The organism is Gardnerella sialicivorans subsp. sialicivorans (assembly GCF_056746795.1).
Window position 1 is genome coordinate 57,672 of the sequence record NZ_JBWPXA010000005.1, and the last position, 40,559, is coordinate 98,230.

The following is a 40,559-nucleotide window of genomic DNA, read 5'->3' on the forward strand; positions in this document are numbered from 1 at the left end:
TATTCTGATTAGTCTCATCAGTCTGCTGCTTCTCATCAAACTTCTTCTTAGAATCATCAGAAGTCTTAGAATCATCATTCTTAGCAGTTAAATCCTGCTCCTTTACAGGTGCATCCTCCTTAACAGGCGCAGAAGTAGCCTCCGCAGCCATTGCAGGAGTTGCGCCAAAAGCAATCGCAGCGCCAGCGATTACGCCAGCAGCACCAACAGAAAGAGCAGCCACCTTACGAATATCAACAGCCTTCGCAGCCTTATCCTTTTCAGAACCAAATGCCTTGTTGGAATGTTTAGCAGATTTTGTAGTCATGTTCTCCTCTTTCCGTGAGTTTAATTCGATTTATTTGATATCGCTTTGCGCGCCAACCTTAGCTCTCAAAGCCTTATAGTTTTTGACAATAGTTTTACAAAGTCTTATAGCGTACATCTATAATGATGTAATCACCCTTTGATAAATCATTATAACATTTTAGAAAAAATTTTGAAGACAACTAACAAATGTTTATAGCTTTCAGGGAGAGGTACCCCCCCCCCCAGGCCTTTTATTTTAAGGGTTTTTGCGAGATAATTTTTTAGAAAATTCTTGCGATTTCAACACGCCAAACACCGTTTTTAGCTTAACTATCTAAACATTTGTATATGAGACAAATCACATTTTTAGACCCTTTGTGGCGCGACGACCTACCTTTTCGCTTAGAGCGTAGCGCGAAAGGCGCTTTGACTGAGCTTGAAATTGCATAATGCATTTCAAGCTCCTTCAAAGCGTGATTTGGCTCAAGCATAAAGTCCAGTGGACTTTATGTGCCAAATCAGCCGAGCGGCTACTAATAGCTGCGCGCGCCAACCTGCCGGAGCGCTTGAAGCGTAGCGCGCGAAGGCAATTTTGCGCGCTGAGCCGCTCAGGCAGAAGCACTGCTTCTGCGCGGCGAAGACGTGAGCGCAGCTAATCTGCGCGAGCGACATAGCGCGGCTAATCCGCGCGAGCGTAGAAACACCCAGCCCTCCTACATACCAAGTAAGGAAGGCGCGCAATACCAAACAAGGAATATCGTTCGCGTTATATTTGCCTCATGAACGAGACAAATATAACGAAATTAAGCAAAAAAACGTTACAAATGTCTCATCAATGATGCAAATATAACGAAAATCAGTCAAAAATCGTTACATATGTCTCGCTCGTGAGACATTTGTAACAAATCTTGGTCAAAGCTCTGTCAAAGCGCGCTGCGCAATAAAATCTCCTCAAGCGCGCGCTTAACCGAGTCAGGCAACGTGCACTTCCATTGCGCCCACTTAGCAACCTCTGGGTGCTGCGGCGCATGCGCATTAGTCAAGTCAACGCTTTGCTGGTAGCGCTCAAAATCGCTCTCGCTAGTGTACTCAAGCGCGCAAAGCTCGCTTATAGCACTCGCGCTACCGCCAGCCTGGCGAATCGCGTCAAAAGCAATCTCCTTGCCGCGGTATGGCACTTGCGCTTTAAGTAGCAGCCTGTAGCAATCGCCAACCTTAGGGTCTTGCGCAATGCACAGTCCGCCATCCACAATCACTCGCACGCAATCGCCAACAGGCACATTGTGCACAGAAACAGTAAGACTTAGCGTAGATTCTTCGCCTTCATATGAAACTTCTACAGCCTTAGATTCAACCTGATTTTCCCCAACAAAAACGCGAATTTTGCCAAAGTCTGGGCAAGCAACGCCCTTAAACACCACGCTCCAATCGCGATTAGAAGGCAGCGAATCAACAGCACTACTGCAACCCGTTGCGGCATTGATCACAAATTGTGTAGACGCATTGCCATCACCGTCGCAGGAGTCGCGCCAAATCAACTCCATGCGAGTATCGGCAGTTTTCCCAGCGCACGCGTCTTCAAATCTGCCGTTATCTTCGCGCATAACAAACTCGCCGTTCGCACCTGGGAATGCAAGAACGCGCAAATCTCGCGGATTTTCAACGCTATTAACCGCAGCCGCCGCCTGATCGCTACTTGCGCAAGACGCTTCGCTCGGCAAAACTTGCATTGGAATAATGGCCCCAGCGCGCGCAAACGCTGGCACGCGGTCGATTCCTCGCCAAACCTCAAATCTGCGGCCAGCACCGCCGCGCGAAACATAGCGCCTTCCGTCAAAGAAATCGTACCAATCGCCTTCTGGAAGCCAAACGGCAGTGCATCCGCGCTCAACTTGCGCGCACCCCTTGCTAACGATTGGCGCAACAACAAGCTGGCTGCCAAAACGGTACTCGTTCGGCATCTCGTATGCTGCAAGCGTTTCTGGCGATTGCCAATACATTGGCTCTACAATTGGTCTGCCATCAACCGCCGCGCGATAATTCATCGTATATAAATAAGGCAGCAATTGCGCGCGAAGTCGCAGCATTTTAACCATCGCATTGCGCGTCTCGGCTGGGAAATTCCACGGCTCTTTGCCAGCAAACGGCGAGCAGCTGGAGTGAAGGCGATTAATCGGGCTAAACGCGCCGAAAGCGTACCAGCGCGCCTCCAACTCATCGCATCGCACGCCAAGCATGTGACCGCCAATATCGTGACTCCACCAACCGTATCCAATGTTGGAAGCTGTGGCCGTAAAGTAGGTTTGGAAAGCCAGCGAATCCCACGTTGTTACGCTATCTCCCGAGAATCCCACTGGGTAGCGGTGCGAACCAGTCCCAGCGTAGCGCGAGAACGTAAGCGGCCACGCACCGCCGCGCCCCGAATCCTGGTAATGCACGTGGTTAAGCATCCAAAGCGGATCCAGCCCAGCCTGCTTTGTAACTCCGCCCTGCTGCCAGTCAATCCACCAAAATCTAACGCCCTCGCCCTCCATGCGCCGATGCAAGTTTAGGTACGCATTCAAAAAGCGTGGGTTTGTAAGGTCAAACTCAACTGCCTTGCCGCTTTGTGGGTCAATCCCCATATCGCGCACAACTTGCGCATAGTCTTCTTCAAACGCGCGCACGCCGTCTCTCGGGTGCAAATTAAGCGTTGCAGAAAGCCCTTCGCTGGCAAGGCTGCGCAAAAACGCGCGGTGATTTGGGAACAGATCGCGGTTCCACGTGTAGCCCGTCCATCCCGAACCATACTTTGGGTCCACATCCGTCACGTGCCAATCCATGTCGATTACTGCCGTGGAGAACGGTATGCCTTCGCGCTTAAATCGGCTCATCAGCTGCAAATATTCGTCTTGGCTATACCTGTAGTACCTGCTCCACCAGTTGCTTAGCGCGAATCGCGGAAGAAGCGGCTGCGCGCCCGTAAGCTTGTAAAAGTCGCGAATTGCGCCTATATAGTTGTGACCGTAGCCAAAGAAGTATAGGTCTTTAGAGGATTCGCCAGGCACACTGCCATCCGCCTTTGCGCGCGGCTCCACCCATGCCCCGTATGGGTTTTCTTTTCCATCAACAGCAGCCGCATACGCGATTTTTGCCGAGCGCGAATCGTCTAACACGGCCCACCCATCGCGAGATATTACGCCCGTTCCAAGCTTTACGGCTCCATCCGCCTCGTCCACTGTTCGAGCAGTGCCGAGCAAATTGCCGTGGCACTCGTCGCCGTAATGCCACGTGTTGAATTGCGACCCAGGCACTCCGCGCACAACAATGCTCAAGCCCTCTTTGCTAAACGGCTGCTGGTTGTACGTGATCAGTAGTTTTTCGGTTTCGACTTCTATCCAGCCATTTTCCAAATTTTTTACACTATATTTTGGATTAACAGATTTTGGATTAAAAGCGCGCGATGCTTCATCTTCGGTTGCTGGCGATTTTTCCGCGGCAAACTGCGCGCTGCTCTCGAAGTTTCGTCTTACAACTGTTTGCGTAGGCGCGTCTACAAATCCGCCGTTTTCGCTCCACTCAAGGCGCACAAGCGAATCCGTGATTAACGTAATTCGCCAATTTTTGCCGCTTATAACCTGCGATTCTTTTGCCTTAGCTAGCGGATTTTTAGCGTAATCGTAAAAAATGTGCGCGTCTTGGATATTTTGCGCGTCTTGAATATTTTGCGATTCTTGCGGATTCAAAGTCATTTTACGCCTCTTTGCTTTGTTTCTTTGCTTTTTGCTTTTGCTTGTGCTGCATTGCTTTTGCTTGTGCTGCATTAATTATGTTGCTGCGTTGCATCTTCCAAAATCATACAGCAAACGTTTGCATTTACAAAACGATACGCGCCGCGGAAAAGTCGCCAGCAACCGAGCCGTAAAAATTACGCCACTCTTCTCAAGACTAAATAAAAAATTACAACGTATATATAAAGGCTAAAGATAAAGGCTTAAGATAGCGCCTAAAGCAGAATCGTGAACACGCTTGCGATTACAAGCATAAGCGGATACCACGCATACATAAGCCAGCGGAATTGCTTAGTTTGCTTAGGGCCGTCGCCATACGGACTGCGGTAATGCAACACAGCCACGCCAACGCCAGGCGCCAAAAGCGACATAGCGCCGAAAGCGCCAGCAATCAGCTCCATGCGAATCTCGTGGTTTTCTAGGAATCTAAAGATAAGAACAAATCCTAAAAGTAAAGCTCCGCCCCAAAAAATATTCTGCCTAAAGCCGACTCTTCCGAAAAGATTCCACAATATTCCTGCAACCAAAATCACTGCGATTGACGCCACTTTTTGCGCGCCACTAAAACGCGCGCGAACCATGTCGATTCCCGAAAGCACAAACAGCGCAATAACAAGCCCAAACACTGGATTTTGCGAGCGCATATCGAAAGCGCAGCCAAAGGTTGTAAAGTCGTACGGAACCTCGCAAATAAGAGCCAGCACAAGCAGACGAAGCGTGTAAAGGTTGAGGTTATGCGTGTTTTGATATCCGCGAACGAGCAGCCACGCATACCATGGCAGGGCCGACCAGCTTACAACTTCGCACACTACGGCAGCGGTGAGGCTCCACATATTAGTGCTGGAAAGGCCGCCAAAAAGGTGCGGAATCACGGTTGTGCCGAACGCGCTGAGCATCATCATTACAGCGCCGAGCAGCTTGAACTTTTTGAGAGTAATCCCCATTTTTATGTTCTTGTCTGCGCGGATTTTGAGTTTTAGCGCGTCCATAATTCACCTCTTGCTCGCACGCGTGGCGTTAAGTGCGTATAGCTTTGCCATCATTGCATAATCATTGCAATTGTATCAAACTCCGCCTTAAATCTCTGCATTATCTCTGTAGTGCATTTGTACCAAAACGTTACAAATGCCTCGCCGCCGAAACAAATATAACGAAAATCAGTCGAAAAACGTTACAAATGTCTCACAGCCGAGACAAATATAACAAATCCGACCCAAAAAACGTTACAAATGTCTCATGTGCGAGACAAATGTAACGAATTTGTGGAAAAGCTCATTATAAAACAAACGCCGCAAAGGACTGCGCGCCGAGTTTAAGCGCGGAAGAATCGCAAGCAACCGCTCCAACCGAAATCCGCGGCTGCGAAATCGCCTCTGTTGTAAGCCCTGCAAGCGCGCTAAGCGAAATCGTCTCCTCGTTTAATCCAGGATTCATAACCACAACGCATCGATTTGTAGAGCATTCACCATCCGACTCAACCGCGCACCGCTCGTATGCAAAGCTGCGACCATCCACAGGCGCGTACAACACTCGCCAAGTGGCATCCGCATGCAACGCCGCGCACTCGTGACGCAAAGCAATCAGCGCGCGCACCCAGTTAAGCAGCGAATCGCCATCCTGCTCCTGCCTCAAAACCGTTGGAATCTCACCACTTTGCACGGCCTGCTTGCGCGAATTTGCGCAAGTCCTTCCATCCGCGCGCACCTCAACAGGCAGGTACAACTTCGACTTTGCGGCCGCAGAGAATCCAAAATTCTTGGAATCATCCCACTGCATTGGTGTACGCGTACCCGTGCGCGCATAACCGCCCTCTTTTGTAGGAATATCGCGGTATTTCATGCCGATTTCGTCGCCGTAATACACAAACGGCACACCTGGCATTGTAAGAATCATGCCAAACGCAATCCGCCTTTCGCGCTCGCTTAATCGCGGAGCCAAACGCGGCGTATCGTGATTGCACGTTATAAAGCTAAAGTAGCCCTCGTTGCAAGTGGCTTCATATTGCGGGCAATAATCGTCTAAGAATGGGCAAATGCTGCCGCCGCCGCGCGCATTAAAGTAGCTGTGGTCGTGCTCGGGATTGCCATCTAGCGCATTATCCACATCTCTAGCCAGGCGCGCATAACCGTTTGGCTGCCCATCCCATCGCCAATTCAAATAGAAGTCCATGTCGAACCCAGCAGCCAGCGCCTGACGCGGCCTGCCCCACTCCGAAACGAAAGCAGCCTGCGGATACTCGGCTTTTACAGCGCCCAGCATTTCTTGCCATGCGCGAATCGTGTTGTCTTTGCCAAGGCTCCCCTCGCCATTGTTGTCGTCGTTTTTTACAAGCGAATCCGCCATATCTACGCGGAATCCATCTGCGCCAAGCAAAAGCCAAAATCGCATAACATCAACCATTGCAGCGCGCGTTTGAGCCGCCTCCGCGGAATTTGGCGCGGATTGCCACGCGCGATCCCTTTGCGCAAAGCCGTAATTTAGCGCTGGCTGGCATTTGAAGAAGTTAAGAATATACGTTGCATCTCGCTCACTTTCACCGCCAATAAACGGCATGGAATAGCCGCTAAACGCGCTGTCGGTCCATATGTATCGCTTGCTAAACTCGTTTTCTTGCGCACGCGAGCTTTGCTTAAACCACTCGTGCTCTTCGCTTGTGTGACCTGGAACAAGGTCTAGCAAAATGTGCATTCCACGATTGTGTGCTTCGCTAAAAAGACGTTGCAAATCCTCGTTTGTGCCGTAGCGCGATGCCACTTTTTTGTAGTCGCGCACGTCGTAGCCTGCATCCTTAAATGGCGAATCGTAGCAAGGATTTAGCCAAATTGCGTTGCAACCAAGCGATTTTACGTAGTCGAGTTTTTCGATTATGCCTGGAATGTCGCCGATTCCGTCGCCGTTTGAATCGTAGAAGCTTTGTGGGTAGATTTCGTAGAATACGGCGTCGCGCAGCCATTGCGCATGTTCGTTTTGCATATTTCCCCCGTTTTGTTGGTTTTGTTGGCGTGTATTAATTTTTGGCTTGATTTGTCTTTTTTGACTTGACTTGTCTTTTATTTTGACTTATCTTATCTGATTTTATTTTGACTTATCTTATCTCTTTTTATCTCTTTTATTTTGACTTGACTTATCTTGTCTAATTTTATTTTACTATTCACTTTCCTGCATTTGTTTACCAAAACACCAAAAACGTAAACAAACACAGGCATGTGTTCCTGCATTTGTTCCCCATTTGACCCAAAACGGGAACAAACATGCGCGACGACCTGCCTTTTCGCTCAAAACATAGCGCGAAAAGGTAGGTCGGAGCGCTATCAAAATAAAATTCCGATAAATTTACTGATTTGCAAAATAAAATACAACTTTTTATCAAAAATAAACAACTTTAGCGGAAATTTTTCTAATAGCGCGCAACATGATTTGCCAACTACAATATATACGTGTATACTACACATTGCTTATAAACAGATTTCAACAACAAATGTGACGCTGCAAAAACGCAGCAAAACGTCAAAGTTGCGCCACATGAAATTTGTTACTATGCCACCAAAGAACATGCCAAGCTGGCATGATATAGGAGGTCAAGGATGACGAATATGAAGAAAGTGCTGGGCGCAGGCCTCGCAATCGCCACTATGTTTGGATTTGCTGCATGCGGTTCTAGCACCAATGCTGGCTCCAGCAGCAAGTCGAACCCAGTAAAGCTCACCGTATGGTCTTCTTCCGAAGATCAGAAGGCTGGCGGCTGGATTCAGGCTATGGAGAAAGCCTTCCAGAAGGATCACCCAGAAGTTACTTTTAAGAACGCTGTTGTTGCACCACCAGATGCTGCTAAGACAGTTAAGCAAGATGCTAAGGCTGCTGCCGATGTTTATCTGTTCCCTAACGATCAGCTCGGCGACTTGGTAAAGGCAAACGCAATTGGCGAGTTGAGCGATGACGCTGCAAAGCAGGTTAAGGAAGACAACGATGAGACCATCATCCAGTCTGTAACCGCTCAAGACGGCAAGCTTTATGGCGTTCCATACATGGGCAACACTTGGTTCATGTACTACGATAAGTCCAAGTTCTCCGACGAAGACGTTAAGTCCCTCGATAAGATGCTCGAAAAGGGCAAGGTTGCTTTCGACATTAGCAACGCTTGGTACCTTCCAGGCTTCTACCTTGATGGCAACATGACCCTCTTCGGTGAGAAGAGCAACGACGGCAAGGCTGGCATCAAGATTGGTGACAAGGCTGCCGAAATCACTAAGTATGTTGCAAAGCTCATTCAGAACAAGAACTTTGTAATGGATGGCGATGGCGCTGGCTTGTCTGGCATTAAGAACCACACTGTTGACGCTTACTTCTCTGGCTCTTGGGATGCTGGCGACGTAAAGAAGGCTTTGGGCGACAACTACGCTGCTGCTCAGCTTCCAAAGTTTAAGTCCGAAGATGGCGAGCACCAGATGAAGTCCTTCGCTGGCTCTAAGGCTGTTGCTTACAACCCTAACTCCAAGGCTCCAGAGATGGCCGCTAAGTTCGCTGCATTCCTCGGTTCTAAGGAATCCCAGGAGCAGATGTACAAGCTTCACGGCGACATCCCAGTTGCTAAGGCTTTGAGCGATCTTGTTAAGGATAACCCAGCCGCTGTTGCTCAGATGAACACCATTGCTAAGACTTCTGTCTTGCAGCCAACCGTTCCAGAAATGGGTGCCTTCTGGGATCCAATGAAGACCTTCGGTACTGCATTGGCCAACAAGGAAGTCAACGACGGCAACGCCGCTGCAAAGATTGCAGACTTCCAGAAGGGCTTTGAGGAAGCTCTTAAGAAGTAAGTATTAACTTACAAACTATTTTCTAAATATTATTTTCTTTTAAAAGAAAATAATATTTAGAAAAACACGGCAAGGACGCCCCGCTCCCCTAAGAATAGTAAATCGGGGCGGGGCGTTCTTTGCTTGTATAAGCCCCACAATTTTACGGAAAGGCATGTCATGACTGGCACGACATCCACCAAGCGAGGGAAGCGAAAGAAGGCACCTTCTGCCGATGAATTTGTGGCTCCTTCGCAATACTCACTACAGGAGGCTGCAAAGCACGCAGACGCACTGTCTTGGGTTTCGATAATTATCTTCGGTTTTGGTAACTTCGTTCGCAAACAGTACGTGAAAGGTCTCGTATTTCTTCTATGCGAGGCTGGAGTTCTTGCCTTCTTGGCCACAACTGGCGCGGAATATTTACCAAAATTCGGTACTCTCGGCACTAGAAAGCAAGGCAGAGTAAAGATTAACGGCTTCTGGCACTACGTTGCTGGAGATAATTCTGTTGAGATTTTGCTGTATGGCGTTATGAGCATTGCAGCAATTATTGTTTTAGTTTATTTGGCTACTTTGTCTTTGCGCAGCGCATACAAGTCTCAATCCTTTGTAAAGCGCGGAGAAAAGCCTATCACCTTTGTTAAAGATGTTGAATCTTTGCTCGACCGCCACGCGCACGTTGGTTTTATGACTCTTCCAACCGCTGGAATTGTTCTGTTTACGGTATTGCCATTAGCATTCATGATTTCAATGGCGTTTACAAACTACGACCGTGACCACACACTTCTTTTCCACTGGGTTGGTTTAAACAACTTTGTTAAGATTCTTGGAAACACAACTGGAACCATTAATGCTGGAATCTTCTTCGATGTTTTGATTTGGACCCTTGTTTGGGCCTTCTTCGCTACATTCTTGAACTTCTTCTTCGGCATGTTTATGGCAATGATTATTAACAGGCGTACCACTCGCCTTAAGAGCTTGTGGCGCATCTGCTTCTCGCTTACAATCGCAGTTCCACAGTTTGTGTCTTTGCTCGTTATGCACAGCATGCTGCAAAGAGATGGCGCTATTAACCGTCTTCTCATCTCTTCTGGATGGATTCATTCTCCACTGCCATTCTTCCAGGATGCAACTTGGGCAAGGGTTACCGTTATTCTCATCAACCTTTGGGTTGGTATTCCTTACACAATCATGCAGATCACTGGTATTTTGCAAAATGTTCCAGCAGAACTTTACGAAGCAGCAGAACTTGATGGTGCAAGCTGGTGGCAGCGCTTTATGAACGTTACTATGCCATACATCTTCTTTGTTATGACTCCATACTTAATTACAACGTTCACTGGCAATGTTAACAACTTCAACGTTATTTACCTCTTGTCTGGCGGCGAGCCAACACCAATCGGCTCTTCGGCAGGTAAGACTGATTTGCTCATCACATGGCTGTACAAGCTTACGGTTGATAAAGATAACTACAGCATGGGCGCGGTAATCGGCATTATGACATTCATTGTGCTTGCGATTGTTGCTTTGATAACATACCGCAACTCTGGCTCCTACAAGAATGAGGAGGGATTCCGGTGAGTAATAAGAAGGATCTTATGCAAAGCGAACAAACTGTGCATAGCACACGCAGCGTTCCATTCTGGCGCGATCAGCGCGTGCGCCGCATAATCGGAGATATCATCACTCATATCTTCCTGATTATTATGTCTATTATTTGGCTCGCGCCAATCGTATGGGTGTTCTTGGAAAGCTTTAACCAAAACACCGCTCCATACCAAACAACATTCTTCCCAACTAAGTACACGTTTAACAACTACATTCAGCTGTTTACTGAGCGAGAAGTTCTTGACTTCCCACGCATGTTCTTAAACACTTTGATTGTGTCTATTTTCGTGTGCATTATCTCTCTGTTCTTCGTGCTTGTAGTAGCGTTCTGCATGTCTCGCTTGCGTTTCCGCGGTCGTAAGACATTTATGAACATTGCTTTGATTCTTGGCATGTTCCCAGGCATCATGGCAGTTATTGCTATCTACTTCATTTTGAAGGCTTTTGGATTAACAAATGGCTCCGTTGTTCTTATTTCCCTGATTATCGTTTACTCTGCTGGTAGCGGCATGGGCTTCTACGTTATGAAGGGTTATATGGATACGATTCCAAAGTCTTTGGACGAGGCCGCCTACTTGGATGGCTGCACAACTTGGCAAGTATTCTATAAGATTATTCTTCCAATATGCAAGCCTATGATTGTGTTCCAAGCTATTGTTAGCTTCTTGGGTCCATGGCTTGACTTCGTTCTTGTTAAGACGATTGCTCGTACTCAAGATAATTACACTGTGGCTTTGGGCTTGTACCAAATGCTGCAGAGAGAATACATTAATCACTGGTTCGCACGATTCTCCGCTGGAGCTGTGTGCGTTTCCATTCCAATCGCAATCCTGTTCATTGTTATGCAACGATTCTACGAAGAGTCGATGTCTGGCTCTGTTAAGGGATAGTAAGCTCTGCATTAATTGTAGAGTTTGGTGAAATATGGGGGCCGAGCGTTAAAAGCGTTTCGGCCTTCGTATTTTATGCTAAATAATTTAATAAAATACAAAAGGATATATTCATGACGTTCCCACCTTCAACACAATGGCCAGTTTATTCGGGGCAGCTCGGATTCTCGCTTAACGAAAAATCGACCACTTTTACGCTTTGGGCGCCAACAGCATCGTGCGTAACACTGCGACTTTTTGAAACAGGAAACAACAGTGAACCTTTCAAAACACGCGATTTGAAGCCGTTGCGCGACGGTGCATGGAGAACGTCAATATTGCAAAGGCTAGATGGCGTTTACTACGACTTTCTTGTGACCTTTGCAGATGGAAAAGTGAATCGCACAAGCGACCCGTGGGGCGTTGCTAGCGGCGTAAATGGCGAGCGCAGCCTTGTTATTGACGAAGATCGCGTGGCTCCTGCAGGCTGGCACAAAGACAAATCGCCAGAATTTGTGCGCCATGCAACTGTTGTGTGGGAGATGCACGTTGAAGACTTTAGCAGCAATAAAAATGGCGGATTTAAGCCAGAACACCGCGGTCAGTATCTTGCTTTTACAGATTCGCATACGACTTTAGATGCGGATATAAACTTCCCTACTGGAATCGACTATCTTAAAAAACTTGGCGTAACTCACGTTCAACTAATGCCAATCTACGATTTTGCAACTGTTGATGAGGTTGCGATTTCGTCTGCTCGCAAAAGCGGCGAGAGCGTGGATTCGCTTTACAATTGGGGCTACGACCCTCACGCGTACAACGTGCCAGAAGGCGCATACTCCAGCAACCCGTACGATGGCACGGCAAGAATCCGCGAATGCAAGGCAATGATTGGCGCTTTACACAAGAATGGCATGCGCGTAGTGATGGATGTTGTTTATAATCACATGTTTGAAGCAGCATCGAACGCGTTTGAAAGCGTTGCTCCTGGATACTTCTGCAGACGCAAGGATGACGGCGGATTTGCAAACGGATCGGGCTGCGGCAACGAAATGGCTTCCGATCATCCAATGTTTAGGCGTTTTATGATTGAGTCCATTTTGCATTGGGCGCGCTGCTACCATGTGGATGGTTTTAGGTTTGACCTTATGGGCTTAGCGGATGCGCAAACTTTGAACATGATTCGCGCAGAGCTGGATAAGCTTGATGGCGGCAAAGATATTCTTATGTACGGCGAGCCGTGGGGCGCGGGCGCTGCAGCTGTAGCCGATGATTGCCCTATGGGAGATAAAGCTGGGCGCGGCTTCCTGGATTCTAGAATCGGATGGTTTAGCGACGAGTCTAGAGACACACTTAAGGGCAACGTTATGGATCATCGCGACCGCGGCTATGTAAACGGCAACGAGTTTTGGACGGCGGATCCTGTGCGAAACGCGTTTAATGGCTGGCGTGGTATGCCTTGTGCTGGCAAGAGTGTTGGCCAGATTGTGCAGTATGTTTCTGCTCACGACGATTTGACTTTGTGGGATAAGCTGTGTATTTCTATGCGCGATAATGCGTCTAGCTGCGATTTTGACGCAAGCGATCCAAACAGCGTTGCATACATCTTCAGCGCTAATATTCTTAGCTCTGGCATAATTTTGTGCTCCGCTGGAATGCCATTTATGCTTGGCGGCGAAGAGTTTGGCCGCACTAAGCATGGTTGCGATAATTCCTATAATCGCGGAGTTGCAATGAACCAGCTTGATTGGTCTAGAGCTAAGCGATTCCAGCCGCTTGTAGACTGGTATAGCGCGCTTATAAAACTTCGCGCTAAGAACGCTGATTTCTACGACGCTCAGCACACGCGTCTTAACGCATCCGATAACTCCATTCTTGCGGAGCAAATCGGAAGCGACTTGATTGTGTGCGCTAATCCTATGAAGGATGCTCGCGCAACGGTTGATTTGCCTGCGTCTTGTGCAAGAGATAAGGAATGGAAATTTGTGCTGGACTCCAGCGAGTACTTTGATAGATGGATTGGCAGCGCTTCTAGCAGCCGCGCATCAATGCTTTGCGATGATAATGGCGATCAGCGCGCGGTTCACGTGCCACAACGTACTTTTGTTGTGTTAAGTCGCAAGCGCGCTTGATTTCGAGCTCTTGAGCGCGCGTAAATCGCAATTTATCCCGATTTTGTTCCCTTATTCCTGCGATTTGGGAACAAAGTCGGGATTATTTTTGGGTTTATAGTTAAATACTAATGTTTTCAAATACTTAGCCGAATATTTGGTCGAATACTAATATTTCAAGGCAAAACCTTATAATTTCCTTAATTGTTCCTTATAACTTGCCAAAATGTGCGAATTATTCCTGTTGTTCTGATAGACTTATTTTTAGACTTTATACCCCCCTTGCGTATATTCGCAATGGCGGAGAGGAGAAAGTTCAGTAACAAGACAGAGACGCTATTAAAGCACACATTGCAAGACAGCGCTTTGATCTTACAACTTGATAATTAAACAAATATCCCCACCCCCCAAACCTAAATGATTTGAAGAATGAGGTAAATATGAACGCTAAGATTGCAGCCGCTATCTCTTTAGGCGCTAGCTCTTTGGCTCTTATTGGAAGCATAAGCATTGCAAACGCAGCAAACGCGACTACAACCTTGACGAAAGATGATCCAACTACGCATGTAACTCCAGTTTCTTCTGTTGCACAAGCTGGCGAAAGCTTTGACCGCATGAGCGAAGTTGTTACTGTTGATCCGCAAGGCGATCCTGGCGCTGCTGACGCTGGTCAAGCAGGCGATACGCCAGGAAATGCAAAAGTCGCAGATGGCGTAGAAGGCAAAAACGACGAATCCACGCAAGATTCTAAGGCTAATAAGACTCAGACAAGCCAAGACGGCGCTAGCCAAACAAGCTCCGACTCTAACGCAAGCACACAAGGCAAAACTAACGAAAAGAAAGAAGATCAGGGCTCCGAAGGCAACACTGTTACGCAAGATAACGGCAAGGATTCTAAAACTCCGACTGAAGATGCACAAAAGAAGTTTGAAAAAGATGCACAAGATAAGTTTATAAAGGCGCAAGACTATCTGAGCGAAGCAACTGCGTCATACAATCCAGTAGAAAAAGAAGTAACAAAAGTTCAAAATGAAGCTGATGAAGCTATTCAGAGCGTAAATAGCGCAATAGAAAAGAAAACACAAGCTGTAGCTGGAATCGAAAAAGCAAAGAAAGATATAGCTGCTAGAACTCAAGAGCTTGAAAACGCTCAAGGTGAAAATAGAAAAACTATTGAAGAAAATTTGCAAAATTCAAGGCAGGATTTAGAAAGAACAGCTAAAGACGCTTCAGATGCTATGAACCAGATTGAAGCAGCATCTAAAAAAGCAAAAAATGCTGAGACAATGCTTTCAAACGCAGCTACTAAGCTGGAAGAAGCTACAGATAAAATCTCAAAAAAAAGCAATACTGTTCAGAATATGATTAAAAATCTTGAGAGCAATCATGGAGATCTTTTTAAGAAAGACGAAGGTCGTAAAGAATCATTTAAGGTTGTCACAGATAATTTTACTAAGTATATAAACCAATTAAGCAAATTGTCTAATAACCTTGACGGCCGCAAAGATTTGCTTGCTGCAGCTGCTAAGAAAGCAGAAGAAGCACTTAGCTCTAGACTCCCATCTGCTGATGAGCCTGATGCGAATGCTCCACAAGAGCAAGTTCCACCAATGCAGAACCAGCAGAACGCTCCAGCTCCTGCACCATCAGAGCCACAGCAGCAAGAGAAGAATCAAGCTCCAGCTCCGCAAGCTCCACAAGAGAATCCACAGGCTAAGCCACAAGCTCCAGCACCTGCTCCTGCAGAGCCTCCAGCGGATACAAATCCACAGAATCAGAAGCCAAAAAACAAAGCGCAAGATAGAGATAGCTCTGCTCAAGGAAACTTTGCAGGAAGCAATGCGCAGAAAAACGGCGGCAATTTGAATGTTGTTCCAGGCGCAGGCTCTATGGATGCAGCTCCATCTGCCCCAGCTCCAAGCGCGCCGCAAACTTCGGCTCCACAAGCACCACAAAATGCGCAAGAGCCAGCTCCACAGTCTGCACCTAAGCACAGTGCTGCTCCAGCAAATCAAACGGAGACTGCGAATACAGCTAAAGCTGCAGAAGAACTCGTAGAAAACGCTACTGCTATGCTACAAACAACCGCACAGACTCCTGCACGTTCGCATCGTGCTGCTGCTCCTGCTACTCCTGCTACTGCAGCAAGCTCTGCAAGTGCAACAAAGAGCGAAGAGTCCAAGAACACATCTAACGATTCCGCAAAAGATGAAAATCAGAAGGAATCCGAAGACTCCAAGAGCGAAGAATCTAAAAACGAAGACTCTAAGAGCGAAGACAATAACAGCGATAAGAGCGCTCAGGCAGCTGCCGCAAACAACGGCGCACATGCCACTGGCAACAACACAACGCTAATCGCAGCTGTTGCTGGCAGCATCACTGCTGGAATCGCAGCAATCGGCGCTGGCTGGCACTTTATGCGAATCCGTCGCAAATAGTCGCAAATAGTGAATACGCGCGAATAATCACAAATCGCAAATAACAAATAACAAAACCGCAGAAGGCAATCGCCCTGCGGTTTTTGCATACTCAAGTATCTCAAGTCACCCTAAAAATCGCCAATATTGCAAACGATATCAATACTTAATATAATGGTTAGCTAGAGCGTGCCTCAATCCAGCGATGTGTTGAGAATCGCACCCTTTAGCATCGTTTGGAATCAATTCGATGCTCGTACATGTGCCACGATTAACAAAGGAGCATCATGAGCACAACAGACAATGGCACAACAAATAATGGCAAAACAAAGGCTGCCACAACTGTGCCCGTAGAAGAAACCGCAGAAAGGCTTGCTCGCCCACTAATTAAACTTGCAAAAGCATGCGGAGTCGCAACTTTCTACATAGACCAATTAGGTGACTATACGGAAATTACGGACGAAGCACTTGTGGGCGTGCTAGATGCGTTGGGCTACCCTGCAACCACAAGTGAAAGCATTGAGAACTCGCTAAAGCGCGTTCAAGAAAAGCGCGATAGCGAACTGCTGCCGCCAACCGTGGTATGCTTTACTGGCACAGAAACGATTGTTCCTATTCACGCTGAAGAAGCTACAAGCAGCCCAGAAAAAATCCACATAACGCTTACGCTAGAAGATGGTTCGGAATACGAAGAGCCTCTTAACAACTTTGAAACAAGCAAAGAAGACGGCTTAACTCTTGAGCTTCCACAAGACTTGCCAATGGGATACCACACTCTTCTTGCAAAAGTCGAAGGTAAAAACGGCAAAACTGTTGCGCACGCGCAATCAACTTTGATTTGCGCGCCAGCAAAAATCCCACTTCCGCAAAGCGTTAAGGAACGCCATCGTTGGGGCTACATGACTCAGCTTTATTCCGTTCGCTCAAAGGAATCTTGGGGCGTTGGCGATTATGGCGACTTGCGCAGACTGCTTAAAGACGCTGGCAGCATTGGCAAAGCCGACTTTATGCTTATAAACCCAATTCATGCGTGCGCACCAGTGGCACCTTTGGAGCCTTCTCCTTACTTGCCAGAATCGCGCAGGTTCTTAAATGTTACATACATTCGTCCGCAAGATATTCCAGAATATGCGCATCTTAGCGATAGCCAGCGCAAAGAGGTGGAGATTTTGCACGAGGGCGTGGAAGCGCTTAACAACAATCCAAATCCAATGGATATTAACGCCGCGTGGAACGCAAAACTTCCAGCCTTAAAGATTATTTTTAAGCAGCCTAGGAGCGCCGAACGCGAGCAGGATTTTGCAGACTTTAAGGCGCACTCTGGAGAAGACTTAGACGCTTTTGCTACTTGGTGTGTAGCTTTTGAAGTTTGGGGTGCTCCTTGGGGAGATAATCTTTGGTTTGATACAACTGGCAAAGGCACGCCTCAGATCGACGTGCTTAGACGCGAGCACGCTGATTTGCTTGAGTTCCACCGCTGGTTGCAATGGATTGCAGACGAGCAAGTTGCCGCCGCTCACGCAGAAGCTAAGGACGCAGGAATGGCGATTGGTCTTATGCAAGACATGGCTGTTGGCGTACACGGATACGGCGCAGACGTGTGGTGGAGCCCAGAGCGCTTTGCTAATGGCGTTAGCGTTGGCGCGCCTCCAGACTTCTACAACCAGCAGGGTCAGGATTGGGGTCAGCCGCCATTTGACCCTAATTACTTAGATGAAACTGGCTACATTGCATACCGAGACATGGTTCACAACGTGTTCTTGCATGCTGGCGCAGTTCGCATTGACCATGTGCTTGGTCTTTTCCGCTTGTGGTGGATTCCGCGTGGCCAAGGCGCAAAGAACGGTGCTTACGTTTACTACAATGTGGACGCAATGCTTGCAGTTCTTAGTATTGAGGCCACTCGCGCAGGCGGATTAGTGATCGGCGAAGACCTTGGCACTGTTCCAGCGTACGTTTCTAAGGTGCTTGCTTCGCATGGCATTCTTGGAACCGTTGTTGAATGGTTTACGCACAATGACGAAGCCGAAAAAGCCGCTAAAAAGGCTGGAAAGAAGGAAATCATATTTGCAGATCCTTCTACATACCGCGAATACGCTTTGGCATCTGTTACTACTCACGACATGCCTCCTACAGCAGGCTATCTTGCGTTTGAGCACGTTAAGATTCGCGAAAAGCTGCACTTGCTTACCGATTCCGTAGAAAGCTTCCAAAAGGCTGCTAGCGCAGAGCGAGACGCCATGATGAAGATGCTTTTGGACGGAGGATGGATTAGCAAGGACGCTGCCGAGCATGTAGAAGACCATGTGCAAGAGATTGTAGAGGCTATGCACGCGATTATGCGCACTTCCCCATCTTTGCTTTTGCAAGTGGCACTTGTTGACGCAGTTGGAGAAAAGCGTTCGCAGAATCAGCCTGGAACCAGTACTGAGTATCCGAATTGGCGTATTCCTCTTGCAGATAAAGATGGAAACGTTGTTCATACAGGTGACGTTTTTAAGTCTCAACGCGTACTCAATATGGCCGCCATTATGCGAGGCGAAAAAATTAGCTAACAAGCACAAATAACTGTAAAATTACCACCAAAAAATGTAAAAAGAAAGGTTAAAAATACTTGCAAACACTTGAATCAAGAGTATAATAGATATTGATTGTTACTCATGTAGTAACTTCTTTCTCTCTCGCATAGCGCGTAGGTCGCCTGTAGACACGGCTTACGCGCTATGTTTTTGATGTCCTAAGTGAGGCGAGCATCTATGGCGATGTTCGCCTCACTGCGTATTAGCCGCAACGTACTTAGCAAACACGCGCTCCAAAAGCGGCGTGTGGAGCATAATCAAAGACCCCCACCCAAGCAAAATCAACAGCGGTAATCCTTGCAAAAAATACCTTAGCGAAAGGTACACAAGCGCAAAGAACACGCAATCAAGCAAAAACATTATAAGCGTTGTACTAGCGTAGCTAACGCCAAAAATCAGCGAATTAATAAGAGTTCTGCCAATCGAGTTTTCAAAGCGCGCTTGCAATGCAAATACCCACTGCGCAACCAGGATCCACAATATGCTAATCGCAAACTTTATTATTAAAAGCGGAGTAAGTTGCAAAAAAATCCAAGACCATATAATTACAACTAAAAGTGACCCTAAAATAGCCCAAATAATAGTAGCTTTAACAAAATTATTCTTAAAAGACTTAAAGTAGATTGCTGTTGTGTGTGCCTCGCCACGTTCAATCCGTCTAGCTGTCTCGTGAGCGGCCGTAATAGACGCCCCAACCGTTATAAGCGGAATGCTGGTAATAATCATTAGAATGGTAAGCCAAACTGCGTCTGCAAACGTTTCCATTCCTTGAGCGAACTTAGAATCGGGGCTTCCAAAAGAAATCATTACAACTACTCCCGCCTAATTAAGCAAACTTAAACAAATCTAAAATAACAATACACTATAAGATACGCTTAAACACAAAGATACGCTTAAACACGCATGATGGTGGCTGCAAACGCTTGCAACCACCATCATGCATGCCGAGATCCGAAGGAGAAAAAACCTCAGCCCTTTACCGCACCTGCCATAACACCTTTAATTATGTACTTCTGGCAGATTAGGTAGAAGACTATTATTGGAACAATTGCCATAACCAGGCAGCCCATCATTGCACCCATTTCAACAGAGCCATAGCCGCCCTTCAAATATTGAACTGCAATAGAAACCGTCTTGTACTTGTTCAAATCCAAAGTGAGGTATGGAAGAAGGAAGTCGTTCCAAATCCACATTGTTTGCAAGATAGAAACGGATATAATTGCAGGCCTCATAATTGGCACAATAATTTGGAAGAATATGCGTGGCACAGAAGCGCCATCAATCATTGCAGACTCTTCCAACTCTTGAGGAATGCCCTTTACAACGCCTGTGAAAATAAACACAGCCAAACCTGCGCCGAATCCAAGGTAGATTATCCACAAGCCCCAAGGAGTGTTCAATCCAAGCTTTGTAGTGATGTTGGAAAGCGTGAACATAACCATTTGGAATGGCACAATCATGTTAAACAGGAACAAAACGTACAGTAGTTTTGCAGCCCAATTGTTTACTCGCACAATCCACCAAGCACACATAGAAGTGCAAAGCAGGATCAAAGCCACAGCGCCAATCGTTACAACAATTGTCCACCAAAAGCTCATCAACAAATTCGTGCGGTTAATGCCAAGAACGTAGTTATCAAAACCAATAAATGACTTTGGAGTAAGTGAAAATGGCTCGCTAGCAATATACACCTTTGACTTAAAGGAGTTCATAAACACTAAAGCGATTGGGAAAATCCACAGCAAACTCACTACAGCAAAAAGCGTGGTCCAAAGTGCAGGATGCTTAGTCTTCTCGTTCATGCTGCCACCTCCTTAGAAGTTGTCAACCTGTTCTGAATCAAAGCAATTACAGCCACAATGATGAAGAATATGACTGCCTTTGCCTGACCGACGCCTTCACCATTGAGTCTTCCATAGAATGTGTTGAAGATGTTCAATGCAAGCATCTCCGACTTTCTAGAAGGAGCACCATTAGTCAACGCCAAGTTCTGATCGAATAGCTTGAATCCGTTTGTAACCGTTAAGAACGTGCAAACCGTAATAGACGGCATCATAAGCGGGATTGTAATCTTAAACAGCGTCTGCGTTGGGCTTGCGCCATCAACGGCAGCTGCCTCAATAACATCTCCTGGAAGCGCTTGTAAGCCAGCAATGTAAATAATCATCATGTAGCCGATTTGCTGCCAGCATATCAAAAGAACCATGCCCCAGAATCCGTACGTTGCAGAATACGTAATAGCACGGCCAAAATAGCCCAAGATGCCATTAAGAACTACCTGCCAAACGTAGCCCAGAACAATGCCACCAATCAAATTCGGCATAAAGAATACCGTACGGAATAGGTTGGAGCCTTTGAACTTTTTTGTAAGCATGTAAGCGATTGCGAATGCAATAACATTAATAACAATTGTTGTTACAACCGTAAAAGCTGTTGTAAATACTAGCGAATGAAGGAAGTGTGGGTCTCGCAAAGCCTTGCGATAATTGCGAATTCCAACAAACTTTCCGTCAGTAACAGTGTGGAACTTAGTAAAGCTAAGATACACGCCCATTACAAATGGCACTAAAAAGCCAATTACAAATGCAGCAAACGTTGGCAGAGCGAATAACGCCCACCATTTGCGTATTGCTTTTCCACTCATATTAATCATGATTCATCACTTTCTCCTCCTTGAGTACGCGCCTGTACGAGCGGCCGCGCTCGAACCAATACTTTTATCTTACTACATGCAACCACAATGTCAAACGTTGTCATTTTTTGCATGTCGCCACTTAAGAAGGCAAAAATCAAATGTGAAAAAAATCCCGATTTTTGGCGATTTTACGGCAAAACCTGCTATTATTGTTCGTATTGCAAACGTTTGTGTAATGAGCGCAAATAAGCACGTGAAAATTCTCATATGCAACACTGCTCATATACTAACTTTGCATATGTTTTAGCAATATTAATGAAGATATTGAATAAACATTTTGCTGCGCGAATAAAGGAGTTCAAATGCCAGCTAATATTCAAGACGTGGCCAACCAGGCGCATGTATCTGTATCTACTGTTTCTAGATCTTTTACGCGCCCAAACTTGGTTTCCGCAGCAACGCGCAACAAAGTATTAGCTATTGCAGAAAAACTAAACTTTTCAATATCTAGATCCGCAGCAGCACTAAAATCTGGCAGAACACTAAGAGTTGCACTGCTTCTTAGCGACAGCATTCGACTATGGTTTAGCGCATCGATTATACAAGGCCTAAATCAAGTTCTTCACCCAGCTGGCTACGACCTTTCAATCTTCCAAATATCTAGTAGCCAAGAGCGTGCAGAGTTCTTTAGCATGCTGCCAACTCGCCGAAATGCAGACGCTGTAATCGTTTGCTCCTTCGACGTAAACAAGTCGGAAGTAGCTTCCCTAAAGGCCACTGGCGTGCCAGTCTTAGGTATAAACTGCTTGAATCCTATGGATTGCGACTTTGACGCAACGATTAACATAGACGACGATCAAGGCGCGCGACTTATGGCACGCCATCTTATTGGGCTAGGACACAAAAACATTGCCTACATTCGCACAAACCGCGATATTTCATTGCATTTTAGCGTTTTGCAGCGCTACCACTCTTTTATTGACGAATGCAAAATCAACGGCATTACGCCTATAGAAATCGTTGCCCCCGAAGGATTAGACAGAATAAGCTCAATCGTCTCTTCGCTTTTAAGCAACGTAAATGTTCCTACGGCGATTGCTTGCCAAGAAGACGGCATAGCAATTCCGCTTATGTTCCAGCTTTCTAGAAGCGGATATAGCGCGCCTGGAGACGTTTCGATTATTGGTTTTGACGATAGTTTTTACGCTAGAGAAACAGGGCTTACGACTATTCGCCAAGACCCTGCAGAAATGGCAGTAGACGCAGCAAAAATAACTTTGTCTCTGATTAATGGCGATTATTTAAGCGAAGAATGCAAATATATTACCATTCCAGCACAGCTTATAGTTAGATCAAGCACAAGTCAGCTTGAAAACAATTAAGACAATTCTAAACTTAAGACTATTAAACTAAAGTCATTCTTCCAATAAAGTCATATCTAAATAAAGTCATATATAACTCAAGCTATATCTAACTCAAGCTATATCTAACTCAAGCTATATCTAACTCAAGCTATATCTAACTCAAGCTATATCTAACTCAAGATAATTCTTAAAATAAAAAGAGCCTCAAACCATTAGGCTTGAAGCTCTTTTACTTGTCACTAATGCACTGTGCTAATGCAATTACAAAAATGACATATATTAAATTATGAATTTAATAATCCAGTTTTAACCCAATTCTTAGGATTAATCGGATTAATCCTGATCTTCGTGAGCTTGAGCAACTTCCTTAGCCCAATTGTCAACGAAGGCGCTCTTAACCTTATCCCACTTGCCAGTGCCCTGAGCATACTCAAGCAAAGCGGAGCCAAGATCGTTCTTCCAGTTGTCAGATGGCATCATAGTGAAGTTCCAGCTTACAGGAGTCTTACCAGACTGAGCATCTTCAACAGCAGCAGCAGTCAAAGGATTCTCAGACTTCATATCTGCAAAGCTCTTGAACGGAGTGGTGAAGCCCATCTTCTTAGACATAGCTTCCTTACCGTAATCAGAGGTAAGAACCCACTTCAAGAAGTCCTTGGTTGCCTTCTTGTTGGCATCCGAAGTCTTCTCGTTGATGCACCAATAGTTCTCGGAGCCAGTAGCCAAGCCTTGCTTCTCTTCGCCCTTAGCGCCAATGTAGATTGGGAGCATGCCAAGGTCTTCGGCCTTCATACCAGCCTTCTGCAAGTCGGTCCAAGCCCAAGTACCATTCTGATAGAACACAGCCTTACCAAGAGAGAACTCGGAGTTTGCATCCTCGCCAGTCTTAGAGCTGAGCTGAGTTGCAGGAGTTGTGGAATCAGTAATGTAAAGATCAAAGATCTTCTTGTAGCCATCAAGGAACGTGCCCTTAATCTTTGCTGGCTGCTTGGTGACCTTATCTGCCTTGAACTCGTAGTACAGAGGAATGTTTGCAAGGTGAGTCTTAAAGCGCCAATCAGAGCTGGAATCGAAGCCAGCAGAAGTGAATGCGCCATCAACACCAAGATCACCCTTACGAGCCTGAATGTCGTCTGCAACAGCCTTAAGCTTATCGAAGGAGTTAATCTCTTCAGCAGACTTTACCTTAGCATCCTTAAGCTCAGTGTACTTCTTTAACAAAGCCTTGTTGTAAATCAAGCCGTAAGTTTCCATTGCGTATGGAACGCCAACAACCTTGTCTCCATCCTTAAGAGCAAGATCCTTGTTTTGAAGCTGCTTGTAAAGCTCGGTATCCTTAAGATCTGCAGTGTAATCCTTCCAGCTTGCGTAGCCAACAGGACCATTCACCTGGAACAGTGTAGGTGCTTCGTTGCCCTTGCTGATTTCGCTCTTAAGGGACTGCTCGTAAGTGCCAGAAGCAGCGTTCTGAACCTTTACAGGAATGCCAGTCTTCTTGGTGTATTCCTTAGCAACTTCCTTCCACTGATCAGCAGATTCTGGCTTAAAGTTAAGGAAGTAAACCTTGCCCTTATCGGAAGAATCCGAAGAACTGGAACCGCATGCAGCGAGCGCACCGAATGCCATTGCGGAGCAAGCTACAAGCGCAATTGTTGACTTAATTGTACGATTCATCATCGAACCTTTCTCCTATGCCGTCGGCCTACCTTTTGGCCGCCGCACCCCTAGGTGCCCTTTCGACATTTTTTATTATGCCTCAAATGCAAAAATATTGCAAACGATAGCAGCGTTGATATGGTGGCGTGTCGTATATCTAAAGCAAGAAAAAATCAGCAATTCCAGCGAACGATTACACGATCGCCCTTATAAGTTCCAAGAGCGCTGTAATGCGCGGTGTCTAGTCGAAGTAAGCGCGCGTAAGAAGCATCTACACCAAGCCATCTAGTTGCTAAAATCCTAAGAATGTGCGCGTGAGCTACAATAATCACATCCTTGCCGCTTTTAAGTTTTGGCAAAACAGAGTCGATTATTTTTTGAGTACGATTAGAAACTTCTTGTAAAGATTCGCCATTAGTACGCACGACTTTTACTGTTTCGCCACTTGGAAGAACCTCTTGGCAAGAATCCGACATAAAATTTGGAAGAGCTTTAGGGCCATCCTTCCAAACATCCCACGACTCAACACCGCTTAGCGCGGACACATCTTTTCGAGTGCGCCCCTCTGCGCAGCCGTAATCCCACTCAGCAGCGTATTCCAGCGGCGTGCAATGCGTAAATCCTGCTAATTGAGCTGTAAGACGCGCACGAATAAGCGGGCTTACAAACTGGCAATCCTCGCTAAAACCGTTTGGAAAAGCTTGACGAATCCTGGCGCCTGCGCTTATAGCTTGATTGCGGCCAACTTGTGTTAGTGGAATATCGGTTCTACCTGTATGCTGACCTGATTCACTCCAAGCAGTTTGGCCGTGGCGCAAAAGCACTAGTCGCCCTTCGGGCGCTCCCGAACATGTTGCTGGAACATCTTGAATCGCGTACGAATCCGTTGTATCTGTTGTATCCGTTGTGCACAAATCGCCATTAACTTTAATGTCAATATTGTTCAAACCGTTCAGCATACCCAACGCCGCCTTAGCACCACCATTTTTAGCTTGCGCTTGGTGCATTAACGCAAGCATTTATCAAGCGGCTTCGCTGCCAACTTGTTCACTCGTACATTTATAACACTTTTATAACACTTCTACATGCCAATTTCTAATTGGTATTTCGTTACCATTAACATAAAAATATGACGTCAATTAAAAGCAACGCACAGAACAGCGAGCAAAACAGCAAGCAAAATAATGCGCAGAACGAATATGCAAATCAAACTATTCAAACGCTTCTTAATCGCAGATCTATACGCGCTTTCAAAAATGAGCCAATTAGCGAAGATATTGTAAAAACGTTGGAAGCAGCAGCACAGCGCGCAGCTTGCAGCCAGTTTTTGAACGACTGGTCTGCAATCAAAATCACAAGCGTAAGCCTTAAACAAAAACTTTCTAAACTTGGAAATCAAACTTACATAGCAACAGCGCCACTTTTGTACGTTTTTATTATTGATCAGCACAGAAATGCTGCTATAGCGCGCAAAAATGGCATTGACACAGAAAGCAGCGATTTTACTCTTAAAACAGGCTACAGATTCTCTCAATCGCAAAATGACGCTGTTCTTGCACTACATGCAATGGAAACAGCCGCGGAATCGCTTGGACTAGGTTGCGTAATTCTTGGTTCAATTTTGAATAATATTCCAAATTTAATTGAACTTTTGAAGTTGCCAAAATACACGTATCCCGTTCTTGGGATTGCAATCGGCAAGCCAGACCAAGAGCCAGAATTAAAGCCGCGCATGGACTCGAGTATGCAATTCTTTGAAAACGAATACCCTAGTAGCGATGATGTTTTGATTGAAAAACTTGCAGACTTCGACGAAAGAGTGCATAAATACTACGATTTGCGTAATGCAGATAGGCCAGTGGACGCGTTCAGTGCGCAAATCACAAAGCTTGCTGTAGATTCTGGAGCTAAAAACCACAGTTGCGAATCGCAGCTTAATGCACAAGGATTTACTTTTAAGTACTGATTTAGTGAATTTACTGATTTACTGATTTGCTGATTTGCTGATTTTTTAGCATTAATTATTTAGCGTTAAGTATTTAGCGAATACGCGGTTTATATCCGCGTTTTCTAGACTTGGGTTTTGTTGTTTCAAACCGCGAGCGCATATCGCAATACTTACGAATCGCAGGATTTGAATGCGTTAAATGCCAACTTCCGCAATAATCGCATTTATAAACCCACAGCTTTGCTCCACGTTCCGTAAAACTTTTATCCGCTGCAATAAGAGCCTGCCCTTTGTTGGCATACATTATTTTTTGGGTAGATTCACATCTGCGCGGAGTAAAGAAATACATGTAACCCATAGTATCACCGCAACAAACTGCGTTGATTCGCAACCAATCACATGTAGCTAAATCAAAATAAGTTCAATTTAACGTTTTTCTAGTTCAAGTTTTAATTATTATTCGGTCAAAATTCAAAATAAATTCAAAATAAATTCAAAATAAATTCAAAATAAATTCAAAATAAATTCAATTCTAGGCTTGCAAAATGCTTTTTTATGCGTAAAATTGTCTTTTAATCGCCTCAAAGTTCAATTTATATCTTCTATTTTGAACTTTGTTGTAAGTTTGTTCAATTTAAGAATGCTGATTTTATAAGCTTCTATAAGAAAGACGGATTATGGCACAGAATTTTGCAAACGACCTTAAAAAGGCAATGAAAATCAAGGGATATAAGCAGATTGACGTAATCGAGCTTGCAGCAAAAGACGGCCATAAGCTTGGCAAAAGTCAACTAAGTCAATATTTAAGCGGCAAAACTGAGCCACGCAAAGACGTGCGAGATATGCTTGCACAAATTCTTGGAATTAGCTGCGACGAAATCAAAGGCGGTCATTCGTGCTCAAAAGTCGCGCAAAACTGCCAGTCTGCAGAAGAATCACAATTAAATCAGCCACAGCTTACAGAAGAACAACTTTCCCAAACACTCAAACATAGATCTTTCAACAAATCCACCAAACTTGAGCACGTGCTCTACGACGTTCGCGGCCCTGTTGTAGAAGAAGCAAACCGCATGGAAGCAAACGGAACGCATATTCTAAAGCTCAACATTGGAAATCCTGCGCCTTTTGGCTTCCGCGCTCCAGACGAAGTGATTTACGACATGCAACAGCAGCTTATTGACTGCGAAGGCTACTCGGATAGCCGCGGACTTTTCTCTGCGCGCAAAGCGATTATGCAATACGACCAGCTTAAGGGCATTCCAGGCGTGCAAATGGAAGATATTTACACTGGCAACGGCGTTTCAGAGCTGATTAATCTTTCTATGCAAGCGCTGCTTGATTGCGGCGACGAGATTCTTATACCAAGCCCAGACTATCCGCTGTGGACTGCGTGCGCTAGCCTGGCTGGCGGCACTCCTGTGCACTACATGTGTGACGAAAAGTCGCATTGGTACCCAGATATTGCCGATATTCGCTCTAAAATCACGCCTCGCACTAAAGCAATCGTGATTATTAACCCGAATAATCCTACGGGCGTGCTGTATAGTCGCGAAGTTTTGGAAGAGATTGTTAAGATTGCGCGCGAGTTTAATTTGATTATTTTTGCAGACGAGATTTACGACCGTCTTGTTATGGACGGCAAGAAGCATATTTCGATTGCTTCTCTCGCTCCAGACGTATTCTGCGTAACTTTTAGCGGACTTTCTAAGTCGCATATGATTGCTGGCTTCCGTATTGGTTGGATGAGTCTTTCGGGAGATAAGTCCAAGGCTCGCGACTACATTATGGGTCTTAACATGCTGTCTAATATGCGCTTGTGCTCGAACGTTCCTGCGCAATCGATTATTCAGACTGCTTTGGGCGGATACCAGAGCGTTGAAAAATATTTGGAGCCGGGCGGACGCGTGTACGAGCAGCGCGAGTACTGCTATAACGCGCTTCAGGAGATGGATGGCGTAAGCGTTGAGCGGCCAGACGCTGCTTTCTACATGTTTGTAAAGCTCGATCCTGCTCGCTACAACATTCACGACGACGAACAGTTTGCGCTTGATTTGCTGCGCGATCAGAAGTTGCTGATTGTGCATGGAAAAGGCTTTAATTGGCAGACTCCAGGCTACTTCCGCGTAGTCTACTTGCCACGCTTGCAAACGCTTCGCGACGCAATGAGTAAACTCTCCAGCTTCCTCTCCTACTATCGCCAGTAATTTATGCATCTTGCTTGCAAACTGCAATAAAACACTCATTTCGCTCACAGTCCATAAAAAGGTGTAAATAAAGGTGTACATATCGAAAGACACATATCATTCATAATATGAAAGAAAGAAAAGTAAGAAGAGTAAGCAATGAACACTGCAGCACGAGTACGATCGGGGTTGGTTATATCCGTTTTATCGCTTAATGCTTTTCTTTTAACAAGCTGTAGATTTGGCGTAAGCCTATATCTTTTAATACATGTCGACTTATCTCACGCAGCTCTTAACGCGGTGTCTGTAGCACTTATGACCTGCATAGCAGCACCGCTTGGCGGAATTATTGCAGATAAATATCCACCAACTAGATTGTTTATAGCGCTAACATTCTGTTTTGCCTTGTTGTGTACTGGATACGGTTTCGCTTTAGTCGCACAGCATAATCTTATTGCGATTACGGTTACACTACTCGGCATAATATTCGGGTTCTTTACTGCATTTTCTTCGCCTAATCAAAAAGTATTAATGGCATATAGCGTACCAACTGGCGAAAAAACCAAGTTTTTAGCAAGCATGCGCATGTGGATTAATCTCAGCAGGCTTGCTGCACCTGCGATTACTGGCATATTTGTTGATATATGCAATCCTCTCATTTTCTTTACGAGCATTGCTATTGTGATGATATTAGCGGCGCTACCTCTACTGTTAGTTAATCTAAACCAGCAAGCACAAAATAGCTCAAACAATACGAAAACAGGAACAGGAAGCAATAAAACTGCTGGTTTTGCAGCTTCTCTACACTATATGAAATCTACACCATGGTTAATAGTCTTAGGAGTAGTATCAGCATTACAATCTGGATCATGGCTTGCTGCATTCAGACTAATGGGAGCACGCCATTGTCTCACGCTTTTTCATTCGGCATCCACATGGGGGTCAATAGTCAGCATATTTAACATTGGCATGATTGTAGGTTCGCTATTATGCAAATACATTGTGCTACATTATGAGATTTTATACTCTATTTTATTACCTGGATTCCTTTCTATTCCTTTACTTATTTTCGCACTTAATAACTGGATTGCTCTTTTTCTTTGCTCTGCTTTCATTGCAGGTATTATTTTTGACGCAACCATCGTCTATGGGCAAACAGCTCTTCTCGACGGCATACCAACACACATTCTCGGCGCAACTACTACTTTTACTTCTATTATGGAGCAATGCGGAATTATCGTAGGGTATGCAAGCGTACTAGCATGGGGAAATCTAAATTCATCATTATTCATAATGATTGCAGCTGGCGTAATACTTGTTTCAACAGGTATAGCCTTATGGATTATTCAAGCTCGTAAACAAACATACCCATCAATGCTTACCAAAGATTATTGGACACCATCAACATGGGTAAAAAGAAGCATATAACAATCCATTTAGCGCGACAGCACAATAAAGCCATAAAGCGCACATGGCAACTTCTTCACTCAGCCATCGCCATGCTGCAACCATAGTCATGCCTCAACCATATTGCATTAAGTTACTAAGATTTGAGCGAACTTATTCGCTGCGGAGTAACCCCCATAAGCTCTCAGCGCCTACCTTTATAAGATTCCCTTTGTAAGGGTTTTCCTAGACAAGATATTCATCATACAAATTCAAGTACTATTATTACTTAAATAATGCTTTTCTAAAGGAGCGGTATGGCAGCAAAGCATATTACTGTTGGCATTGTCGACGATGATTGTTTTTGTCTACACGGCCTAAAAACATATATTGAACAGGTTGTTCCGTCCTGCAATATTTGCTGGTTGTCAACATGTGCCGATCAAGCAATTCAGTTTTGTCAAAATCGATGCCCAGACGTGCTGCTAATTGACATGTATATGTCTGGGGTTTCGGGAATTAAAATATTATACGAATTGCGAAGAAGACATTCATTCCCAATAATGATTGCTATAACTTCATTTCCTATCAACGATTATGCATTAAAAGCATCGGCAGCAGGCGCGCAAGGCATTGTTGGGAAAAACCACCCAGAAACTATTTGCGCCATGCTTAGCAGTATTGCCCATGGCACATTCAAGCCGCAAATAATAGGTGATCTTCATTTTGACGACACGATGACAGCATTTCAACGTTTGCAAAATAAGCCAAAAAAGGGACGCCTTGCTTTAACGGATCATGAGACTGAAATTGTAAAGTTGTGCAGTAAAGGCATGACCAATGCACAAATCGCTAAACGTTTATTTGTTGAAACTTGTACTGTGGAAACTATCCTTCGTCGCGTGTTCAAAAAGTTGAATGTGACGAATCGTTCACAACTTATTACCACATGGCTGCATGATGAATATTTAGGAAATGATACACAATGATTATTTTCTTAATGCGTCGTTTGCGAGAAAAGCTTATTGACAATAAAACATTTTTACTATTGGGATGTTTGTCGAGCGCAATGGATGCATATATTTACTCAAATAGCGACAATAGCACAATACAACTTGTTATAGTTTACATGATTCTTGCTGCTATGAATCTGTTCCTTTGCTTGCTCCCGCATTTTATGAGCATGTGCTATATTTTTGTGCACCTCAGCATTCTTGTTATTCCTAGTCTGAATCTTCCACCAGTAACTTTCGGGCTTATCATATCATTTGTTTTTATTTCATATTTATATCCGATTCAATTTACACTACCTTTATTCTTAGTAATAGATGCATTACACTATGTTGCATACCGATACCTATCAACTTTGTCTTTCAAGTATCTTATTGCTTACCTTTTAATAAATATATTTTGCGTTTGCACTGGTATTATTTTGCGCATTTATCACCAAAAAATGGTTCTTTATGAAAAAGATAGGCAAACAATTAATAATCTTAATTTGGCTGTGCGAATGCACGATAAATTAACTAATAAGATTGCAGATATTGCACTACAAAGTAAAATAGCATTACTTGACAAGTCTATTTCTAAAAAGCAACGAGAAGCTATTGAAGAAATAAATGATTTGGCAGATCAGGCTTTTGAAGAAGGTCATAATATTATCGACATTCTACGTGGAAATACTGCTAAGCATGATGCTCGAAGCGAGTTCATTCAGCGCATTGAAGATACGCTACAAATGAACGACTCAATCAATGAATCATGTGGATTAAAAGGAAGATTCATATGCAATATATCTAGTAACGATATTCCTGAAGACATTAGCGATGAAATCATCTGTGAAGTTATTGAATTAATCGAAGAGCTATATTTGAACATGCGAAAATATGCTTCTTTAGTTTATTACATCAGAATTTCGATACGCGAAAAACAAATTGTTATAAAACAGTTCAATGTTCGATTTTTGGGCAAGAAAAGTAAAGATGCGATTCGCGCAGTATCTCAAAAAGGGCTTCTACTCCATCGCGATACCCTAAAGCATTTAGGCGGCTCACTTTATTTTCGAGCCTTTGGCAAGTATTGGGAATGTAATGCAGTTATCCCTTTAAAAAATGAACATAACCGTATAAATAGTATACTTTACTGATTCAGTTTAAAAGATTAATGAATCTTGAGTAGTTTTAATTAGTAATTATTTGTAAAGGTTTTCATATACAAGATATTGTTTACCTTTTAGCGCGCCATTAATTTATAAATTGTAAAGGTTTTATATACACAATTATTTTCTTGTATTAGAAGGAGAAGAATATGAGTAATTTAGAAGATACAAAAGCACAAATTCCGTCCGTATTTTGGACAATAGCCAATGGCGTATTTCTTGCTAGCGGAATTGCGCTGATTGTAATGCGTAATGATTATCTATGGGGAGTGCCTCAAATTATCGCTGGATTATTTGGTCTTGCAACCATGTTTCTCATTAAAAAACCGTGGTGCGCGCAACTATATTTTATCGTATCCTCACTAGCTGTAATAGCAAATGGGCTTATGGAAATATTCGGCATAATCCACGGATCTGGATACGGTTATGTTCCGCTGATTATTGGTATAATTGTTCTTCTATTTATAGGCCTTGATAAGGATGAAAGTTCAAAAGCTCTTGGCATAGCCAAAAATAAGTAAAAGCATTAGACTGCGAATTTTAATATAAAAACATATCACAATTTTCAAAGGTCAAGCTGTAGCCATGTATCCTACGACTTGGCCTTTGATTATTTATCTGTTAATGATTTGTTTTGCATAGAGTTTATACGTTACTGAACAATTCATTTGCCTATAGCCTCAACCATATTGCATTAAGTTACTAAGCTTTAAGCGAACTTATTCGCTGCGGAGTAACTCCCGTAAGCTCTGCAACATCACGAACCGTCAATCCCTGATTCCTTAATAAGCGGACCGTTTCACGCATAAGCATAGACGCTTCTTCTTGAGTTTTTATAGCTGCAGATTTTGCATCTAACATGCACTGAAGCATAAGCTCATCTTGCTCACTAAGTTTCGGGGTTACTTTCACGCCATTGACTTTAACATTTAAAGTTGCAGCAGCGTCTTTTACCATTGCTGCAACCTGATCAAGTCTACGTACTTGAGTAAATAATCCTGGTATTTCTGGCACTTCTATAGCCCACCAGCCATCGCATCTGCGAGCTATAGCGGTCACCATTTGCAAACAAGTTGTTGCATTATCATGCTCAGTAGCACTCATTGATTAAGTCTTTTCTCCAACTCTTTTCGCTTCACACATATAAGTATATGCCTATTTATCAATTCAGTAAATAGGCATTGCATACAAAATCAGCACAATAAAGCCATACAAATGCAATTACATCACAGGGCAATTAGTTTGCACATCCTGTTGGAATCCTGATGGATCTCCCAGTTTTGCTTTGCGCATGTGCTCTTTGAAAAAGTTTCGCGTTGCATCATCACAACGATCTGGACCCATAAACGGCATGCTAGGCACTTTTTCGAGCTCATGCAAAGCTTTACTCGCCGCTTGCTCATCACTAGCATACGTGTCTAGCCATTGCCGTTCCCAAGCACACTGATAATAATTAGATGCTTGCGTATCGCCATATCCACTCTGGAACTGACTGTCTTTTTCTTCTCCAACCAAGTTTGCAGGAGCTTTATATTTTTCAGGCCAACTAAGCTTTGCCACAGATTCCTGATATTCCTTCTCTATATGAGCAAAATCAACAGTCTCTCTAGGCGAACTATTTTGCGAGCGCGCACCACCCATATCACTCGCATTATTGTTGCCTACTCCTCCACAAGCATTGAACATAAGAATCGCACTAAGCACACCAATAATAAGAGTTGCTTTACCAATAGTATGATTATTCATTATTCCTTCTTTCTTATTTTTTGAAAATTAACGCAATGCTAATGCTGGTTGTAAACGCGATGCTTTTATTGTCGGCACCACACTTCCAGCAAGTGCTGTAATAAAAGCCGAAATAACAGCTCCAATAGCGGCTTCATATGGGTAAACTGGCGGACTGACTGGGCTTGATGCATCCCAAAAACTTGATGCTATAGACACAAGACCAAAAGAAACAGCGACGGCAGCAATCGAAACTATTAGTGCTAAAATAATCGCACTGCCTAACACGAGTGAAGCAATCGACCATCTAGTAGCACCCAAGGCTCTGCGTATAAGCAGTTCATGTGTGCGCTGTTCCAACGATGCTAAACCAATATTGATTAAACCTAAGGCGGAAACAAAAAGCAATAATGCTGCTACGATAGCAAAACTTAATTGCAATACTGTTATAACATTCTCGTAATTATCACTATTATCATGTCTTCTAATTTCGTTTACTTGCCCACCACAACAGTCATAAAGAGCATCTGAAACATAAGATTTAATTGATTTTTGAGAACGATTTTCTTTATTCAACCAGTAGATTGAACCTTGAGCTTCTTTTTCAGAATATTCCCAAAGAGTTGGAGCGTAACGTAACAAGCCTAGAATATTCACGTATACTTTTGCCGAGTCTACGCCATCGTTCACAACTCCAACAATCCTTATAGGACTCATTTGTGTTGTTTTGCGAGAAGTAATAAATGCTACTTCACCAATCTTGTATCTTTTGCTAGCAGATTGGTTTACTACCATTTCTAATGCGTTGTTTTTAGCGCTATTACTAAACCATCTTCCACTTACAATAGGTAAGTTATAAACTTTGTTGTATCCTGCCGTAGCGTAAACAGCATCAACATATTGAAGATCGCTGGTTTTATATTCTTCGCTTATTTTTACACTCTTCAAAGCTGGCATAGAAGCGCTAAACAGTAGTCCAGTGTTTGGTTGTAGCATAACGTTAGCGTTACGGTTTGCGGATTCAATGCGATTTAAGAATTTGTTAAATACTGAATATTCGTCAAAATTTTGTGCTGAAAAAGTAATCTCGTATGTTGGTCTACGACCGTTTAGCTGTTCGTTAGTTGCAATAAGATAGTCCTTACCAACCGTGCCAATAAGCACTGACGCAATAACAGCAACGATGCCAATAAACATTGAAAAACCTGTGAGGAAGGATCTCATAGGTGACAGGCGCAAATCTTTAAGCAGCATGGTCATAAAGAACACCGCCTTCCATAGTAAAAATGTGAGAGCAAGAACGAGCCACTTTCATATCATGAGTGACTAATAGTAATGTTGTTCCAGATTCTTTAACACGATCATGCAACACTTGAAGCACTTTTTCTCCCGTACTACTATCGAGCGCACCAGTTGGCTCATCGCAAATAAGTAATTCGGGATTAGTAACTAGGGCACGCGCTATCGCGACTCTCTGCTGTTCACCGCCTGATAGCCTTCCAGGGTATTCGTTTAGTTTATCTTGCAATCCAACAGCACATAATGCTTCTTCTATCGTTTTTCTTCTTGTCTGCTTGCTTTGTTGTAGCCCTGCATACAAAAGCGGCAACTCAACATTTTCTCTAATGCTTAAATGCTTAATAAGCGAATAGTTTTGGAAAACAAAACCAATATTTCTAGCGCGCATATGCGATACTGTAGTATCACTACACTTTTGGATTGACTTCCCAGAATAATAGTATTTTCCAGTAAAATTTTTATTCAAAAATCCAATAATAGAAATAAGACTTGTTTTGCCGGAGCCAGACCTTCCGACTACCGCGTATGTTTCACCTTGATTAAGTAACATAGAAACAGAGTTGACAGTGGTAAGCCATTCGCCATTGCCTAGTTTTACACGCGCTGACACGTCTTGTAGTTCAACCAGTGGAACAGGATTGTTTCCCATAATCATTGCACTCCTGGAATGAGATCAGGAGAAACACCTGCTACAACATCACCCTCATGCAAGCCAGACGTAATTTCAATATTAGCGCCGTCACTGATTCCAAGACCAACTTCTTTACGCTCCCAATTATCGCCTTTCCTGTATGAGACTAAGCCTTTTTGGACTCTTCCAGCAACCGCACTAACAGGCAGAGTTAGAACCGATTGTTTATGCTTGCCATTAAAAACAAGCGTCGCATTTTGACCTGATTCTACTTCTGTGCTTTTATCTATTAAACACGTTAAAACTTTCGACGATACATTGGGTGTACTTTGCGCACTCGACTCATCTGTTTGAGTTGAATCAGCATCATCATTTTTGCTACTACCCGAGGCTGCAACATCGGTAGAAGTTCCACCGCTTTGTACTATTTGCAAACAATTGGTTGGTCCAACACCATCTTCAACTTGGAAGCGACCTTTAACATCTGCAATATCTGCAGAACGAAGTAAAGCTTTTGCGTTAAGGCTTATTGAAAAACCTTCATATTTAAGAGTGAATAGCGGGAAAGATTTAGGTATGTCCGCAGACGATTCAGCTACTGACACAACTTTAGCGTCTACGGGAGCAATAATCTTGTTACCAGCATTGTAACCTAGAATGCTTCCAGCTTTTACAGCACTTCCTGCCTTTACCGATGGAGAAAAATTCCCCCTACATATAGCACCGATAACAAAGGTAGACGATTGTTCTATTGTTGCTTTACCCGACACAACTTGTGTTAAAGGCTGTTTTTTGACTGAAATAAGTGGAACTGAATCATGTGATGCCTGCTGTTGACTATCATCAACTGCTCTACCAGCGCATGCAGTAAGCAAACACGCTGGCAGAGCAGCTAACAAGAATACTTTCGTAAACTTACGCATAACACAAAGCTCCTTACTCACCAAACTCGTAAACGCATAGAATGCGTCGAAACGAGCCTCTCAAACTAATCCAAAATAAATAAAGGGCTCGGTAACGCTACAATTAACGCTTTTATGACTACCACTTTATTTAGAATTTCAGCTTTTGCTTAATAGCCTATAATCGTCGTAAAGAGTTTGCATCACGCTAAATGATGATTTTTATTTATGATTCTTGAAGCTTGTGTAATACCAGAGAATGATTTGTTTTGCATAGAGTTTATATGTTACTGAGTGATTTACTTGCTCAGAGGTCTAATATCACTCTATTAAATCACCGATTAAGGCTATCTTCGTTAAGCAAAAAATCGAATAGGTCCATAACCGCAATGCACACACTTCTATCTGATATTTTCCAAAGTACTTTGAGTTTTGCAAGATAGAATTAGTGAAAATAGGGCATATTTGATATTTCTATCTGATATTTTCCAAAGTACTTTGGGTTTTACAAGATAGGAAGATAATAAGATAGAAAAAATAGGAAGATAGGAAGATAGGAAGATAGCGCTAGCGAATTTAGGTAACTTTTTACTACTCACGATTTAAGTCTTAAGCAAATTTAAGTCTTAAGCAAGTCGCCTGCGCATTTGCGCTACTCAGAAAATCAACAATAACAGACATACAGCAATAAGAGACATGCGTATTACAAAAATGCGCTGACGCTTTGACACGTCTTCAAATCTTCTAGATTTTGTTAATAAAGACGAAGTCAATGCATCAGCGCTATCAAGTTGCCAAGCTATCAAGCTGCTATCAAACCATCTACCTCAATGCTCTATGAGCTTGATTAAAGAATTCATACTCGTAAATGCATGAAGTCATATATGCTTGAGCAGCAAGAATTCGAGCCTGTGGGCCAGCTTCTTCAAAAGCTCTCTCAACAAATTTAACCGCCATTCTTACTCCTGACTCAAAATCATGAGAAGAATACATTGAAATCCAATCATGATATGGATTTTCAGGAGTATTATTTTTGACTAAAATTTGCCCGACTTCTTCATAAAGCCAATAGCATGGCAATATGGACGCAGCACCAATCACATAGTCTTCTGCCATTGTAGAAGCAAGTAAGTGATTTACGTAAGCTAATGTTACTGGCGAACAAGGCGCATCAATGCTTATATTTCTGCTTCCAAGCCAATCTCTGTGCAACTGCGATTCCGCTTCTATGCACATAGCTGCGCCCGTAGCCCAATGCACTCTAGCCTCATTATCTGGCGTTTTAGCTCCAACAGCAGCAAGCGCGCGAGAATAGCGCTTCAAGTATTCGGAATCTTGACTTATGTAGAAAGCAAACAAGTCGGAGTCAAGCGTTCCATTGCCTAAAGCCTTAATAAATGGCATTTTCATAATGTTGTTATCAACATCTGCACTAGCATCCCATAACGCTTGAGTCCAAGGACCACACGGCTCCACATTTGGCTTTCTAGCCTTGCTATGAGCTTTTACGACTACGCTTTGTGGAGTTAATCCATCTAAGCCATTCGCTTGCATATGCTCCCAAGGAGTTGACGAAGAATCTAATTCCAAACGATAATTACGAGCCGCATGGCTCACAGGCCCATGACCTTTGCCAACATGCAAATCTTTACCGCAAGCAATAGCTTCGTTAAGCCATCTTGACGACCACGCTAAAGCATTCGCTACAGTACTGTAATCGCTTAGCTTCTTTCCTTCTCGCAACGCTAATCCTATGCGCGTAGCTAGAGAAGAAGATAGCGAGCAGCCAGTGCCATGAGTTGTTGTTGTATCAACTCTAGGGCAAGGAACGTGCACTCTGTGACCATCTGGGAACACAACAGTATTTCCAGCATCTTCGTTTGTTAAGTGGCCGCCTTTAACAATAACAATAGTATTGTTTTTTGCACTCCACTCGCTTGCTTGAGCATAAGCTTCTTCAAAATTGGACGCAGGCTGTTTATCGCATAATACTGCGAGTTCAGGTATGTTTGGCGTAATAACATCCGCAAGAGGCGCAAACTCACGCATTGCATCTTCTGCAGACTTTTCAAGCAACCTATCTCCCGAAGTTGCTACCATCACTGGATCTAACACAACAACAGGAACAGGATGATTTTTAAGCCAATTTTGAACTAGACTAATATATGACTTGTCTCCAAGCATGCCGATTTTTACAGCATCAATAGTTACGTCATCAAATACTGCTTCTAGTTGCGCTTGCAAAAAGTCGGTTGGAGGAGTGTAAACTTCGCGCACACCGCAAGTGTTTTGAGCAACCAAATTAGTTGTTACACACATTCCAAATCCATGAGATGCTGTGATTGACTTTAGATCAGCTTGGATTCCAGCTCCGCCTGTTGGATCAGTTCCAGCAATACTTAGTACGCGTGGAATAATCGGGTCTTCTAAAGATGGCAAAGAAGATGGCCTTAGACTTGAATCGTATAATTGCGAAATTGATTGTGAAGGCGCTTGCGAAAATTGATTATTCATTATTTTTATTCCTTTGTAATGGCATCGCGTAATTTATGTGCTTCTTCGCAAGGATCTTGCGCAAGCATTAGAGCAGATACTACGCATAAACCATCTATTGAAGTACTTTTAATAGGAAATACAGTATTTTCGTTAACGCCGCCGATTCCTAGCGTGCTAATACCGAGTTCTTTAGCTCGTTTAGCAATCTTTTCTACTCCTTCAACGCCTAAAGCAGGAGCAGCGTCTGGCTTGGTGGCAGTAGGCCAAATTGGGCCTATTCCAATAACATCAGGCAATGCCACATTTTCTTTAGCGCATTCGTTATAAACGTAATCTAACTGTTCTAACTTTTCTATAGAAAGCCCAACCATCCATTCTGCAGGAATAGACTTACGAGCTTCAATATAAGGCGTATCTGTTTGCCCAACATGCAAGTTGAATCCTAAACTTTTAGCGCAATCTATACGATCGTCAACAAAAATCGGCACGTTTCCGCAACCATTAGCAAGCATTTTGTCTCGCAAGCTTTGAGCTTTATTATTAAAAGTTTCGCTATTTGCGTACTTATCGCGCAATTGAACTACGCTTGCTCCGCCTTTAACGCAATCAACTGCAATATCTTCTTCTGCTCGATCGCTCATCTTTGGGTCTGTTATAAAGTATAAAGACCAATCAACAGGGTCGAGTTCAAATTCAATATTCGCTAGTTTCAGCATCTCGTCTGCGCTCAAATCCATAAGCGCATCCATCCATAATGTTCTAAATGTACCTGGCGATGTTGAGCGTTGTGCTGCCCAAGTTCCTGCTGCAGCAGCGTGCACGTGAGCGGCAACTGTTGCTGCAAAAGGTCGATTCCTATTTGCTCCAACATATGCTGCCACCAATGCGCCAAGAGAGCATCCCGTGCCAACTACTTTCGTCATTATTTCGTGACCGCCCGAGACTCGTGCCGAGCATCCGTGACCATAAATAGCGTCTTTTTCGCCAGAAATAGCCACTACCGAGCCATAAAGTTTAACTAGCTTCTTAGCTGCTGCAACTGCCGAATCAACCGAATCTCCAGCGTCTACGCCTTTACCACCGCTTTCTTCTCCAGCTAAGCCTAAGATTTCGGAAGCGTTTGCACGAATTACAGTAGGATGACTTTTAACAATTTCGCGCGCGTATTGCGTGCGTGGAGCTAAACCGCCAACTGCAACTGGGTCAAGAACCCATGGAGTGTGCGCTTTTACAGCTCCGCGAATTGCAGCATCCATAGATTCTTTGTCTACTGGCCTGTAGGTTCCAATGTTTACTAATACACCAGATGCGATTTGAGCAAATACTTCAGCTTCTTCTGCATCTACGACCATTGCTGGCGATGCACCAGCAGCTAGCAGAACGTTTGCCGTTATTTCTTGAACAACATTATTCGTTACGCAATGTGTTAACGGATTTTTTGCGCGCAAAGATTCGATGCATTCACGTACATCTTGAACGAATTGCTTGCAACGAGCATTAGTTGAGAATTCACTATTTTTAGAGCACGACACAGTAGTCATGATTTTCCCTTCGCTAGTACTAACTAGATCAGGTTCAACGGGTATAATCTCAGCGCTTTCGCGCACCCCGAACCCATATTTGACTATATATGTTCGTTATGACGTTATTTATATGCGCGACGACCTACCTTTTCGCTTAGAGCGTAGCGCGAAAAGGTAATTCGGAGCGCTGAGCCGCTCAAAGCAGAAGCACTGCT

30 protein-coding genes and 1 riboswitch (1 of these 31 only partly in view) are annotated in these 40,559 nt (G+C 44.1%); of the genes, 13 read left to right on the forward strand and 17 right to left on the reverse strand.

Annotated features, from left to right (window positions below):
* The 4 genes from AC1EKB_RS04805 to AC1EKB_RS04820 all read right to left on the reverse strand — a co-directional run.
* A protein-coding gene (locus AC1EKB_RS04805; protein WP_481248982.1) for a peptidase crosses the window boundary here: on the reverse strand, positions 1-307 show its 5' end (the start). The gene continues 5,858 nt to the left of window position 1, outside the view; only the first 307 of its 6,165 coding nucleotides appear in the window; it begins with the start codon at positions 305-307; the stop codon falls past the left edge of the window.
* Between the two features lie 904 nt (positions 308-1,211).
* Positions 1,212-4,019, reverse strand: a complete 2,808-nt coding sequence (locus AC1EKB_RS04810) for a glycoside hydrolase family 31 protein (RefSeq protein ID WP_481248983.1) — start codon at positions 4,017-4,019, stop codon at positions 1,212-1,214.
* Between the two features lie 254 nt (positions 4,020-4,273).
* Positions 4,274-5,047, reverse strand: coding sequence for a TraX family protein (locus AC1EKB_RS04815; RefSeq protein WP_422114358.1), 774 nt, complete (start codon positions 5,045-5,047; stop codon positions 4,274-4,276).
* 286 nt (positions 5,048-5,333) lie between these two features.
* Positions 5,334-7,031: an alpha-amylase family glycosyl hydrolase gene (locus AC1EKB_RS04820; RefSeq protein ID WP_481248984.1), complete on the reverse strand. Its 1,698-nt coding sequence runs from the start codon at positions 7,029-7,031 to the stop codon at positions 5,334-5,336.
* Between the two features lie 611 nt (positions 7,032-7,642).
* On the opposite strand from AC1EKB_RS04820, the gene AC1EKB_RS04825 reads away from it, so the two are divergent.
* The 6 genes from AC1EKB_RS04825 (at position 7,643) to malQ (ending at position 18,414) form a co-directional block, all read left to right on the forward strand.
* Entirely contained in the window at positions 7,643-8,872 is a 1,230-nt protein-coding gene (locus AC1EKB_RS04825) for an extracellular solute-binding protein (RefSeq protein WP_016636333.1), read from the forward strand.
* Between the two features lie 159 nt (positions 8,873-9,031).
* Positions 9,032-10,435 carry a carbohydrate ABC transporter permease gene (locus tag AC1EKB_RS04830; RefSeq protein ID WP_481248985.1) on the forward strand — a complete coding sequence of 468 codons (1,404 nt, stop codon included), beginning with the start codon at positions 9,032-9,034 and terminating at the stop codon, positions 10,433-10,435.
* Positions 10,432-11,352, forward strand: coding sequence for a sugar ABC transporter permease (locus tag AC1EKB_RS04835; protein ID WP_004131368.1), 921 nt, complete (start codon positions 10,432-10,434; stop codon positions 11,350-11,352). The genes AC1EKB_RS04830 and AC1EKB_RS04835 overlap by 4 nt, the downstream gene beginning before the upstream one ends.
* Positions 11,353-11,465: 113 nt before the next feature.
* Positions 11,466-13,463, forward strand: a complete 1,998-nt coding sequence (gene pulA / locus AC1EKB_RS04840) for a type I pullulanase (protein ID WP_481248986.1) — start codon at positions 11,466-11,468, stop codon at positions 13,461-13,463.
* A 419-nt stretch (positions 13,464-13,882) separates the two neighbouring features.
* The gene (locus AC1EKB_RS04845; protein WP_415694307.1) at positions 13,883-15,880 is read left to right on the forward strand and encodes a hypothetical protein; all 1,998 of its coding nucleotides are present in this window, start codon (positions 13,883-13,885) and stop codon (positions 15,878-15,880) included.
* Positions 15,881-16,146: 266 nt separating this feature from the next.
* Positions 16,147-18,414, forward strand: coding sequence for a 4-alpha-glucanotransferase (gene malQ / locus AC1EKB_RS04850; RefSeq protein ID WP_481248987.1), 2,268 nt, complete (start codon positions 16,147-16,149; stop codon positions 18,412-18,414).
* Positions 18,415-18,630: 216 nt separating this feature from the next.
* Here the strand turns inward: malQ and AC1EKB_RS04855 are convergent, their stop codons facing one another.
* From AC1EKB_RS04855 to AC1EKB_RS04865, 3 genes are all read right to left on the reverse strand, one after another.
* Complete coding sequence (locus AC1EKB_RS04855) at positions 18,631-19,245, reverse strand: DUF624 domain-containing protein (RefSeq protein WP_415694305.1); 615 nt, start codon at positions 19,243-19,245, stop codon at positions 18,631-18,633.
* Between the two features lie 161 nt (positions 19,246-19,406).
* Positions 19,407-20,240: a carbohydrate ABC transporter permease gene (locus AC1EKB_RS04860; protein WP_004131359.1), complete on the reverse strand. Its 834-nt coding sequence runs from the start codon at positions 20,238-20,240 to the stop codon at positions 19,407-19,409.
* The gene (locus AC1EKB_RS04865; protein ID WP_004131357.1) at positions 20,237-21,091 is read right to left on the reverse strand and encodes a carbohydrate ABC transporter permease; all 855 of its coding nucleotides are present in this window, start codon (positions 21,089-21,091) and stop codon (positions 20,237-20,239) included. The genes AC1EKB_RS04860 and AC1EKB_RS04865 overlap by 4 nt, the downstream gene beginning before the upstream one ends.
* A gap of 344 nt (positions 21,092-21,435) precedes the next feature.
* On the opposite strand from AC1EKB_RS04865, the gene AC1EKB_RS04870 reads away from it, so the two are divergent.
* Entirely contained in the window at positions 21,436-22,455 is a 1,020-nt protein-coding gene (locus AC1EKB_RS04870; RefSeq protein WP_481248988.1) for a LacI family DNA-binding transcriptional regulator, read from the forward strand.
* A 315-nt stretch (positions 22,456-22,770) separates the two neighbouring features.
* On the opposite strand, the gene AC1EKB_RS04875 is transcribed toward AC1EKB_RS04870, so the two are convergent.
* Both AC1EKB_RS04875 and AC1EKB_RS04880 read right to left on the reverse strand, forming a co-directional pair.
* Positions 22,771-24,114: an ABC transporter substrate-binding protein gene (locus AC1EKB_RS04875; RefSeq protein ID WP_481248989.1), complete on the reverse strand. Its 1,344-nt coding sequence runs from the start codon at positions 24,112-24,114 to the stop codon at positions 22,771-22,773.
* Between the two features lie 152 nt (positions 24,115-24,266).
* Positions 24,267-25,052, reverse strand: a complete 786-nt coding sequence (locus AC1EKB_RS04880; protein WP_415694347.1) for a histidine phosphatase family protein — start codon at positions 25,050-25,052, stop codon at positions 24,267-24,269.
* 170 nt (positions 25,053-25,222) lie between these two features.
* Here AC1EKB_RS04880 and AC1EKB_RS04885 point away from each other — a divergent pair, with 170 nt between their 5' ends.
* Positions 25,223-26,059, forward strand: coding sequence for a nitroreductase family protein (locus tag AC1EKB_RS04885; RefSeq protein ID WP_481248990.1), 837 nt, complete (start codon positions 25,223-25,225; stop codon positions 26,057-26,059).
* 73 nt (positions 26,060-26,132) lie between these two features.
* Here AC1EKB_RS04885 and AC1EKB_RS04890 read toward each other — a convergent pair whose 3' ends face one another.
* Positions 26,133-26,399 carry a hypothetical protein gene (locus AC1EKB_RS04890; RefSeq protein ID WP_016797389.1) on the reverse strand — a complete coding sequence of 89 codons (267 nt, stop codon included), beginning with the start codon at positions 26,397-26,399 and terminating at the stop codon, positions 26,133-26,135.
* Positions 26,400-26,718: 319 nt separating this feature from the next.
* On the opposite strand from AC1EKB_RS04890, the gene AC1EKB_RS04895 reads away from it, so the two are divergent.
* The 5 genes from AC1EKB_RS04895 (at position 26,719) to AC1EKB_RS04915 (ending at position 32,289) form a co-directional block, all read left to right on the forward strand.
* Positions 26,719-28,245, forward strand: a complete 1,527-nt coding sequence (locus AC1EKB_RS04895) for an aminotransferase class I/II-fold pyridoxal phosphate-dependent enzyme (RefSeq protein WP_481248991.1) — start codon at positions 26,719-26,721, stop codon at positions 28,243-28,245.
* Positions 28,246-28,383: 138 nt separating this feature from the next.
* Positions 28,384-29,652: an MFS transporter gene (locus tag AC1EKB_RS04900; RefSeq protein WP_481248992.1), complete on the forward strand. Its 1,269-nt coding sequence runs from the start codon at positions 28,384-28,386 to the stop codon at positions 29,650-29,652.
* 275 nt (positions 29,653-29,927) lie between these two features.
* Positions 29,928-30,599, forward strand: a complete 672-nt coding sequence (locus AC1EKB_RS04905; RefSeq protein WP_415694297.1) for a response regulator — start codon at positions 29,928-29,930, stop codon at positions 30,597-30,599.
* Positions 30,596-31,756 carry a histidine kinase gene (locus AC1EKB_RS04910; protein WP_480012447.1) on the forward strand — a complete coding sequence of 387 codons (1,161 nt, stop codon included), beginning with the start codon at positions 30,596-30,598 and terminating at the stop codon, positions 31,754-31,756. The genes AC1EKB_RS04905 and AC1EKB_RS04910 overlap by 4 nt, the downstream gene beginning before the upstream one ends.
* Positions 31,757-31,917: 161 nt before the next feature.
* Positions 31,918-32,289, forward strand: coding sequence for a hypothetical protein (locus AC1EKB_RS04915; RefSeq protein WP_004112863.1), 372 nt, complete (start codon positions 31,918-31,920; stop codon positions 32,287-32,289).
* 181 nt (positions 32,290-32,470) lie between these two features.
* Here the strand turns inward: AC1EKB_RS04915 and AC1EKB_RS04920 are convergent, their stop codons facing one another.
* The 7 genes from AC1EKB_RS04920 to thiM all read right to left on the reverse strand — a co-directional run bounded on the left by AC1EKB_RS04920 (position 32,471) and on the right by thiM (position 40,362).
* Positions 32,471-32,872 (reverse strand): XRE family transcriptional regulator, encoded by a 402-nt coding sequence (locus tag AC1EKB_RS04920; protein ID WP_415694295.1) that lies wholly within the window; start codon positions 32,870-32,872, stop codon positions 32,471-32,473.
* A 117-nt stretch (positions 32,873-32,989) separates the two neighbouring features.
* On the reverse strand, positions 32,990-33,514 hold the full coding sequence (locus AC1EKB_RS04925) for a hypothetical protein (RefSeq protein WP_481248993.1): 525 nt from the start codon (positions 33,512-33,514) through the stop codon (positions 32,990-32,992).
* 27 nt (positions 33,515-33,541) lie between these two features.
* Positions 33,542-34,753 carry an ABC transporter permease gene (locus AC1EKB_RS04930; RefSeq protein WP_481248994.1) on the reverse strand — a complete coding sequence of 404 codons (1,212 nt, stop codon included), beginning with the start codon at positions 34,751-34,753 and terminating at the stop codon, positions 33,542-33,544.
* Positions 34,737-35,447, reverse strand: coding sequence for an ABC transporter ATP-binding protein (locus AC1EKB_RS04935; RefSeq protein WP_415694292.1), 711 nt, complete (start codon positions 35,445-35,447; stop codon positions 34,737-34,739). The genes AC1EKB_RS04930 and AC1EKB_RS04935 overlap by 17 nt, the downstream gene beginning before the upstream one ends.
* Complete coding sequence (locus AC1EKB_RS04940; protein ID WP_415694291.1) at positions 35,444-36,346, reverse strand: efflux RND transporter periplasmic adaptor subunit; 903 nt, start codon at positions 36,344-36,346, stop codon at positions 35,444-35,446. Before AC1EKB_RS04940 ends, AC1EKB_RS04935 begins: the two co-directional genes overlap by 4 nt.
* A gap of 801 nt (positions 36,347-37,147) precedes the next feature.
* Positions 37,148-38,839, reverse strand: coding sequence for a bifunctional hydroxymethylpyrimidine kinase/phosphomethylpyrimidine kinase (locus AC1EKB_RS04945; protein ID WP_415694290.1), 1,692 nt, complete (start codon positions 38,837-38,839; stop codon positions 37,148-37,150).
* A gap of 5 nt (positions 38,840-38,844) precedes the next feature.
* Positions 38,845-40,362, reverse strand: a complete 1,518-nt coding sequence (thiM, locus tag AC1EKB_RS04950; protein ID WP_481248995.1) for a hydroxyethylthiazole kinase — start codon at positions 40,360-40,362, stop codon at positions 38,845-38,847.
* Positions 40,351-40,442: riboswitch (TPP riboswitch) on the reverse strand. It overlaps the preceding gene by 12 nt.
* Between the last annotated feature and the right edge of the window lie 117 nt (positions 40,443-40,559).

What these genes read in the sequence shown, in the direction of transcription:
- AC1EKB_RS04810 (WP_481248983.1), bottom strand. Translation starts at nt 4,019, where the DNA reads ATGACTTTGAATCCGCAAGAATCGCAAAATATTCAAGACGCGCAAAAT.
- AC1EKB_RS04815 (WP_422114358.1), bottom strand. Translation starts at nt 5,047, where the DNA reads ATGGACGCGCTAAAACTCAAAATCCGCGCAGACAAGAACATAAAAATG.
- AC1EKB_RS04820 (WP_481248984.1), bottom strand. Translation starts at nt 7,031, where the DNA reads ATGCAAAACGAACATGCGCAATGGCTGCGCGACGCCGTATTCTACGAA.
- AC1EKB_RS04825 (WP_016636333.1), top strand. Translation starts at nt 7,643, where the DNA reads ATGACGAATATGAAGAAAGTGCTGGGCGCAGGCCTCGCAATCGCCACT.
- AC1EKB_RS04830 (WP_481248985.1), top strand. Translation starts at nt 9,032, where the DNA reads ATGACTGGCACGACATCCACCAAGCGAGGGAAGCGAAAGAAGGCACCT.
- pulA (WP_481248986.1), top strand. Translation starts at nt 11,466, where the DNA reads ATGACGTTCCCACCTTCAACACAATGGCCAGTTTATTCGGGGCAGCTC.
- AC1EKB_RS04845 (WP_415694307.1), top strand. Translation starts at nt 13,883, where the DNA reads ATGAACGCTAAGATTGCAGCCGCTATCTCTTTAGGCGCTAGCTCTTTG.
- malQ (WP_481248987.1), top strand. Translation starts at nt 16,147, where the DNA reads ATGAGCACAACAGACAATGGCACAACAAATAATGGCAAAACAAAGGCT.
- AC1EKB_RS04855 (WP_415694305.1), bottom strand. Translation starts at nt 19,245, where the DNA reads ATGATTTCTTTTGGAAGCCCCGATTCTAAGTTCGCTCAAGGAATGGAA.
- AC1EKB_RS04860 (WP_004131359.1), bottom strand. Translation starts at nt 20,240, where the DNA reads ATGAACGAGAAGACTAAGCATCCTGCACTTTGGACCACGCTTTTTGCT.
- AC1EKB_RS04865 (WP_004131357.1), bottom strand. Translation starts at nt 21,091, where the DNA reads ATGATTAATATGAGTGGAAAAGCAATACGCAAATGGTGGGCGTTATTC.
- AC1EKB_RS04870 (WP_481248988.1), top strand. Translation starts at nt 21,436, where the DNA reads ATGCCAGCTAATATTCAAGACGTGGCCAACCAGGCGCATGTATCTGTA.
- AC1EKB_RS04875 (WP_481248989.1), bottom strand. Translation starts at nt 24,114, where the DNA reads ATGATGAATCGTACAATTAAGTCAACAATTGCGCTTGTAGCTTGCTCC.
- AC1EKB_RS04880 (WP_415694347.1), bottom strand. Translation starts at nt 25,052, where the DNA reads ATGCTGAACGGTTTGAACAATATTGACATTAAAGTTAATGGCGATTTG.
- AC1EKB_RS04885 (WP_481248990.1), top strand. Translation starts at nt 25,223, where the DNA reads ATGACGTCAATTAAAAGCAACGCACAGAACAGCGAGCAAAACAGCAAG.
- AC1EKB_RS04890 (WP_016797389.1), bottom strand. Translation starts at nt 26,399, where the DNA reads ATGGGTTACATGTATTTCTTTACTCCGCGCAGATGTGAATCTACCCAA.
- AC1EKB_RS04895 (WP_481248991.1), top strand. Translation starts at nt 26,719, where the DNA reads ATGGCACAGAATTTTGCAAACGACCTTAAAAAGGCAATGAAAATCAAG.
- AC1EKB_RS04900 (WP_481248992.1), top strand. Translation starts at nt 28,384, where the DNA reads ATGAACACTGCAGCACGAGTACGATCGGGGTTGGTTATATCCGTTTTA.
- AC1EKB_RS04905 (WP_415694297.1), top strand. Translation starts at nt 29,928, where the DNA reads ATGGCAGCAAAGCATATTACTGTTGGCATTGTCGACGATGATTGTTTT.
- AC1EKB_RS04910 (WP_480012447.1), top strand. Translation starts at nt 30,596, where the DNA reads ATGATTATTTTCTTAATGCGTCGTTTGCGAGAAAAGCTTATTGACAAT.
- AC1EKB_RS04915 (WP_004112863.1), top strand. Translation starts at nt 31,918, where the DNA reads ATGAGTAATTTAGAAGATACAAAAGCACAAATTCCGTCCGTATTTTGG.
- AC1EKB_RS04920 (WP_415694295.1), bottom strand. Translation starts at nt 32,872, where the DNA reads ATGAGTGCTACTGAGCATGATAATGCAACAACTTGTTTGCAAATGGTG.
- AC1EKB_RS04925 (WP_481248993.1), bottom strand. Translation starts at nt 33,514, where the DNA reads ATGAATAATCATACTATTGGTAAAGCAACTCTTATTATTGGTGTGCTT.
- AC1EKB_RS04930 (WP_481248994.1), bottom strand. Translation starts at nt 34,753, where the DNA reads ATGACCATGCTGCTTAAAGATTTGCGCCTGTCACCTATGAGATCCTTC.
- AC1EKB_RS04935 (WP_415694292.1), bottom strand. Translation starts at nt 35,447, where the DNA reads ATGATTATGGGAAACAATCCTGTTCCACTGGTTGAACTACAAGACGTG.
- AC1EKB_RS04940 (WP_415694291.1), bottom strand. Translation starts at nt 36,346, where the DNA reads ATGCGTAAGTTTACGAAAGTATTCTTGTTAGCTGCTCTGCCAGCGTGT.
- AC1EKB_RS04945 (WP_415694290.1), bottom strand. Translation starts at nt 38,839, where the DNA reads ATGAATAATCAATTTTCGCAAGCGCCTTCACAATCAATTTCGCAATTA.
- thiM (WP_481248995.1), bottom strand. Translation starts at nt 40,362, where the DNA reads ATGACTACTGTGTCGTGCTCTAAAAATAGTGAATTCTCAACTAATGCT.